This window comes from Geodermatophilus sp. SYSU D00698, assembly GCF_054050335.1.
Map to the genome: position 1 here is coordinate 1 of NZ_JBJGZD010000035.1, position 42182 is coordinate 42182.

Annotated in this window: 42 protein-coding genes and 1 tRNA gene; 11 read left to right on the forward strand and 32 right to left on the reverse strand. The window is 74.7% G+C overall.

What is annotated here, in order from left to right:
- Window positions 1–176 precede the first annotated feature (176 nt).
- Window positions 177–722, forward strand: coding sequence for a class F sortase (locus tag ACI8AB_RS21620; protein WP_456951825.1), 546 nt, complete (start codon window positions 177–179; stop codon window positions 720–722).
- A gap of 64 nt (window positions 723–786) precedes the next feature.
- Here the strand turns inward: ACI8AB_RS21620 and ACI8AB_RS21625 are convergent, their stop codons facing one another.
- The 3 genes from ACI8AB_RS21625 to nucS all read right to left on the reverse strand — a co-directional run bounded on the left by ACI8AB_RS21625 (window position 787) and on the right by nucS (window position 3708).
- Window positions 787–1095 (reverse strand): hypothetical protein, encoded by a 309-nt coding sequence (locus ACI8AB_RS21625; protein WP_387992508.1) that lies wholly within the window; start codon window positions 1093–1095, stop codon window positions 787–789.
- A gap of 1 nt (window position 1096) precedes the next feature.
- Entirely contained in the window at window positions 1097–2878 is a 1782-nt protein-coding gene (locus tag ACI8AB_RS21630) for a 3-hydroxyacyl-CoA dehydrogenase family protein (protein ID WP_456951826.1), read from the reverse strand.
- A gap of 158 nt (window positions 2879–3036) precedes the next feature.
- The gene (nucS, locus tag ACI8AB_RS21635; RefSeq protein WP_387992502.1) at window positions 3037–3708 is read right to left on the reverse strand and encodes an endonuclease NucS; all 672 of its coding nucleotides are present in this window, start codon (window positions 3706–3708) and stop codon (window positions 3037–3039) included.
- 65 nt (window positions 3709–3773) lie between these two features.
- Here nucS and ACI8AB_RS21640 point away from each other — a divergent pair, with 65 nt between their 5' ends.
- Window positions 3774–4610 carry a hypothetical protein gene (locus ACI8AB_RS21640; protein WP_456951827.1) on the forward strand — a complete coding sequence of 279 codons (837 nt, stop codon included), beginning with the start codon at window positions 3774–3776 and terminating at the stop codon, window positions 4608–4610.
- A 7-nt stretch (window positions 4611–4617) separates the two neighbouring features.
- Here ACI8AB_RS21640 and ACI8AB_RS21645 read toward each other — a convergent pair whose 3' ends face one another.
- A complete protein-coding gene (locus ACI8AB_RS21645; protein ID WP_456951828.1) occupies window positions 4618–5391 on the reverse strand; it encodes an enoyl-CoA hydratase-related protein in 774 nt (257 codons plus the stop codon).
- A 59-nt stretch (window positions 5392–5450) separates the two neighbouring features.
- On the opposite strand from ACI8AB_RS21645, the gene ACI8AB_RS21650 reads away from it, so the two are divergent.
- Complete coding sequence (locus tag ACI8AB_RS21650; RefSeq protein WP_456951829.1) at window positions 5451–6176, forward strand: YqjF family protein; 726 nt, start codon at window positions 5451–5453, stop codon at window positions 6174–6176.
- A 60-nt stretch (window positions 6177–6236) separates the two neighbouring features.
- The gene (locus ACI8AB_RS21655; RefSeq protein ID WP_456951830.1) at window positions 6237–7433 is read left to right on the forward strand and encodes a sensor domain-containing phosphodiesterase; all 1197 of its coding nucleotides are present in this window, start codon (window positions 6237–6239) and stop codon (window positions 7431–7433) included.
- An 18-nt stretch (window positions 7434–7451) separates the two neighbouring features.
- On the opposite strand, the gene ACI8AB_RS21660 is transcribed toward ACI8AB_RS21655, so the two are convergent.
- Window positions 7452–9470, reverse strand: a complete 2019-nt coding sequence (locus tag ACI8AB_RS21660; protein WP_456951831.1) for a protein meaA — start codon at window positions 9468–9470, stop codon at window positions 7452–7454.
- A 126-nt stretch (window positions 9471–9596) separates the two neighbouring features.
- Between ACI8AB_RS21660 and ACI8AB_RS21665 the strand changes: the two genes are divergently transcribed.
- Window positions 9597–9929: a hypothetical protein gene (locus ACI8AB_RS21665; RefSeq protein ID WP_456951832.1), complete on the forward strand. Its 333-nt coding sequence runs from the start codon at window positions 9597–9599 to the stop codon at window positions 9927–9929.
- Window positions 9930–9945: 16 nt separating this feature from the next.
- Here ACI8AB_RS21665 and murA read toward each other — a convergent pair whose 3' ends face one another.
- The gene (gene murA, locus ACI8AB_RS21670) at window positions 9946–11232 is read right to left on the reverse strand and encodes a UDP-N-acetylglucosamine 1-carboxyvinyltransferase (protein ID WP_456951833.1); all 1287 of its coding nucleotides are present in this window, start codon (window positions 11230–11232) and stop codon (window positions 9946–9948) included.
- Window positions 11233–11289: 57 nt separating this feature from the next.
- Between murA and ACI8AB_RS21675 the strand changes: the two genes are divergently transcribed.
- A complete protein-coding gene (locus ACI8AB_RS21675) occupies window positions 11290–11892 on the forward strand; it encodes a cob(I)yrinic acid a,c-diamide adenosyltransferase (protein WP_456951834.1) in 603 nt (200 codons plus the stop codon).
- A gap of 9 nt (window positions 11893–11901) precedes the next feature.
- On the opposite strand, the gene ACI8AB_RS21680 is transcribed toward ACI8AB_RS21675, so the two are convergent.
- The 23 genes from ACI8AB_RS21680 to argS all read right to left on the reverse strand — a co-directional run bounded on the left by ACI8AB_RS21680 (window position 11902) and on the right by argS (window position 34405).
- On the reverse strand, window positions 11902–12303 hold the full coding sequence (locus ACI8AB_RS21680) for a DUF2550 domain-containing protein (protein WP_456951835.1): 402 nt from the start codon (window positions 12301–12303) through the stop codon (window positions 11902–11904).
- A gap of 31 nt (window positions 12304–12334) precedes the next feature.
- Window positions 12335–12724: a F0F1 ATP synthase subunit epsilon gene (locus tag ACI8AB_RS21685; RefSeq protein ID WP_387992473.1), complete on the reverse strand. Its 390-nt coding sequence runs from the start codon at window positions 12722–12724 to the stop codon at window positions 12335–12337.
- Between the two features lie 153 nt (window positions 12725–12877).
- Window positions 12878–13087 carry a hypothetical protein gene (locus ACI8AB_RS21690; RefSeq protein ID WP_456951836.1) on the reverse strand — a complete coding sequence of 70 codons (210 nt, stop codon included), beginning with the start codon at window positions 13085–13087 and terminating at the stop codon, window positions 12878–12880.
- A 297-nt stretch (window positions 13088–13384) separates the two neighbouring features.
- On the reverse strand, window positions 13385–14821 hold the full coding sequence (gene atpD / locus ACI8AB_RS21695) for a F0F1 ATP synthase subunit beta (protein ID WP_387992467.1): 1437 nt from the start codon (window positions 14819–14821) through the stop codon (window positions 13385–13387).
- 64 nt (window positions 14822–14885) lie between these two features.
- Window positions 14886–15854 (reverse strand): F0F1 ATP synthase subunit gamma, encoded by a 969-nt coding sequence (locus ACI8AB_RS21700; protein WP_387992464.1) that lies wholly within the window; start codon window positions 15852–15854, stop codon window positions 14886–14888.
- 3 nt (window positions 15855–15857) lie between these two features.
- On the reverse strand, window positions 15858–17489 hold the full coding sequence (gene atpA, locus ACI8AB_RS21705; RefSeq protein WP_456951837.1) for a F0F1 ATP synthase subunit alpha: 1632 nt from the start codon (window positions 17487–17489) through the stop codon (window positions 15858–15860).
- Between the two features lie 56 nt (window positions 17490–17545).
- Window positions 17546–18364, reverse strand: a complete 819-nt coding sequence (locus ACI8AB_RS21710; RefSeq protein WP_456951838.1) for a F0F1 ATP synthase subunit delta — start codon at window positions 18362–18364, stop codon at window positions 17546–17548.
- Window positions 18364–18948 carry a F0F1 ATP synthase subunit B gene (locus ACI8AB_RS21715; protein ID WP_387992455.1) on the reverse strand — a complete coding sequence of 195 codons (585 nt, stop codon included), beginning with the start codon at window positions 18946–18948 and terminating at the stop codon, window positions 18364–18366. The genes ACI8AB_RS21710 and ACI8AB_RS21715 overlap by 1 nt, the downstream gene beginning before the upstream one ends.
- Window positions 18949–18994: 46 nt before the next feature.
- Complete coding sequence (atpE, locus tag ACI8AB_RS21720; protein ID WP_387992453.1) at window positions 18995–19222, reverse strand: ATP synthase F0 subunit C; 228 nt, start codon at window positions 19220–19222, stop codon at window positions 18995–18997.
- 95 nt (window positions 19223–19317) lie between these two features.
- On the reverse strand, window positions 19318–20148 hold the full coding sequence (gene atpB, locus ACI8AB_RS21725) for a F0F1 ATP synthase subunit A (protein ID WP_387992450.1): 831 nt from the start codon (window positions 20146–20148) through the stop codon (window positions 19318–19320).
- A complete protein-coding gene (locus tag ACI8AB_RS21730) occupies window positions 20145–20471 on the reverse strand; it encodes an AtpZ/AtpI family protein (protein ID WP_456951839.1) in 327 nt (108 codons plus the stop codon). Before ACI8AB_RS21730 ends, atpB begins: the two co-directional genes overlap by 4 nt.
- Before the next feature lie 13 nt (window positions 20472–20484).
- Window positions 20485–20961, reverse strand: coding sequence for a hypothetical protein (locus ACI8AB_RS21735; protein WP_387992445.1), 477 nt, complete (start codon window positions 20959–20961; stop codon window positions 20485–20487).
- Window positions 20958–22262 (reverse strand): glycosyltransferase family 4 protein, encoded by a 1305-nt coding sequence (locus tag ACI8AB_RS21740; protein ID WP_456951840.1) that lies wholly within the window; start codon window positions 22260–22262, stop codon window positions 20958–20960. The genes ACI8AB_RS21735 and ACI8AB_RS21740 overlap by 4 nt, the downstream gene beginning before the upstream one ends.
- Before the next feature lie 171 nt (window positions 22263–22433).
- Window positions 22434–23075 (reverse strand): L-threonylcarbamoyladenylate synthase, encoded by a 642-nt coding sequence (locus ACI8AB_RS21745; protein ID WP_456951841.1) that lies wholly within the window; start codon window positions 23073–23075, stop codon window positions 22434–22436.
- Between the two features lie 6 nt (window positions 23076–23081).
- Complete coding sequence (gene prmC / locus ACI8AB_RS21750; protein ID WP_456951856.1) at window positions 23082–23945, reverse strand: peptide chain release factor N(5)-glutamine methyltransferase; 864 nt, start codon at window positions 23943–23945, stop codon at window positions 23082–23084.
- On the reverse strand, window positions 23942–25021 hold the full coding sequence (prfA, locus tag ACI8AB_RS21755) for a peptide chain release factor 1 (RefSeq protein WP_456951842.1): 1080 nt from the start codon (window positions 25019–25021) through the stop codon (window positions 23942–23944). Before prfA ends, prmC begins: the two co-directional genes overlap by 4 nt.
- A gap of 87 nt (window positions 25022–25108) precedes the next feature.
- A complete protein-coding gene (rpmE, locus tag ACI8AB_RS21760; RefSeq protein ID WP_387992433.1) occupies window positions 25109–25333 on the reverse strand; it encodes a 50S ribosomal protein L31 in 225 nt (74 codons plus the stop codon).
- A 133-nt stretch (window positions 25334–25466) separates the two neighbouring features.
- A complete protein-coding gene (gene rho / locus ACI8AB_RS21765) occupies window positions 25467–27698 on the reverse strand; it encodes a transcription termination factor Rho (RefSeq protein WP_456951843.1) in 2232 nt (743 codons plus the stop codon).
- Between the two features lie 242 nt (window positions 27699–27940).
- Window positions 27941–28855, reverse strand: coding sequence for a homoserine kinase (gene thrB / locus ACI8AB_RS21770; protein ID WP_456951844.1), 915 nt, complete (start codon window positions 28853–28855; stop codon window positions 27941–27943).
- A 30-nt stretch (window positions 28856–28885) separates the two neighbouring features.
- A complete protein-coding gene (gene thrC / locus ACI8AB_RS21775; RefSeq protein ID WP_456951845.1) occupies window positions 28886–29965 on the reverse strand; it encodes a threonine synthase in 1080 nt (359 codons plus the stop codon).
- The gene (locus ACI8AB_RS21780) at window positions 29962–31260 is read right to left on the reverse strand and encodes a homoserine dehydrogenase (protein WP_456951846.1); all 1299 of its coding nucleotides are present in this window, start codon (window positions 31258–31260) and stop codon (window positions 29962–29964) included. Before ACI8AB_RS21780 ends, thrC begins: the two co-directional genes overlap by 4 nt.
- On the reverse strand, window positions 31257–32747 hold the full coding sequence (gene lysA / locus ACI8AB_RS21785) for a diaminopimelate decarboxylase (RefSeq protein ID WP_456951847.1): 1491 nt from the start codon (window positions 32745–32747) through the stop codon (window positions 31257–31259). The genes ACI8AB_RS21780 and lysA overlap by 4 nt, the downstream gene beginning before the upstream one ends.
- The gene (gene argS / locus ACI8AB_RS21790) at window positions 32744–34405 is read right to left on the reverse strand and encodes an arginine--tRNA ligase (protein ID WP_456951848.1); all 1662 of its coding nucleotides are present in this window, start codon (window positions 34403–34405) and stop codon (window positions 32744–32746) included. Before argS ends, lysA begins: the two co-directional genes overlap by 4 nt.
- Before the next feature lie 184 nt (window positions 34406–34589).
- Here argS and ACI8AB_RS21795 point away from each other — a divergent pair, with 184 nt between their 5' ends.
- The 3 genes from ACI8AB_RS21795 to ACI8AB_RS21805 all read left to right on the forward strand — a co-directional run bounded on the left by ACI8AB_RS21795 (window position 34590) and on the right by ACI8AB_RS21805 (window position 36272).
- Window positions 34590–35444, forward strand: a complete 855-nt coding sequence (locus tag ACI8AB_RS21795; RefSeq protein WP_456951849.1) for a DUF3105 domain-containing protein — start codon at window positions 34590–34592, stop codon at window positions 35442–35444.
- 7 nt (window positions 35445–35451) lie between these two features.
- On the forward strand, window positions 35452–36150 hold the full coding sequence (locus ACI8AB_RS21800) for a DUF305 domain-containing protein (RefSeq protein ID WP_456951850.1): 699 nt from the start codon (window positions 35452–35454) through the stop codon (window positions 36148–36150).
- Between the two features lie 50 nt (window positions 36151–36200).
- Window positions 36201–36272: transfer RNA gene (locus tag ACI8AB_RS21805), tRNA-Arg, on the forward strand.
- Window positions 36273–36339: 67 nt separating this feature from the next.
- Here ACI8AB_RS21805 and ACI8AB_RS21810 read toward each other — a convergent pair.
- From ACI8AB_RS21810 to ACI8AB_RS21820, 3 genes are all read right to left on the reverse strand, one after another.
- On the reverse strand, window positions 36340–37812 hold the full coding sequence (locus tag ACI8AB_RS21810) for an AAA family ATPase (RefSeq protein WP_456951851.1): 1473 nt from the start codon (window positions 37810–37812) through the stop codon (window positions 36340–36342).
- 115 nt (window positions 37813–37927) lie between these two features.
- Window positions 37928–38623 (reverse strand): polysaccharide deacetylase family protein, encoded by a 696-nt coding sequence (locus ACI8AB_RS21815; protein WP_456951852.1) that lies wholly within the window; start codon window positions 38621–38623, stop codon window positions 37928–37930.
- Between the two features lie 155 nt (window positions 38624–38778).
- A complete protein-coding gene (locus ACI8AB_RS21820; RefSeq protein ID WP_456951853.1) occupies window positions 38779–39795 on the reverse strand; it encodes a LacI family DNA-binding transcriptional regulator in 1017 nt (338 codons plus the stop codon).
- A gap of 167 nt (window positions 39796–39962) precedes the next feature.
- On the opposite strand from ACI8AB_RS21820, the gene ACI8AB_RS21825 reads away from it, so the two are divergent.
- The gene (locus ACI8AB_RS21825; protein WP_456951854.1) at window positions 39963–41114 is read left to right on the forward strand and encodes an endo-1,4-beta-xylanase; all 1152 of its coding nucleotides are present in this window, start codon (window positions 39963–39965) and stop codon (window positions 41112–41114) included.
- A gap of 79 nt (window positions 41115–41193) precedes the next feature.
- Window positions 41194–42087: an alpha/beta fold hydrolase gene (locus tag ACI8AB_RS21830; protein WP_456951855.1), complete on the forward strand. Its 894-nt coding sequence runs from the start codon at window positions 41194–41196 to the stop codon at window positions 42085–42087.
- The last annotated feature ends 95 nt before the right edge of the window (window positions 42088–42182 follow it).

Consider the following 42182-nt stretch of genomic DNA (forward strand, 5'->3'; position numbering starts at 1 on the left):
GGGTGGGGGGGGGGGGGGGGGGGGGGGGGGGGGCGGGGCCGGGGCGCGGCGGCCCCCCGGCGCCGCGCCCCGGGCCGGCCGCCCGCCACCGCGCACGCCGGTCCCGGCACCGCGCGGCCCGGAGCCGCGCGGGCCTGCTGCGGCCGGCGCTGGCCGTCCTCGCCCTCGCCGCGGGGGTGGTCGCCCTGCGGGGGCCGGCCGCTCCCCCGCCGGCCGCCGCCGGCACGCCGACCGCCACGGTCTCGGGGCCGGTCGTGCTCGCGCAGCGGTCGCCTCCCGCGGCCGCCCCGCCGGTCCGGGTGCGGGCGCCGGGCATCGGTCTCGACAGCGGGCTGGTCGACCTCGGCCTCGACACCACCGGCGCGCTGGCGGCCCCGGCCGACCCGGCGGCGGCCGGCTGGTACACCGGCGGCCCGGCGCCGGGTGACGTCGGCCCGGCGGTGCTGGCCGGGCACGTCGACTCCCGCAGCGGCCCGGCGGTCTTCTGGCGCCTGCGCGAGCTCGCCCCCGGGGACGAGGTGCTCGTCGACCGCGCCGACGGCAGCACCGTCGCGTTCACCGTCACCCGGGTCGAGCGGCACCCGAAGGACGCCTTCCCCACCGCCGCCGTGTACGGGCCGACGGCGGACGCCCAGCTGCGGCTGGTCACCTGCGGCGGCGACTTCGACCGCTCGGCGCGCAGCTACGAGGACAACGTCGTCGTCTTCGCGACCGCGAGGTGAGGGACCGGCCTCCTCGCACGGGCCCGCCGCGGGCCTGCGAGCGGTGGGGCGAGGAGGTCCTCCGTCAGCGGCGGCGGTCGCGGGCCTGCCAGCAGGCGGTGTGCCAGTGACGGCGCAGGTCGGCGGCGGAGTCGGTGTCCCAGGGCTCCAGGTCCGAGTCGCGGGCGTAGGCCGGCCAGCTGACCACGTGCGGCGTGCCCGGCCGGATCTCCTGGTCGCAGCCCGGGCAGCGGTAGGGCTTGGTGCTCGCCGCCCCGGTCAGCCGGCGGACGACCCAGTCGCCGTCGGCGGCCTCCTCGACCTCCTCGCTCCGACGCGCGAGCGGGGGGCGGCCGGCCGGCCGCCCCCCGCTGCGTCGTCCCCTCCGGGGCACCTCAGCGCCGGGAGTAGTCCCGGAACCCGCGGCCGGTCTTGCGGCCCAGGTAGCCGGCGGTGACCAGGTGCTCGAGCAGCGGCGCGGGCGCGAACCCGGGCTCGCGGAACTCGGTGTACAGCTCCCGCTCGATGGCCAGCGACACGTCGAGACCGACGACGTCGAGCAGCTCGAACGGGCCCATCGGGTAGCCGCAGCCGACCTTCATGGCGGCGTCGATGTCGTCGGCGGTCGCGTAGTGCGCCTCGAGCATCTTCACCGCGTCGTTCAGGTACGGGAACAGCAGCGCGTTGACGATGAACCCGGCCCGGTCCGTGCAGGACACCGCGTGCTTGCCGAGCTGCGCGCAGACCGCGTGGGCGGTGGCCGCGACGTCGGGGGCGGTGGCGATGGTGCTGACCACCTCGACCAGCTTCATCACCGGCGCGGGGTTGAAGAAGTGCAGGCCGACGACGTCGGCGGGGCGCTCGCTGGCCTTGGCGCACTCGATGACCGGCAGGCTCGACGTCGTCGTGGCCAGCACCGCGCCGGGCTTGCAGATCTCGCCGAGGTTGGCGAACAGCGCCTGCTTGGTGGCCAGGTGCTCGACGACGGCCTCGATGACCAGGTCGACGTCGGCGAGGTCGTCCAGCGACGCCGTCCCGGTGACCCGGGCGAGCACCTCGTCCCGGCCGGCCTCGTCGAGCCGCCCGCGCGCGACCTGCTTGTCCAGCGACCTGCGCAGCGCGGTGTGCACGGCCTCGACCTTGTCGAGGGTGCGGGCGACGAAGACGACCTCGTAGCCGCCCTTGGCGGCGACCTCGACGATGCCGGTGGCCATCGTCCCGGAGCCGACGACACCGATCCTCGACACCGGGCGGGCGCCCTCGGCGGCGCCGCCGGTGGCCGGGGTGCGCTCGTCGGGCACGACCTCGGCGGAGCCGGGCGCGGCGTAGGTGTAGAAGCCGCGGCCGGACTTCCGGCCCAGCAGGCCCGCGGTCATCATCTGCTTGATGACCGGGCTGGGCGCGTGCAGCCGGTTGCGCGACTGCTTGTACATCGTGTCGAGGATCTCGTAGGCGGTGTCGATCCCGATGAGGTCCATGAGCGCGAGCGGGCCCATCGGCAGGCCGCAGCCCAGCCGCATGGCGGCGTCGATGTCCTCGCGGCTGGCGTAGCGGTTCTCGTACATGGAGACCGCGTGGTTGAGGTAGCCGAACAGCAGCGCGTTGGCGATGAAGCCGGCCTTGTCGCCGATGGTCACGTCGACCTTGCCCAGCCGCTCGGCCAGGGCCTCGACGTCCTCGATGACCGCGGGCTCGGTGACGACGGTCCGCACGACCTCGACCAGCTTCATGACCGGCGCCGGGTTGAAGAAGTGCATCCCGATGACCTTGCTCGGCCGGCCGGTGGCCACCGACAGCTCGGTCACCGACAGGCTGGAGGTGTTGGTCGCGAGGATGGTGTCCGGCGGGCAGATCTTGTCCAGCTTCGCGAACAGCTCGGCCTTGAGCTCCATCCGCTCCGGGACGGCCTCGATGACCAGCTCCGCGACGGCGAGGTCCTCCAGCGACGTGGTGAAGCGGATCCGCCCGAGGATCGCCTCGCGCTCGGCCTCGTCGAGCTTGCCGCGCGCCACCGCCTTCCCGGTGGACTGCTCGACGTGCCCGCGGCCGCGGGCCAGCGCGTCGTCGCCGACCTCCACGGCCGTCACGGACAGGCCCGCGCGGGCCAGCACCTCGGCGATGCCCGCACCCATGGTGCCCAGGCCCACCACGCCGACCTCGGTCAGTTCTCTGGCCACGCTGCCATCTCCTCCCGTGCGTTGACCGGGGCAGTCTCCCACCCGGACGGCCCGCGTCCGCTACCGGCCGGTAGGTCCCTCCCCGGCCCCGTCCCGGGTCCCGCCCCGAGCCTGCGCAGGGTGGGGAGGACGGGGTCCTCACGCGGTGGGTGGCGGTCTCAGAACAGGCGCTGGGTGGGGTCGTCGGTGCCCTTGAGGACGGCGTAGTCGACGGTCACGCACTCGATGCCGCGGTCGCCGGCGAGCACCCGCGCCTGCGGCTTGATCTCCTGCGCGGCGAACACGCCCTTGACCGGGGCCAGCAGGGGGTCGCGGTTGAGCAGCTCGAGGTAGCGGGTCAGCTGCTCGACGCCGTCGATCTCGCCGCGCCGCTTGACCTCCACGGCGACGGTGCGCCCGTCGGCGTCGCGGCAGAGCAGGTCGACCGGGCCGATCGCCGTCGGGTACTCGCGGCGGACCAGCGACCAGCCCTGCCCGAAGGTCTCCACGTGCAGCGCGAGCAGCCGCTGCAGCTCGGCCTCGACGCCGTCCTTCTGCAGGCCGGGGTCCACGCCCAGCTCGTGCGCGGAGTCGTGCTCGACCGACTCGATGGTGATGACCAGCTGCTCACCGGCCTTGTTGGTGACCGTCCAGGTGCCGGACCCGTCGACGAGCTCGTCCCGGAGCGTGCACGGCGGGCTCATCCAGTTCAGCGGCTTGTAGGCGCGGTCGTCGGCGTGCACCGACACCGAGCCGTCGGCCTTGACCAGCAGCAGCCGCGAGGCCATGGGCAGGTGGGCGGTCAGCCGCCCGATGTAGTCGACCGAGCAGCGGGCGATGACCAGACGCACGGGGGCCGACGGTACCGGTCCGGTCACGACGGGAACCGCCGAGCCGGGTCGCGCGTCGCAGGACCGTGACGACGACGTCGACGGTGCGCGCGGCCGCGCTGCTGGCCGGTGCGCTGGCGCTGGCCGGGTGCGCGCAGGACGGGACCGACGCCGCGGCGCCGTCGCCCGACCTGCTGCCCGCGGGGCCCGTGCTGCAGGTCGAGCAGACCGGCGGTTTCGTGCCCCCGGAGGACCTGGCCACCCGCCTGCCGCTGGTCACCGTCTACGGCGACGGCCGGGTGTTCACCGAGGGCCCGCAGATCGAGATCTGGCCGTCGCCCGCGCTGCCGAACGTGCAGGTGACCGAGGTCGGCGAGGCCACCGTCCGCGACCTGCTCGACCGCGCCGTCGACGCCGGGGTGACGCAGGACGCCGACCTCGGCGAGCCGCCGGTCGCCGACGCGCCCACCACCCGCATCACCCTGACCACCGGCGAGGGCACCGCGGTCCGCGAGGTGTACGCCCTGGCCGAGACCCCCGACGGGTCGCTGACCCGGGAGCAGGCCGAGGCCCGCGGGCGGCTGCAGGACCTCGTCGACCAGCTCACCGGCCTGACCGCCGCGGGCCCGGCGGAGTCCTACGTGCCGCAGACGGTCGCCGCGGTGGTGCAGCCCCACACCGGCGGCGACCCGGAGTTCCCCCAGCCCGACCTCGCCTGGCCGGGTCCCGGGCTGCCCGGCACGCCGCTGGGCGCCGGGCTGACCTGCGTGAGCGCCACCGGGCAGCAGGCGGCCGACGTGCTCGCGGCCGCCGCGACGGCGAACGTGCTCACGCCGTGGGCCACGCCCGACGGCGCCCGCTGGTCGATCGCGTTCCGGCCGGTGCTCCCGCACGAGACCGGCTGCGCCGACCTGACCGGGTGACCCGGCCTCAGTCGGTCCAGGCCGGCGGGCGCTTCTCCAGGAACGACCGCATGCCCTCGCGGGCGCCGTCGATCTGGCTGGCCGACGCCATCACCTCGACGGCGACGGCGTAGGCGTCCCGCTCGGTCCGGTCGAGCTGGGCGTACATCGTCCGCTTGCCCCACGCCTTGCTCGCCCGCGAGCCGCGGGTGGCCCGGGCCACGAGCTCGTCGACGGCGGCGTCGAGCTCGCCGTCGGGCACGACCCGGTTGACCAGCCCCCAGTCCAGCGCGGTCCGCGCGTCGATGACGTCGCCGGTGAGCGCCAGCTCCATCGCCCGCTTGCGGCCGACGTTGCGGGCGATCGCCACCATCGGCGTGTGGCAGAACCAGCCGGCCTTCCCGCCCGGGGCGGCGAAGCCGGCCGACTCGGCGGCCACCGCGAGGTCGCAGGAGGCGACCAGCTGGCAGCCCGCGGCGGTGGCCAGGGCGTGCACCCGCGCGACGACGACCTGCGGCACGTCCTGCAGCGTCTGCACCAGCTCGGTGCACAGGGCGAGCAGGCTGCGGACCTCGGTCACCGGCCGGTCGACGACGTCCCGGAAGTCGTGCCCGGCGCTGAACACCGGCCCCTCCGCGCCGAGGACGATGGCCGCCGCGTCGCTGCCGCCGGCGTCGGTGACGGCGGCCAGCAGCTGGGTGAGGTGGTCGCGGGACAGCGCGTTGCGCCGCTGCGGGCGGCACATGGTGATGCGGACGACGTCGCCGTCGCGCTCGACGCGGGGAGCTCCCTCGGCGGTCACGTGACCGACCTCACCACGGGTGGCCGGTCGGGGGCAACGCGGCTGGGGACGCTGGAGGGGTGGACGCCGAGGAGGTCACCGACACCGCGCCCCGCGCCGCCGGGCGGACGCTGTTCACGCAGGGCTGGCGGGACGTCGCCTTCCTGCACTGGGCGGTCGACCCGGACGTCGTCGCGCCGCTGCTGCCGCCGGGCACCCGGCCGGACACCACCCCGGACGGGCGCAGCTGGGTGGGGCTGGTGCCCTTCCGCATGCGCCGCATCGGCGTCCTCGGCTCGCCCGGCCTGCCCTACGTCGGCTCGTTCCTCGAGACCAACGTGCGCCTGTACTCCGTGGACGGGGAGGGCCGGCGCGGCGTCGTCTTCGCGTCCCTCGACGCCGAGCGGCTGCTCCCGGTCCTGGTCGCCCGCGCCGCGGGGCTGCCCTACCTGTGGTCGCGGATGCGCCTGACCCGCGACGGCGACCTGCTGGCCTACACCAGCCGGCGGCGCTGGCCCGGGCCGCGCGGCGCCGGCGGCCGGATCGAGGTGCGGGTGGGTCCGCGGCTGGAGCGGCCCGGGCCGCTGGAGCGCTTCCTCACCGGCCGCTGGGGGCTGCACCAGACGAGCCGGGGCCGCACGCGCTACTGGCCCAACGAGCACCCGGCCTGGCCGCTGCACCGCGCCGAGCTCCTGACCTGGGACGGCGACCTGCTCGCCGCGGCCGGGCTGCCCGGCGTCGGCGGCCCGCCGGACAGCGTGCTGTTCTCCCCCGGCGTCGACGTCCGCTTCGGCCCCCGGGTCTGACGCACGGAGCCGTTCCGCAACCCCCTGGGCAAGACGGCGCACAGCCGCGACACTGCCCGGGTGGGAGCACCGCAGCCCGTGGCGACCGCCGGCCCGACGACCGACGACGCCGACGGGGACTGGGTGCACCGCCTGCTCGACCTCGCGCGCGCCCGGCTCGGGATGGACGTCGCCTGGCTGTCGGTGTTCACCGAGGACCGCCAGGAGATCGCCTCGGCCACCGGCGAGCTCGGCGCCATGAACGTCTCCGAGGGCATGTCGATGCCGCTCGAGGAGTCCTTCTGCGTGCGGGTGCTGTCGGGCCAGCTGCCGCCGGTGGTCACCGGCGCCGACCGCAACCCGGTCACCCGCGAGCTCGCGGTCACCCGGCAGCTGGGGATCGGCTCCTACGTCGGCGCCCCGGTGCGCGGCGAGGACCGGCGCCCGCTCGGGATGCTGTGCTGCATCAGCCGGGACGCCGGCGAGCAGCTGGACGGCTCGTCGGTGCGGACGGTGGAGATGCTCGCCGAGCTGATCGGCGAGCGGCTGACCGCCGAGGAGGCCGCCCAGACCGAGCTGGCCGCCCGGCACGCGCGGGTCTGCGACGTCCTGGAGCGGCGCGCGGTGGAGGTGCACGTCCAGCCGGTCGTCGACATGCACAGCGGCACCGTCGTCGCGCACGAGGCGCTGTCCCGCTTCCCCGGCAGCGAGGGCGGCCCGGCGACGCTGTTCGCCGACGCCGCGGTCGTCGGCCTGGGCGTGGAGCTGGAGCTGCTGGCCGTGCACGCCGCGCTGGAGGCCGGGGACCGGCTGCCGCGGGGCCTGCGGCTGGCGGTCAACCTCTCCCCCGAGGCGCTGCTCGCCCCCGAGGTCGGCGAGGCGCTCCTCGAGGGCGTCCGGCGGACGGCGCTGACCGTGGAGATCACCGAGCACAGCCCGATCGCGGACTACGGGCCGGTCCTGGGCGCGCTGGCGCCGCTGCGGGCGGCCGGGATCCGGCTCAGCATCGACGACGCCGGCGCCGGCTACGCGAGCCTGCGGCACATCCTGCGGCTGCGGCCGGACACCATCAAGCTCGACATCGCGCTGGTCAGCGGGGTCGACGTCGACCCGGCCCGGCAGGCGATGACCGCGGCGATGGTGGCCTTCGCCGCCGACACCGGCGCCACGCTGGTGGCCGAGGGCATCGAGACCACCGCCGAGCGCGACGCCCTGCTCTCCCGCGGCGTCCGCTACGGCCAGGGCCACCTGTTCGGCCGGCCGGCGCCGATCGCGTGAGCGGCGCCGGCCGGCGGCTCAGACGGAGGCGGGCACCCGCTCGTCCAGGCCGTTCGCCTCGCGGACCACGTCCACGACCTGGCCCATGATGTCGGTGAGCCCGAAGTCCTTCGGCGTGAACACCCGGGCCACGCCCTGCTCGCGCAGCCGGCGGGCGTCGCTGTCGGGGATGATCCCGCCGACGACGACCGGGACGTCGTCCAGGCCGGCCTCCTGCAGGCCCCGCAGCACCGCCGGCACCACCTGCAGGTGCGAGCCGGAGAGCACCGACAGCCCGACGACGTGCACGTCCTCCTCGATCGCGGCCGACACGATCTGCGCGGGCGTGAGCCGGATGCCCTGGTAGACCACCTCGAAGCCGGCGTCGCGGGCGCGGACGGCGATCTGCTCCGCGCCGTTGGAGTGCCCGTCGAGGCCGGGCTTGCCGACCAGGAACCGCAGCCGCCCGCCGAGCTCCTCGCCGGTGGCGCGCACCCGCTCGCGGACCCGCGCCAGCGTCTCGTCGGCCTCGCCGCCGCCGGTGGCCGCGGCGACGCCGGTGGGGGCGCGGTACTCGCCGAACACCTCGCGCAGCACGCCCGCCCACTCCCCCGTCGTCACGCCCGCCCGGGCGCACCGCAGGGTCGCCTCCATGAGGTTGACGTCGCTGCCGGCGGCCTCGCGCAGCGCGGCCAGCGCGGCCTCCACCGGCGCCGGGTCGCGCTCGGCCCGCCACTTTCGAACCGCCTCCTGGGCGGCGTTCTCGACGGCGGGGTCGACGACCTGGATGGCGGCGTCGAGGTCGGCCAGCAGCGGGTTGGTCTCGGTGCCCTCGAACCGGTTGACGCCGACGACGACGTCCTCGCCGTTCTCCATCCGGCGCCGGCGCTCGGCCAGCGAGGCGACGAGCTGCCCCTTCATGTAGCCGGACTCGACGGCGGCCACCGCCCCGCCCATCTCCTGCACCCGGGCGATCTCCGCACGGGCGCCCTCGACCAGCTCGGACACCTTCCGCTCCACGACGACCGACCCGGTGAACAGGTCGTCGTACTCGAGCAGGTCGGTCTCGTAGGCGAGCACCTGCTGCAGCCGCAGCGACCACTGCTGGTCCCACGGCCGGGGCAGGCCCAGCGCCTCGTTCCACGCCGGCAGCTGCACCGCGCGGGCGCGGGCGTCCCGGGACAGCGTGACCGCGAGCATCTCCAGCACGATCCGCTGCACGTTGTTCTCCGGCTGCGCCTCGGTCAGGCCCAGGGAGTTGACCTGCACGCCGTAGCGGAAGCGGCGGTGCCTGGGGTCCTGCACGCCGTAGCGCTCCTGCGTCAGCTCGTCCCAGAGCTGGGTGAAGGCGCGCATCTTGCACATCTCCTCGACGAAGCGGACGCCCGCGTTGACGAAGAAGGAGATGCGCGCGACCACCTCGCCGAAGCGCTCCCGCGGCACCTGGCCGGAGTCGCGCACCGAGTCCAGGACGGCGATCGCGGTGCTCATCGCGTAGGCGATCTCCTGCACCGGCGTCGCCCCGGCCTCCTGCAGGTGGTAGCTGCAGATGTTGATCGGGTTCCACTTCGGCATCGCCGTCACCGTGTAGGCGACCATGTCGGTGATCAGCCGCATCGAGGGCCCGGGCGGGAACACGTAGGTCCCCCGCGACAGGTACTCCTTGATGATGTCGTTCTGCGTCGTCCCGGCGAGCTGCGCGACGTCGTGCCCGTGCTCCTCGGCGACCGCCTGGTAGAGCGCGAGCAGCCACATGGCGGTGGCGTTGATCGTCATCGACGTGTTCATCTCGTCGAGCGGGATGCCGTCGAACAGCGCCCGCATGTCGCCGATGTGCGTCACCGGGACGCCGACCTTGCCGACCTCACCGACGGCGAGCTCGTCGTCGGGGTCGTAGCCGGTCTGCGTCGGCAGGTCGAAGGCGACCGACAGGCCGGTCTGCCCCTTCGCCAGGTTCCGGCGGTAGAGCGCGTTGGACTCGGCCGGCGAGGAGTGGCCGGCGTAGGTGCGCATGACCCAGGGACGGTCGCGCTCCTTCGGCGATGAAGGGAACGGCATGCCAGCGGAGTGTAGGGGTGTTACCGGCCAGTAGCAGCACCGGTCCGGGAGCCCCGCGGTGGCACACTCGGTCGTGTGCGACCGGGCCGGGAGAGGCCCGGACGCCGCCCGCCGAGGGGAGGCGCCGTGCTGCAGCCGGGCAGTCTGAGCTACATCGCCGGACCGGTCATCGCGATCGTCGTCATGGTGCTGCTGGCTCTCTTCATGCGCTGGGCCTTCGGCGGGAGCTCCACCGGGAGCGTGCGCCGGCGCCGTCCCCCACCCACCGACGACGGTCTGCTCACGCGGGTCGCCACGCTGTCCCGCCGCGAGTCGGCGCTCGCGCTGCGCGCAGTGCTCTCCGACGCCGGGATCCGCTCGACGGTCCGCTTCCCCGAGGCGCACCGCGCCGACGTGCTGGTCTTCCCCGAGGACGCCGCCCGTGCCCGGGCGCTCGCGTCCTCCTTCCCCGCGGCGTAGCCCCCTCCCCGCGGGCTCAGAGGTCGCTCGGGCGCTCGACGCGCTCGATCTGCACGCCCAGGCCGCGCAGCTGCTCGACGAAGTCGGGGTAGCCGCGGTCGACGTGGTGCACGTCCTGCACCTCGGTGACGCCGTCGGACAGCAGCCCGGCCAGCACCAGCCCGGCGCCGGCGCGGATGTCGGTGGCCACCACGGGCGCCGACGACAGCCGCTCCCGCCCGCGCACGACGGCGTGGTGGCCGTCGATGCGCACGTCGGCGCCCAGGCGCACCAGCTCGTTGACGAACATGAACCGGCCCTCGAACACGTTCTCGGTGATCAGCGCCGTGCCGGTGGACACCGCGGCCAGCGCGACCGCCATCGGCTGCAGGTCGGTCGGGAACCCGGGGAACGGCAGCGTGACGACGTCGACCCCGCGCGGCCGCTCGTCCATGGCGATCCGGACGCCGTTCTCGACGACCTCCACGGTGGCGCCGGCGCTGACCAGCTTGTCCAGCGGGACGGCGAGGTGGTCGGGGACGGCCCGCTCGACGACGACGTCGCCGCGGGTCATCACCGCGCCGATCGCCCACGTCCCGGCGACGATGCGGTCGGGCACCGTCGAGTAGGTCACCGGCGACAGCGCGTCGACGCCCTCGACGGTGAGCGTGGAGGTGCCCGCGCCGTCGATGCGGGCGCCCATCGCGGTCAGCATTGAGCAGATGTCGACGATCTCCGGCTCGCGGGCGGCGTTGTCGATGACCGTCGTCCCCTGGGCCAGGACCGCGGCCATGAGCAGGTTCTCCGTGGCGCCGACCGACGGGAAGTCCAGCCAGATCGAGGTGCCCACCAGCCGCGGCGCGGAGGCGACGAGGAAGCCGTGCTCGCTGTGGATCGAGGCGCCGAGCCGCTCCAGGCCGGAGATGTGCATGTCCAGCCCACGGGAGCCGATCGCGTCGCCGCCGGGCAGCGCCACCCGGGCGCTGCCGCACCGGGCGACCAGCGGGCCGAGCACGCTGATCGAGGCGCGCATCTTGCGGACCAGGTCGTAGTCGGTCTCGGTGGCGGGGTCCTCCGGCACGTCGACGACGACCCGGCCGCCGCCCCCGGGCTGCCCCGAGCGCTCGTAGCCGACGCCGCAGCCGAGCCGGCGCAGCACCTCGCTCATGATCGCGACGTCGAGGATGTCGGGGACCTCGTCGATCGTCGTCCGCCCGGAGGCCAGGAGCGCGGCCGCCATGAGCTTGAGAGCGCTGTTCTTCGCCCCCGTGACCCGTACCCGGCCCCTGAGGGCGGTGCCGCCGGTCACCTCGAAGCACTGCACCCGACCACCCTACGGCGCGTGCGCGGGCGGCTCCGGGCAGCGTCCTAGGCTCGGCCCATGACGGTCCGGCTCACCCGCATCTACACGAAGACCGGTGACGCCGGGCAGACGCACCTGGGCGACATGAGCCGGGTGGCCAAGACCGACCCGCGGCTGGTCGCCTACGCCGACGTCGACGAGGCCAACAGCGTGCTCGGCGTGGCCCTGGCGCTGGGGGCGCCGTCGCCCGAGCTGGTCGAGCTCGTGCGCAGCGTGCAGAACGACCTGTTCGACGTCGGCGCTGACCTGTCCACGCCCGTGGTGCCCGACCCCGCGCACCCGCCGCTGCGGGTGACCGCCGCCTACACCGAGCGGCTGGAGGCGGCCTGCGACGAGCACAACGAGGCACTGCCGACGCTGACCAGCTTCGTGCTGCCCGGCGGGACGCCGCTGGCGGCGCTGCTGCACCAGGCGCGGGTGGTCGTCCGGCGGGCCGAGCGCAGCGTGTGGGCGCTGCTGGAGGCCGACGGCGAGCGCACCAACCCGGAGACCGCCCGCTACCTCAACCGGCTCTCGGACCTGCTGTTCATCCTCGCCCGCGAGGCCAACCCCGGCGGCGACGTGCTGTGGGAGCCCGGGGCGCACAGCGGCGTCCACGCCCAGCGGGCCGCGCGGGGCTGACTCAGGCCCCTAGTGCACGGGCGGGGCCGACTCCACCCACGAGAGGAACCCCGTCACCGTGGAGGGGTCCATGGCCAGCTCCTTGCGGCCGGCGCCGGTGGCGCAGGTCAGGACGACGGCGTCGTCGGGCAGGGCGACGTCGTCCCGGCCGGGGGGCCGCCGGCCCTCGACCTGCACCTCCGTGCGGCACAGCCGCTGCTGCGGGCGGACCGACAGCGACAGCGCGCGGTACCAGAGCAGCGCCTCTCCCCCGTACCAGGCGACGCCCACCGACCACCGGGAGCTGCCGGCCGGGCGCAGCCACATCGTCACCGCGCCGAGGCCGGAGAGCAGCAGCCGGCGGCGGATGAGGAAGGCGACCACCAGGACGACGACCAGCACCCCGGCGAGGACGAGCAGGGCGGTGGTCACCGTCGGCCGGGGCGGGCGCGGTCCGGTCGGGTCAGTCGGCCTGTCCGGCGGCCCGCAGGCGGGACTGGGCGCGGCGGGCGGCGGCGAGGGCCTCGGGGTCGTCGCCGGCGGACTCGGCGCGGCGCAGCGCCTCGCGGGCCCGCTCGACGTCGATCTCGGAGGAGATCTCCGCGGTCTCGGCGAGGATGGACACGCCCTTGGGCGTCACCGACAGGAAGCCGCCGTGGGCGGCGACGACCATGTCCGGGCCCTCGGTCGTCCGGACGGTGACGACGCCACCGGGGGCGAGCTCGCCGAGCAGCGGGGCGTGGCCGGGCAGGACGCCGATCTCGCCCTCGGTCGTGCGGGCGATGACCATGCTCGCCTCACCGGACCAGATGGTCCGCTCGACGGCCACCAACTCGACCTGCAGGGTCGCCACGACACTCCTCCGGGTCCACCGACGGGCGGTGCTGGGACGCCGGCCGGGGAACGGGCACGGCGACGGTCGTCGCCCACTCTAGCCGCGGGACCCGCACCACCCGGCGCGGGCCGCCCGGCGGTCACCCGGCCGGGCGGCGGACCCGGTCCTCCGTCAGGCGGCGCGACGGTAGAGCAGGGTCCAGCGGCCGACGCGGACCCACGGGTGGCGCACCGTCGAGGCGGGTGCCCACTCCTCGGTGTCGTAGGCGATGTCGTGCACGTGCGGTACGGACGTCGGCGGCCAGGTCCACCCGGGATCGGCGGTCCCGGCCGGCAGCCGGGTCACCGTGCCGTCGGTGCTGGTCGCATCCAGCCACTCCATGGTCTTCTCCCACACCGCGCGTCCGGTCCCTCCGGGCGCCACCTGTCCGATCAGCAGCAAGGCTCCCGCTCTGGAGGTGCACCCGGAAGGCACCTGCCCACGAGCGCGGGTGCGTCAACCCCCTGGCGCGCCACGCCCTGGCCGGTCCCGACCGTGTGTGACCGGTCCTTCACACCAGGGGGACCCGGACGCACGACGGCCGGGCGTCCCCGCAGGGACACCCGGCCGTGACGTGGTGTGGCCCCGTCCAGAGGCTCACCCCGAGTGGGCGAGGGGTGAGGAGGACGGGGTCCTTCCTCAGCCGCGCTTGAGCTTCTCCGCGTTGCGCTCGAGGTCCTCGAGCCCACCGCACATGAAGAAGGCCTGCTCGGGCACGTGGTCGTAGTTGCCCTCGGTGAGCGCCTTGAAGGCCTCGAGGGTCTCCGACAGCGGCACGAACGAGCCGGGCTGACCGGTGAAGGCCTCGGCCACGAACATGTTCTGCGAGAGGAACCGCTCGATCCGCCGTGCGCGCTGCACGGTGACCTTGTCCTCCTCGGAGAGCTCGTCGATGCCGAGGATCGCGATGATGTCCTGCAGCTCCTGGTAGCGCTGGAGGATCTGCTTGACCGTCTGCGCGACCTGGTAGTGGTCCTGGCCGACGTACTGCGGGTCGAGGATCCGGCTGGTGGAGTCGAGCGGGTCGACGGCCGGGTAGATGCCCTTCTCCGAGATCGGCCGGGAGAGCACCGTCGTCGCGTCGAGGTGGGCGAACGTGGTGTGCGGCGCCGGGTCGGTGATGTCGTCGGCGGGCACGTAGATCGCCTGCAGCGAGGTGATCGAGTGACCCCGCGTCGAGGTGATCCGCTCCTGCAGCTCGCCCATCTCGTCGGCGAGGGTCGGCTGGTAACCCACGGCGGAGGGCATGCGGCCCAGCAGCGTGGACACCTCGGACCCGGCCTGGGTGAACCGGAAGATGTTGTCGATGAAGAGCAGCACGTCCTGGTTCTGCTCGTCGCGGAAGTACTCCGCCATCGTCAGCGCCGACAGCGCCACCCGCAGCCGGGTGCCCGGCGGCTCGTCCATCTGGCCGAAGACCAGCGCGGTGGACTCGATGACGCCGGACTCGGTCATCTCGGTGATGAGGTCGTTGCCCTCGCGGGTGCGCTCGCCGACGCCGGCGAACACCGACACGCCACCGAACTCCTGGGCGACCCGCCGGATCATCTCCTGGATCAGCACGGTCTTGCCCACGCCGGCACCGCCGAACAGGCCGATCTTCCCGCCGGCCACGTACGGGGTGAGCAGGTCGATGACCTTGATGCCGGTCTCGAGCAGCTCGGTGCGGCCCTCGAGCTGGTCGAACCGCGGCGCGTGCCGGTGGATCGACCAGTGCGGGGCGTCGGCGCCGTGGCCGGGGGCGTCCAGGCAGTCACCGAGGGCGTTGAAGACGTGGCCCTTGGTGACGTCGCCGACCGGCACGCTGATCGAGGCGCCGGTGTCGCTGACCGCGGCGCCGCGGACCAGGCCGTCGGTGGGCTGCATGGAGATGGTGCGGACCACGTTGTCGCCCAGGTGCTGGGCGACCTCGAGGGTCAGCGTCTTGCTCAGGTCGGCGAGCGCGACGTCGACCCGGAGGGCGTTGAACAGGTCGGGCATCGCGTCGCGCGGGAACTCGACGTCGACGACCGGCCCGGTGACCCGGACGACGCGGCCTGTCGCCTGGGTGGTCGGACGGTCCTCGGTGACGGTCATGAGGGGGCTCCTCGGTCAGGTGGATCGGAGACCCGACCCCCGCCTCGGGCGGGGGCCGGGGTGGTCAGTCGTCGGCGTTGGCTGCGACCAGCGCGTCGGCGCCACCGACGATCTCGCTGATCTCCTGGGTGATCTCGGCCTGGCGCGCCTGGTTGGCCTGGCGGGAGAGGCTCTTCGCCAGCTCCTCGGCGTTGTCCGAGGCCGACTTCATCGCCCGCCGCCGCGACGCCGACTCCGAGGCCGCGGCCTCGAGCAGCGCCGCGTAGATGCGGGTGGTGACGTACTTCGGCAGCAGCGCGTCGAGCAGCGCGTCGGGCGAGGGCTCGAACTCGTACGAGGTGGGGACCCCGGAGTCGCCGGTGCGCCCGGCCTCGCGGTCCTCCCGCTCGAAGTCGAACTCCTCGACCTCCTCGACCTCCAGCGGGGCCAGCCGCTTGGCGACCGGGACCTGCGCGAGCAGCGACCGGAACTCGGTGTAGACGATGTGCAGCTCGTCCACGCCGGCCACGCCGTCAGGACCCGCGCCGTCGGCGTCGTCGGCCCCGGCGGTGAACGCGTCGATGAGGACGCGCCCGACCTCCTGGGCGTCGGTGTAGGCCGGCTGCTCGGAGAACCCGGTGAAGGTCTGCACCACCGGCCGGTTGCGGAAGGAGTAGTAGGTCTCCCCCTTGCGGCCGATGACGTAGACCTGCGGCTCCTTGCCCTCCTGCCGCAGCAGCGACAGCAGCTCCTCGGTGCGCCGCAGCACGTTGACGTTGTACGAGCCGGCGAACCCGCGGTCGGAGGTGACCACCAGCACCGCGGCCCGCCGGGTCGACTGCCGCTCGGTGAGCAGCGGGTGCTCGAGCGAGGCGGACGACGCCAGCGCGGACAGGACCCGGGTGATCTCCCGGGCGTACGGCTTGGACGCCTCCACCCGGGCCTGGGCGCGCACGATGCGGGCGCCGGCGATCAGCTCCTGGGCCGAGAAGATCTTCTTCGTCGACTGGGTGGAGCGGATGCGGCGCCGCAGCGCGCGAAGGGAACCGGCCACCGGTCAGGCCTTCTTGACCTGGACGCGCTCCTGGCCACGCTCGGACGCGTCCATGGCCTCGGCCTCGGGCTCGTTGACCAGCGAGGTGCCGTCGGAGGTCGTGAACTGCTGGTAGAAGCTCTCGACGGCGCGCTCGAGGCTGCTCACCGCGTCGTCGCCGAGGGCCCGCGAGGTGCGGATCTCGTCGTAGACGCCGCTCTCGCCGCGGCCGATGTAGTCGAGGAACTCCGACTCGAACCGGCGGACGTCGGACACCGGCACGCGGTCGAGCTTGCCGGTGGTGCCCAGCCACAGCGAGACGACCTCGCGCTCGACCGGGTACGGCTGGTACTGGCCCTGCTTGAGCAGCTCCACCAGGCGCTGGCCGCGGTCGAGGGTGGCCCGGCTGGAGGCGTCCAGGTCCGAGGCGAACGAGGCGAACGCCTCGAGCTCGCGGTACTGGGCCAGGTCCAGGCGCAGGCGGCCGGCGACCGACTTCATCGCCTTGATCTGCGCCGAGCCGCCGACCCGGGACACCGAGATGCCCACGTTGATGGCCGGGCGGACACCGGAGTTGAACAGACCGGTCTCGAGGAAGATCTGCCCGTCGGTGATCGAGATGACGTTGGTCGGGATGTAGGCCGACACGTCGTTGCCCTTGGTCTCGATGAGCGGGAGACCCGTCATCGACCCGGCGCCCAGGTCGTCGGAGAGCTTGGCGCAGCGCTCCAGCAGCCGGGAGTGGAGGTAGAAGACGTCACCCGGGTACGCCTCGCGGCCCGGCGGGCGGCGCAGCAGCAGCGAGACGGCGCGATAGGCCTCGGCCTGCTTGGACAGGTCGTCGAAGACGATCAGGACGTGCTTGCCCTCGTACATCCAGTGCTGACCGATGGCCGAGCCGGTGTAGGGGGCGATGTACTTGAAGCCGGCGGCCTCCGACGCGGGAGCGGCGACGATGGTCGTGTACTCCATCGCGCCGGCCTCCTCGAGGGAGGCGCGGATCGCCGCGATCGTGGAGCCCTTCTGGCCGACGGCGACGTAGATGCAGCGGACCTGCTGCTTCGGGTCGCCGGTCGCCCAGGCCGTCTTCTGGTTGATGATCGTGTCGAGCACGATCGCCGTCTTGCCGGTCTGGCGGTCGCCGATGACCAGCTGGCGCTGCCCGCGGCCGATCGGGGTCATGGCGTCGATGGCCTTGATCCCGGTCTGCAGCGGCTCGTGCACCGACTTGCGCTGGACGACGGTGGGGGCCTGCAGCTCCAGCGCGCGGCGGCCGGTGGTGGCGATCTCGCCGCCGCCGTCGATCGGGTTGCCGAGCGGGTCGACGACGCGGCCGAGGTAGCCGTCGCCGACCGGCACCGACAGGACCTCGCCGGTGCGGCGGACCTGCTGGCCCTCCTCGATGCCGGCGAAGTCACCGAGGATGACGACGCCGACCTCGCGGACGTCGAGGTTCAGCGCGAGGCCGCGGACGCCGCTCTCGAACTCGAGCAGCTCGTTGGTCATGACCGAGGGCAGGCCCTCGACCCGGGCGATGCCGTCGCCGGCCTCGGTGACGATCCCGACCTCCTCCCGGGACACGTCCGGGGAGTACTCGGTGACGTAGTTCTGGATGGCACTGCGGATCTCGTCTGCGGAGATCGTCAGCTCGGCCATGGCACGCGTCCTCTTCCCTGCTGGGTCGTGCTGTCTGTGGTCTGGGGTGGGGCGGGTCAGCCGGCGAGCCGGCGGCCGGCGGACTCGAGCCGGTTGGCGATGCTGCCGTCGATGACCTCGTCACCGACGCGCACGACCAGGCCGCCGAGCACCTCGGGGTCGACCGTCACCTGCAGGCCGATCGTCCGCCCGTAGATCCGGCCGAGCACGTCGCGCAGCCGCTGCTCCTGCGTCGCCGTCAGCGGCACCGCCGTCGTGACGTGGGCGACCGAGCGGCCGCGCCGGGCGGAAGCGGCCACGGACAGCCGCTCGACCCTGTTCTCCGCGTTACCGACGTGCCGGACGGTCAGCGAGTTCCGCAGCAGCTGCTCGGTGACCGGGCTGACCCGGCCCGACAGGAGCCGGTCGAGCAGCGCCGCGCGCCCCTCGGCCGGTGCCGAGTCGTCGGAGAGGATGCGGGACAGCCCCGGGTCGCCGCCGACGATCCGCCCGAAGCGGAACAGCTCGTCCTCGACACCCTCGAGCTCGCCACGCGCCTCGGCGGCGTCCAGCGAGGCCTCGGTGGCCAGGGTCTCGGCGGCCTCGACCAGGTCCAGCGGCCGCGACCACCGCTGGCGGGCGACGGTCTCGACCAGGTCGACGGCGGCCTCGGAGACCCGCCCGCCGAGGATCCGGCGGGCCAGTCCGGCCCGGTCGGCCGGCTTGGCCGCCGGGTCGGACAGGGCCCGGCGCAGCGCGACGTTGCCGTCGAGCAGCCGCGCGACGGCGAACAGCTCGTCGGCCAGGGCCAGCAGGCCCGGGCCGGCGGCACCGGCCGTCGTCGCGGCGAGGCGCTCGCGGCTGACCGCGAGCGCCTCCCGGCTGGAGGCGTCCATCAGCGGTCGCCGCCGGGGACGAACACCGTGCTGCCGGTGCGGCCGTTGCCCGCCGCACCGCCGGCCATGCCGTCGAGCTGGTCGAGGAACCGGTCGACGGTGCCGCGGCGCCGGGCCTCGTCCTCCAGGGACTCCCCCACCACGCGGCCGGCGAGGTCGACGGCCAGCGTGCCGATCTGGCCGCGCAGCTCGTTGATGACCGACTGGCGCGAGCTGGCCAGCTGCTCCTCGCCGCGGGCGACGATGCGCGCCGACTCCTCCTGCGCCTGGGCCCGCAGCTCCTCGAGGATCTGCTGGCCCTCGGCCCGGGCCTGGTCCCGGATCTGCGCGGCCTCGGTGCGTGCCTCGGCCAGCTGGGCGCGGTACTGCTCCAGCGCGGCCTTGGCCTCGGCCTGCATGGCCTCCGCCCGCTCGATGCCGCCCTCGATGGCCTCGCGGCGGGCCCGGAAGACCTGCTCGAAGCGCGGGGCGATGAACCGGAAGAAGACCAGCATGACGATCGCGAACGCGATCAGCCCGATGACGATCTCGCCCAGCGGCGGGATCAGCGGGTTGTGGGCTTCCTCCGCTGCGAGGATTCTCATGGTCTCAGTGTCCCTGTCTCAGTCGGTGCCGGCCCGCGGGCGCGGATCAGGTGCCGAAGACGAAGGGGACGACGAAGCCGATGAGCGCGAGCGCCTCGGAGAGCGCGAACCCGAGGAACGCGTAGGTACGGGTCAGGCCGGCCGACTCGGGCTGCCGGGCGGTGGCCTGGATGTAGGCGGCCCACACGATGCCGACGCCGATGCCCGGGCCGATGGCGGCGAGGCCGTAGCCCACGGAGCCGATGCTGCCGGACAGCTCAGCCAGAAGATCCATGACGGGGTGTTCCTCCTGTGTCGTCGCCCGGTGTCTCCGGGCGGCTTGCGGGGGTCTTGGGGGTGGTGCGGTCCGGGAGGTGCGCGCTCAGCCGGTCAGTGCTCGGCCTCGATCGAGCCGTTGAGGTAGGTCCCCATCAGCACGGTGAAGACGTAGGCCTGCAGGAAGATGACCAGCAGTTCGAAGAAGGTCATGACGATCGCCATCAGCGCCGAGATCGGGCCGAAGACGATCGAGAAGTTGTCCCGGCTGAACAGGTAGACCGCGCCGAGGGAGAAGACCACCAGCAGCATGTGGCCGGCGAACATGTTCGCGAAGAGCCGGACGGCGAGCGTGAAGGGCCGGACGATGAAGTTCTGCAGGATCTCGATCGGCGTGACCAGGACGTACATCGGCTTGGGCACGCCGGGCAGGAACAGGATGTCCTTGAAGTAGCGGCCGGCGCCCTGCTCGCGGATGCCGATGTAGATGTAGAGCACCCAGCAGATGCCGGCGAGGACCAGCGGGAACGCGAACCGCGACATGGGAGAGATCTGCGCCAGCGGCAGGATCGCCATCAGGTTGTTCGCGAGGATGAAGAAGAACAGCGACGCGAGGAACGGCGCGAAGGGGATCCCCTTGGGGCCGACGACGTCGCGGGCGATCCCGTCCCGGACCAGCGAGTAGCCGCTCTCGCCGATGAACTGCATCTTGCCCGGCACGATCTGCGGCCTGCGGACCGTGAGGACCATGAAGACGAGCATCGCCAGCGTGGCGAACCACAGACCGAGCGTGATGCGCGTGATCTCGAAGTCGATGCCGAGCAGCGAGAACTCGGCGAGGGGCTCCGGGTAGAACTCGCTCAGGCCGGGGGCCTGGAAGCCGTCGCCGGACCCGCCGCCCTCGGCGGCGAGCACGTCCGTGAGCGCGAGGGCGCTGGAGGTCACCGTGGTCCCTTCTGCGTCCTGGGCCGGCTCCGTCGTCCGCCCGGGGGGTTGCCCTGCTCGGGTGCACCAGGGTCTGGTGGCAGCCCGCCGAACCGTTTGACGACCAGGTAGATGGCCGCCGAGATGCCGAGGAGGATCCCGACCGGCAGGAACACCCGCGTGTCCAACCACCGGTCGAGCAACCACCCGGCACCGCCCCACACGGCCATCCCGGAGATCATGGTCCCGATGACGGCCCAGCCGGTCTCGGCACCGCTGCCCCGAGGGGCTGGTCGCGCAGGTCGGGGCCGGGGCTCCCCACGGGTGGGGTCGTCCTCGGCCATCGCCGGGACACTATCAGCCGGGCGTGGGGGCGCCTCCCGGTGCCGGGGGGACCGTCGCCTGACCGGGTGGCGCGGGCGGCGTGACGTAGTACAGCGGGCGGGTCCAGACCCACCGCAGCTGCACGCCGCTCCACAGCAGGGCCCCCACGACCACCGCCCACGCGAGGGTCCGCCGGTCGAGCCAGCCGTCCTCCGGCAGCGCGTTGAGGATGCCGAACAGCACGACCGCCTTGACGAAGAAGGTGCCCAGCGCGGCCGGCAGCGTGAAGGTGTCGTCGACCCGCCCGGCCCAGGCGATGACCACACCGGAGAGCACGAAGAACGCCGTCACGACCAGGGCTCCGACCAGCACCCCGACCGCGTCGGCCCACCCGGCGACCAGCCCGGCCACCAGCGCGGCGACGACGGCGACCGTGCCGGTGACCAGCGTGCCGACCTTGAGGAACGACAGGTCCCACGGGACCTGCGGGGCCGGGCGGGGCGCGCTCACCGCAGCCCCTGGCCGGCGCCGGCCGCACGGGGGGCGGTCGGGGTCGGCGGCGCGGGGGCAGGTGCGGCGGCCGGCACCGGGGGCGCCGCGGGCGTCGCCGGCTCCGGGGACCGGCGCCCGGCGCGGTGCGCCCGCGCGGTCGGGTGGGCGGCGCGGCTGCGGCGGCGCTGCTCGGCGATCTCGGCGGCCCGGGCCTCGCGGGCGGCACGCCGGGCGTGCGGGGCGAGGACGACGACGACACCCACGACGAGCAGCACCCCGATCACGACGAGCAGCTCGACCGTCCCGCCGGTGACCGACAGGGCCACCGCGCCGAAGGACAGGAGAGCCGCCCAGAAGTACATGGTCAGCACCGCCCGGCGGTGCGAGTGTCCGATGGACAGCAGCCGGTGGTGCAGGTGCATCTTGTCCGGCGAGAACGGCGACTGCCCGCGCCGGGTGCGGCGGACCACCGCGAGGAGCAGGTCGACGAACGGGATGAAGAGCACCGCGATCGGCACCAGCAGCGGCAGGGCCAGCGGCAGGAGGCTGGCCGCGGAGTCGAAGGACTGGGCGTCGACCCGGCCGGTGGCGCTCACCGCGGCGGCCGAGAGCATCAGCCCGACGAGCATCGACCCGGAGTCGCCCATGAAGATGCGCGCCGGGCTGAAGTTGTGCGGCAGGAAGCCCAGGCAGGCGCCGGCGAGCACCGCCGTCACGAGGGCCGGGGCGCTGGCGACCTCGTCGTAGCCGACCCGGCTGAGGTTGTAGCTGTAGGCGAAGAAGGCCAGCGCCGCGATGGCCGAGACGCCCGCGGCCAGCCCGTCGAGGCCGTCGATGAAGTTGAGCGCGTTGACCGTGAGGACGGTCAGCAGGATGGTCAGCGGCACGCCGACGTCCGGGCCGAAGGAGATGGTCCCGATGTCGGCGACCGGCAGGAACAGGAACGCCAGCTGGACACCGAGCAGCACCATGACGCCGGCGGCGGCGATCTGGCCGGTGAGCTTGGTGAGCGCGTCGAGGCCGAACTTGTCGTCGAGCACGCCGAGCAGGCAGATGAGCCCGCCGGCGACGAGGACGGCGGCGGTCTGCGAGTCGTCGAAGGTGCGCTGCAGGGCGGGCAGCCGGGTGGCCACCAGCACCGCCGCCGCGACCCCGAGGTACATGGCCACGCCGCCGCCGCGCGGGGTGGGGATGACGTGCACGTCGCGCTCGCGGGGGGCGGCCATCATCCGCAGCCGCACCGCCGCGATCCGCACCACCGGCGTGGCCAGGAAGGTGACCAGGCCCGCGGTCAGCAGGACGACGGCGTACTCGCGCACGGCTCAGCCCCCGTGCGGACCGCGCGCGGTCCCGGCCGGGCGCGCGGCGGGCGTGCTCATCGCGACGGGGCTCCCGGGGGCGAGGCGGCGGGCGGACGGGGCTGGCGGTACCCCCACGGTATCCCCCCGTCACCGGACGGAGCGGGATCCGCAGCCGCCGGCGACGGGGCCCTAGTCCGTGACCTCGGGCACGACCTCGCGCAGCCGCTCGACCGGTACCGCGCCCACCCGCAGCACGCGCGGCACCGGGCCGGTGCAGTCGACGATCGTGCTGGCCGCCGAGCCCGCGCGCGGGCCGCCGTCGAGGACGACCGCGGCGTGCTCGCCGAGCTGCGCGTCCGCCTCCTGGGCGTTCGTGGCGGCGGGCCGGCCGGAGCGGTTGGCGCTGGACACGGCGAGCGGGCCGGTGCGGCGCAGCAGGTCGCGGGCGACGTCGTCGTCGGGGAGGCGGACGGCGACCGTCCCCTCGGCGTCGCCGAGGTCCCAGGCCAGCGACGGCGCGTGCTCGACGACGAGGGTCAGCCCGCCCGGCCAGAAGGCCTCGGCCAGCCGCTGCGCCACCCGGGGCACGCTCATGGTCAGCCCGGCCATCGTCGAGGCCTCCCCGATCAGCACAGGGACCGGCATGGCGCGGCCGCGGTTCTTCGCCGCCAGCAGGCCGGAGACCGCGGCGGGCGAGAACGCGTCGGCGCCGACGCCGTAGACGGTGTCGGTGGGCAGCAGGACCAGCTCGCCGCGGGCGATCGCGGCGGCGGCGGCGTCGAGACCCGCGGCGCGCTGCTCGGGGTCGGTGCAGTCGTAGAGGTCGGCCACGGGCGGTCAGTCTCCCCCAGCCCGGACGGCGGTCGTGAACCGCGGCCTCCCGGCGAGGTCGGGGTGGTCCGCGACGGCGGTGAAGTCGCCGGTGCCGCGCACCAGCGCGGGCAGCGCACTCCCCTGCGCGTCGGCGTGCTCGACACCCAGCCCGCCGCCGGGGCGCAGCAGCCGGGCCGCCGTCGTCAGCAGCCCGCGGACGACGTCGAGTCCGTCCGGGCCGCCCCACAGCGCCAGCGGCGGGTCGTGGTCGGCGACCTCCCGCGGCACCCGCGCGCCGTCGGGGACGTAGGGCGGGTTGGAGACGACGAGGTCGACGGTGCCGTCGAGGTCGCGCAGCAGGCCCGGGTCGGTCATGTCGCCGGCGAGCACGGTGACCGGCCGGTCCCCCGCCGCGGTGCGCAGGCCGGCGTTGTGGCGGGTCCACTCGATCGCCTGCGGGTCGCGCTCGACGGCGGTGACCCGCGCGCCGGGGTGCTCGTGCGCGATCGACAGCGCGATCGCGCCGGACCCGCTGCCCAGGTCGACGACGACCGGCTCGTCGACGCCGGCCAGCCGCGCCAGCGCCCACTCGACGAGCTGCTCGGTCTCGGGGCGGGGCACGAACACGCCGGGGCCGACGGCGAGCTCGAGGTGGCGGAACGGCGCCCGGCCGGTGAGGTGCTGCAGCGGGACGCGGGCGGCCCGCTGGTCGAGCAGCGCGGCGAAGCGGGCGGCGGCGTCGTCGCCGACGTCGTCGCGGGTGAGCAGTGCCGTCCGGGTGGCGCCGAGGACGTGGGCGAGCAGCAGCTCGGCGTCCACGCGGGGCGACTCGACGCCGGCCTCGGCCAGGCGGCGGGCGGCGCCGGCGAGCAGCGCGCGGGTGTTCAGGACCCGGCCGCCAGCAGCTCGGCGGTGTGCGCGCGGGTGAGCGCGTCGATGACCGGGTCGAGCTCGCCGTCGAGGACCTGGTCGAGGTTGTGCGCCTTGAAGCCGACCCGGTGGTCGGAGAGGCGGCTCTCCGGGAAGTTGTAGGTGCGCACCCGCTCGCTGCGGTCGACCGTGCGGACCTGGCTGCGGCGCTGGTCGCTGGCGGTGGCCGCGGCCTCCTCGCGGGCGGCGGCCAGCAGCCGCGAGCGGAGCACCCGCAGCGCCGACTCGCGGTTCTGCAGCTGGCTCTTCTCGTTCTGCGAGCTGACCACGATGCCGGTGGGCAGGTGGGTGATGCGGACGGCGGAGTCGGTGGTGTTCACGCTCTGCCCGCCGGGGCCGGACGAGCGGAAGACGTCGATGCGCAGGTCGTTCGGGTCGACGGTGACGTCGACCTCCTCCGCCTCGGGCAGCACGAGGACGCCGACGGCGGAGGTGTGGATCCGGCCCTGCGACTCGGTGACCGGCACCCGCTGCACCCGGTGGACGCCGCCCTCGAACTTCAGCCGCGACCAGATGCCCTCGTCGGTGCGGGACTTCACCGCGATCGAGACGTCCTTGTAGCCGCCGAGCTCGGCGGGGACGGCGTCGAGGACCTCGGTGGCCCAGCCGCGGCGCTCGGCGTAGCGCAGGTACATGCGCAGCAGGTCGCCGGCGAACAGCGCGGACTCCGCGCCGCCCTCCCCCGCCTTGATCTCGAGGATGACGTCCTTGTCGTCGTCGGGGTCCTTCGGGAGCAGCAGCTCGCGCAGCCGGTCGGTGAGCTCGTCGATGCGGGTCTCGAGGCCGCGGGCCTCCTCGGCGAAGGAGGGGTCCTCGGCGGCCAGCTCGCGGGCGGCGTCGAGGTCGTCGCGGGCGGTGTCGAGCGCGCGGGCGGTCTCCACCACGGGCGCGAGCTGGGCGTAGCGGCGGCCCAGGCGCCGGGCGCGGCCGGCGTCGGCGTGCACCGCGGGGTCGGCGAGCTCGGTCTCCAGCGCGGCGTGCTCCTCGAGCAGCCCGCGCAGCCGGTCGGGCGCGGCGTCGGTCGGGCTGCTCATGGCGTACCTCTCGTGCGGGGTGGAGCGGGGGTGGACACGACGACGGCGCCCGTCCCACGCGAGGTGGGACGGGCGCCGTCGGGGGTGCTACTTGCCGGCGGTGGCGCCGCGCTTGCCGAACCGCTTCTCGAAGCGGGCCACGCGGCCACCGGTGTCGAGGATCCGCTGCTTGCCCGTGTAGAAGGGGTGGCAGGCGGAGCAGGTCTCGACGGTCAGCGTGCCGCCGGGGGCGGTGCTGCGGGTGGTGAAGGTGTTCCCACACCCACAGGTCACCGTGGTGGTGTGGTAGTCGGGGTGGATACCGGACTTCATGATGCGGGCCTCTTCCGGGGACGTCTCGGTGCTGTTGTCGTGAACGCCGGCGGCCGGCCGGTCATTCCAGGCGCGCAGCGGGGCTCGGCCGTCCAGTGTCCCAGACGGCCGGGCCCTGCTGCAGCGGTGGTGCTCAGTCGCGCTCGGGGCCGAGCGTCGTCTTCTGGATCTGCATGAGGAACTCGACGTTGTTGCGCGTCTTGCGCAGCTTGTCGAGCAGCAGCTCCAGCGCCTGCTGCGGCTCGAGCGCGGAGAGCACGCGGCGCAGCTTGATGACGATGGCCAGCTCGTCGGGCGAGAGGAGGATCTCCTCCTTGCGGGTGCCCGACGCGTTGACGTCGACGGCCGGGAAGACCCGCTTGTCCGCCAGCCGGCGGTCGAGCTTGATCTCCGCGTTCCCCGTGCCCTTGAACTCCTCGAAGATGACCGTGTCCATCGTCGAGCCGGTCTCGACCAGCGCCGACGCGAGGATGGTCAGCGAGCCGCCGTTCTCGATGTTGCGGGCGGCCCCGAGGAAGCGCTTGGGCGGGTAGAGCGCCGTCGAGTCGACACCACCGGACAGGATGCGCCCGCTGGCGGGGGCGGCCAGGTTGTAGGCGCGGCCCAGGCGGGTGATCGAGTCCAGCAGGACGACGACGTCGTGGCCCATCTCGACCAGGCGCTTGGCGCGCTCGATCGACAGCTCCGCGACGGTGGTGTGGTCCGACGGCGGCCGGTCGAAGGTCGAGGCGATGACCTCGCCCTTCACCGAGCGCTGCATGTCGGTGACCTCCTCGGGCCGCTCGTCGACGAGGACGACCATGAGGTGGCACTCGGGGTTGTTCGTGGTGATCGCGTTGGCGATCGCCTGCAGCACCATCGTCTTGCCGGCCTTGGGCGGCGACACGATGAGCGCGCGCTGCCCCTTGCCGATCGGCATGACCAGGTCGATGACCCGGGTGGTCAGCTGGTGCGGGTCGGTCTCCAGCCGCAGCCGCTCCTGCGGGTAGAGCGGGGTCAGCTTGGTGAACTCCGGCCGGTTGCGGGCCTGCTCGGGGTCCAGGCCGTTGACCGAGTCGAGGCGGACCAGCGCGTTGTACTTGTCCTTGCGCTCGCCCTCGCGCGGCTGGCGGACCGCGCCGGTGATCGCGTCACCGCGGCGCAGGCCGTGCCGGCGCACCTGGGACAGCGACACGTAGACGTCGTTGGGGCCGGTCAGGTACCCCGAGGTCCGGACGAACGCGTAGTTGTCCAGGACGTCGAGGATGCCGGCGACCGGCAGCAGGACGTCGTCCTCGCTGACCGTCGGCTCGGTGGGCTGGTCGAAGCGGTCCCGGCCGTTGCGGCGGTTGCGGTCCCGGTAGCGGCGGCCGCGGCGGCCGCGGCCGCCCTCGAAGTCGTCGTCGTCCTCGTCGTTGCGGTTGTCCGCGCGGTCGTTCCGGTCGGTGCGGTCGTTCGGCCGGGCGTTGCGGTCGGCGCGCTCGCCGCGGTCGGGGCCGCGCCCGTCGCGCTGGCCGTCGCGCTGGCCCTCGCGGTTGCCGTCGCGCTGCCCGTCCCGGTTGCCGCGCTCGGCGCGGTCGCCGTCGCGGGCATCGCGGCCGTCCCGGTTGCCGTCGCGCTGCCCGTCCCGGTTGCCGCGTTCGGCGCGGTCGCCGTCGCGGGCATCGCGGCCGTCCCGGTTGCGGTTGCGGTCCCGGTTGCGGGCCGGGCGGTCGCCCTCGGCACGGTCGCCGTCGCCGCGGTCGGCGTCACTGCGGTCGGCGTCGCCGCGGTCGCCGTCGGTGCGGTCACCGGCGGGTCGCCCGCCCTCGGTGCGCTCCGCGGGCGGGGCGGCCGGCGGGGCGGCCGGCGGAGCCGCGGCGGGAGCCTCGGCGGCCGGGGCCTCGGCAGCGGGGGCCTCGGCAGCGGGCGCCGCGGCGGCGGGCGCCTCCGCGGTGGGGGCACCGGCCGGGCGGCTGGCGGCACGCCGGCGCCGCGGGGCGCCCTCGGCCGGGGCGTCGGCGGCGGGGGCGGTCACCGGACCGCTGTTGGCGCCCCCGGTGACGGGGGCCTCGACCGGCGTGGCGGTGGCGGCGACGGCGTCGGCGCCCCGCGAGGCCGGGACGTTCGGGGCCGCGTCGGCCGGGGCGCCGGGCGCCGGGACGCTGCCCGGCGTCGCGCCGCCGACCTGGCGGGCGGAGATGGCGGCGACGAGGTCGCCCTTGCGCATCCGGCCGGTGCCGGGGATGCCCAGCTCGGCCGCGAGCCGCTGCAGCTCGGGGAGCAGCATGCCGGCCAGCCCACTGCCGCGGCGGCGGGAGCGGCCCGCCGTGCCGGTGGCCGCAGGTGCCTCGCCCGCAGCGCCCTCGGGGGCGCCGGTGGTGGCGAGGTCGGTGGTTTCGCTCACGTACAGGTCCTTCCCTGCGGTGGCCTGCGCCTACCAGCGCAGGAGGTGACCCGGCGCCGCCCCGTCCATCTGTTCCGGACAGGGGGGACGGCGGATCGAGTGGGTGCGGAGCGGGGATCAGCGTCGACAGGAAGGTCGTCTGCAACGTTCCGCGCGAGGCTCGCCTGAGGGGCGGCTACGCAGCAAGCCTAGGACTCGCCCCACGGACGGGACAACACCGCTGACCAGCGGAGTGTTCCTCGTTACGAAGACGATACCCCAGGCGTCACTCGAACCACGCGGGCGCCGCCGTGGTCCACCTCCAGGGGGTACACCCGCCACCCGTCCGGGGTGATCCCGCTCACCTCGCGCACCGCCGCCGCGTCCCCCGGGACGTCGTCGGGGTGCCGCCGCGCGAGCACGAGGACGCTGGGCCCGGCCCCGGACACGACGGCGGCGTGTCCGGCCGCGCGCAGCCGGTCGACCAGCGCGATCGTGTCCGGCATCGCGGCCGCGCGCTGCCGCTGGTGCAGCCGGTCGTCGGTGGCCTCGAGCAGCATCGCCGGCTCCGCGGTCAGCGCGTGCACCAGCAGTGCGGCGCGGGCGGCGTTGTACGCGGCGTCGGCGTGCGGCACCAGGTCCGGCAGCAGCGTGCGCGCGGTGTGCGTCGACAGGGTCGCCTCCGGCACCAGCACCACCGGCACGACGTCCTCGCCCACCGGCAGCCGGTCGGCCCGCGCGCCCTCGGGCGTCGTCCACGACAGCGTCGCGCCGCCGAGCAGGCAGGCGGCGACGTTGTCCGGGTGACCCTCGAGCTCGTCGGCCAGCCGCAGCACCGCGCCGTCGTCCCGGACGTCGACGTCGGGGCACAGCTCGAACGCGCCGACCACACCGGCGACGACGGCCGCGGCGGACGAGCCCATCCCCCGGCCCTGCGGGATCGCGTTCTCCGCGTGCACGCACAGGCCCGGCGGCGTCCAGCCGAGCCGTTCGCAGGCGGCGCGGAAGGCCCGCACGACCAGGTGCCGCTCGTCGGTGGGCAGCTCCCCCGCGCCGACGCCGGACACCTGGACGGTGAGCCCGGAGTCGGCGACGGCGAACTCGACGACGTCGTGCAGCGTCAGCGCGAGGCCGGCGCAGTCGAACGCCGGACCGAGGTTGGCGCTGGTCGCGGGCACGCGGACCCGCACGGAGGACCGAGTGGCCACTCAGAGACCCAGCTGCGCGGCGGCCGCGGCGGCGTCCACCGGCACGGTGACCGGGGCGGGCGCACCGGAGATGGCCCACTCCGGGTCCTTGAGCCCGTTGCCGGTGACGGTGCACACGACGCGCTGCTCCGGCTCCAGGTCCCCGGCCGCGGCCACCTTGAGCAGCCCGGCGACCGACGCGGCGGAGGCGGGCTCGACGAAGACCGCCTCGCTGCGGGCGAGCAGCCGGTAGGCGGCGAGGATCTCGCGGTCGGTGACGGCGTCGATGCGGCCGCCGGACTCGTCGCGGGCGGCCAGCGCCTTGGTCCACGACGCCGGGTTGCCGATGCGGATCGCCGTCGCGATGGTGCTCGGGTTCTCCACCACCTGGCCGGTCACGATGGGCGCGGCGCCGGCGGCCTGGAAGCCGAACATCCGCGGCCGCCTCGTGGCCGGGCCGTCGGACTCGTACTCGCGATAGCCCTGCCAGTAGGCGGTGATGTTGCCGGCGTTGCCGACCGGCAGGCAGTGCACGTCGGGGGCGTCGCCGAGGACGTCGACGACCTCGAAGGACGCGGTCTTCTGCCCCTCGATGCGGTACTGGTTGACGCTGTTGACCAGGCTGACCGGGTAGTCGATCGCCAGCTTGCTGGCCAGCGCGAGGCAGTCGTCGAAGTTGCCCTCGACCTGCAGCAGCTTGGCGCCGTGCACCAGCGCCTGGGCCAGCTTGCCGAGCGCGATCTTCCCCTGCGGCACGAGGACGGCGCAGACCATCCCGGCGCGCGCGGCGTAGGCGGCGGCGCTGGCGCTGGTGTTGCCGGTGGACGCGCAGATGACCGCCCGCGAGCCCTCCTCGAGCGCCTTGGTGATGGCCATGGTCATGCCGCGGTCCTTGAACGACCCGGTCGGGTTCGCGCCCTCGACCTTGAGGAACACCTCGCAGCCGGTGCGCCGGGACAGCTCGACGGCGGGCACCAGCGGGGTGGCGCCCTCGTGCAGGGTGACCACCGGCGTCGTGGCACTGACCGGCAGCCGCGACCGGTAGGCCTCGATCAGCCCGGGCCAGACCGGCGAGACGGCACCGCGCAGCGTCCCCGTCATGACAGACCCTCCACCCTCAGCACGCTGGTGACCCCGCGGACCGCGGGGACCTCCCGGAGCGCGGCGATCGTCGCCGACAGCGCCGCGTCGGGGGCGCTGTGCGTGACGATGACCAGTGTGGCGGCGTCGCCGTGCCCGTCCTGGCGGACGGTGGCGATGCTCACGCCGTGCTCGGCGAAGGCGGTCGCGACGGTCGCCAGCACACCGGGGACGTCGGCCACGTCGAGGCTGACGTGGTACCGGGTGGGCGTCTCGGCGATCGGCCGGGCCGGCAGGTCGGCGTAGGCGGTCGGCCCGGCACCGGCGGCGCCGGCCACCCGGTTGCGGGCGACGGCGACCAGGTCGCCGAGCACGGCGCTCGCGGTGGGCTCGCCGCCGGCGCCCTGCCCGTAGAACATGAGCTGCCCGGCGGCCTCGGCCTCGACGAAGACGGCGTTGAACGCCCCGCCGACGGCGGCCAGCGGGTGCGACGTCGGGATCATCGCCGGGTGCACGCGGACGGCGACCGACTCGCCCTCCCCGTCCCCGTCGGCCGGCACCCGCTCGCAGATGGCCAGCAGCTTCACCGTGCAGCCGATCTCGGCGGCGCGGGCGACGTCGGTGGCGGTGACCGACGAGATGCCCTCGCGGTGCACGTCGGCGGCGGTGACCGCGGTGTGGAACCCGAGCGACGCGAGGATGGCGGCCTTCGCGGCGGCGTCGAAGCCGTCGACGTCGGCGGTCGGGTCGGCCTCGGCGTAGCCGAGCTCGGTGGCCTCGGCCAGCGCCTCGGCGAAGCCGTGCCCGGTCTCGGCCATCCGGGACAGGATGTAGTTGGTCGTGCCGTTGACGATGCCGACCACGCGCCGGATCTGGTCGCCGGCCAGCGACTCGCGCAGCGGCCGCAGCAGCGGGATGGCCCCGGCCACCGCCGCCTCGTAGTAGAGGTCGACGCCGGCCTTGGCCGCGGCGGCGTGCAGCGCGACGCCGTCCTCGGCCAGCAGCGCCTTGTTCGCGCTGACCACCGACTTGCCGGCCTCGATCGCCGCCTGGATCAGCGTGCGGGCCGGCTCGATCCCCCCGATGACCTCGACGACCAGGTCGACGTCGTCGCGGGTGACCAGGCCGAGCGCGTCGGTGGTGAGCAGACCGGCGGGCACGTCGGGGTGCCGGTCGGGCCGGCGGACGGCGACCCCGGCGACCTGCACGGGGCGCCCGACGCGGGCGGTGAGGTCGGCGGCCTGCTCGTCGACCAGGCGCAGCACCGCGCTGCCGACGGTGCCGCAGCCGAGCAGGGCGACCTTGAGCGGTTTCACGAGCGGGCTCCCACCGGGTGCTCGGGCGCGGGCTGGTCGATCGCCGGGGACGGGGCGGGCACCGCGACCAGCACCGCGTCCAGGGCGAACACGTCGGACAGTGTCTGACGCCGCACGATCTCGGTGGCGGCGCCGTCCCGCACGGCCACCACCGGCGGCTTGAGCAGGTAGTTGTAGTTGCTGGCCATCGACCAGCAGTACGCGCCGGTGGCGGCGACGGCGAGCAGGTCGCCGGGCTGCACGTCCGAGGGCAGCCACAGGTCGCGCACCAGCACGTCGCCGCTCTCGCAGTGCTTGCCGACGACGCGGCACAGCGCCGGCGGGGCGTCGGAGGTGCGGTTGGCCAGCACGCAGGTGTAGCTCGCGTCGTAGAGCGCGGTGCGGATGTTGTCGCTCATCCCGCCGTCGACGGAGACGTAGTTGCGCACCTGCGGCCCGCCGTGGCCGCCGCCGCCCAGCCGGACCGGCTTGATCGTGCCGATCTCGTACAGCGTGACCGTGCCGGGCCCGGCGATCGCGCGGCCGGGCTCGACGGCCAGCCGCGGCACCGGCAGGTCCAGCGCGGCGCACTCGGCGGCGACGACGGTGCGCAGCCGGCGGGCGACGTCGGCGGGGGGAACCGGGTCGTCGTCGGACAGGTAGGCGATGCCGAACCCGCCGCCGAGGTTCAGCTCCCCCAGCACCTCGCCGGTGGCCTGGTGCACCTGCCCCATCAGCCCGACGACGCGGTGCGCGGCGGCCTCGAAGCCGGCGGTGTCGAAGATCTGCGAGCCGATGTGGCTGTGCAGCCCGGACAGGTGCAGCGCGGGCTCGCGGATGACCCGCACGGCCGCGGTCAGCGCGTCGCCGGTGGCCAGCGAGAAGCCGAACTTCTGGTCCTCGTGGGCGGTGGCGATGAACTCGTGGGTGTGTGCCTCGATGCCGACCGTGGTGCGCACCAGCACCGGCACCGGGCTGCCGCCGGCGGCGACCCGCGCCTCGGCCATGGGCACCAGCCGGTCGATCTCGTCGAAGGAGTCGAGCACGACGTGGCCGATGCCGGAGTCGACGGCCAGCTGCAGCTCGACCAGCGACTTGTTGTTGCCGTGCAGCGCGATCCGCTCGGCGGGGAAGCCGGCGGCCAGCGCGACGGCGAGCTCGTTGCCGCTGCAGGCGTCCAGGTGCAGGCCGTCGTCGGCGATCCAGCGTGCCACCTGGCCGCAGAGGAAGGCCTTGGAGGCGTAGTGCACGTCGGCGCCGTCGAAGGCGGCCGCGAAGTCGGCGGCGCGGCCGCGGAAGTCCTCCTCGTCGAGGACGAACAGCGGGGTGCCGTGGGTGCGGGCGAGCTCGGTGACCGGCCTGCCGCCCACGTGGAGCTCGCCGTCGACCCGGCGGGCCGTGCGCGGCCAGACCTGCGGGTCGAGCGCGCCGAGGTCGGCCGGGGGCATCCCGGCCGAGGGCTCCGGGGCGAAGGCGCCGTGGAGCGGCCCCGCCGGGTGGGCCCTCACATCCGCTCCGGAGCGGAGACGCCGAGCACGCCGAGGCCGTTGCGCAGCACCACCGCGGTGGCCGCGCACAGCCACAGCCGCGCCGTGGTCAGCGGCGTCGCCTCCTCGTCGCCGCGGGGCAGGACCCGGCAGGCGTCGTAGAAGCGGTGGTAGGTGCCGGCCAGCTCCTCGAGGTAGCGGGCCACCCGGTGCGGCGCGCGCAGCTCGGCCGCCGAGGACACCACCCGCGGGAACTCGCCGATCGCCCGGAGCAGGTCGTTCTCCCGCTCGTGGGCCAGCAGCGCGGGGTCGACGCCGTCCGCCTCCCCCAGCGCGAGGCCGAGGTCGGTGGCGTTGCGCAGCACCGAGGAGATCCGGGCGTGCGCGTACTGGACGTAGAAGACCGGGTTGTCGCTGGTGCGCCGGCTCCACAGCTCGACGTCGATGTCGATGGTCTGGTCCACCGAGGCGCGGGCCAGGGCGTACCGGGCGGCGTCGACGCCGATCGCGTCGGTGAGGTCGGAGAGCAGCACGATCGTGCCCGCCCGCTTGCTCATCCGGACCGGCTCGCCGTCGCGCAGCAGGTTGACCAGCTGGCCGATGAGGATCTCGAGGTGGGTGTCGGGGTCGTCGCCGGTGGCGGCCACCAGCGCCCTGTACCGGCCGACGTAGCCGGAGTGGTCGGCGCCGAGCATGATCACGACCCGGTCGAAGCCGCGGGATCGCTTGTCCAGGTAGTAGGCGCAGTCGGAGGCGAAGTACGTCGTCTCGCCGTCGGCCTTGACCAGCACGCGGTCCTTGTCGTCGCCGAAGTCGGTGGTGCGCAGCCACACCGCGCCGTCGGACTCGTAGACGTGCCCCTGCTCCCGCAGCCGGGCCAGGGCCTTGTCCACCGCGCCGGTGTCGTACAGCGACCTCTCGGAGAACCAGACGTCGAAGTCGACGCCGAAGCCCTCCATCGACCGGCGGATCTCGTCGAGCATCAGCGCGACGCCGCGGTCGCGGAAGGTCTGCCGCTGCGCGTCGTCGTCGCGGTCGAGGGCGTCGGGCACCTCGGCGACGACGGCGGCGGCGATGTCGGCGATGTAGGCGCCGCCGTAGCCGTCCTCGGGCACCGGCTCGCCCTTCGCGGCGGCCTGCAGGCTGCGCGCGAAGCGGTCGATCTGGGCGCCGGCGTCGTTGATGTAGTACTCGCGGGTCACGTCGGCGCCGCTGGCCTGCAGCAGCCGGCCGATCGCGTCGCCGACGGCGGCCCACCGGCTGCCGCCGATGTGCACCGGGCCGGTGGGGTTGGCGGAGACGAACTCCAGGTTCAGCCGCTGCCCGGCCAGCGCGGTGGTCCGGCCGTAGGCCGCCCCCGCGGCGACCGCCTGCACGGCGATCCGCCCCAGCGCGCCCTGCGCGAGGGTGACGTTGAGGAAGCCGGGGCCGGCGACGTCGACCCGGCCGACGCCCGGCTGCGCGCGCAGCTCCTCGGCCAGCAGGTCGGCCACCGCGCGCGGCGGCATGCCGGCGGGCTTGGCCAGGCGCAGGGCGACGTTGGTCGCGTAGTCGCCGTGCTCGGGGTTCCTGGGACGCTCGACGAGGACGTCGTCGGGGACGGCGACGGCGAGCGTGCCGCGCTCGACGACCGCCGCGACCGCGGTCCGGACGAGGTCGCGCAGCTGCTCGGGTGTCACTGCGTCATCGTAGGCAGCGGCCGCGACCCGGCTCCCCGCCGCACCCGAGTTGCCAGGGGGCGCACAGGTGCGCGACCTAGACTCGCGTGCCAGGAGGCAGGCGGGAGGCCTGCCGCGCCGGCGCGCACCCATGCTGCGCCACGACCGGCGGACGCACCACTCGACGAGCACTGAGGAGAAGCACGTGGCCAAGGACCGCAAGCCCGAGGCCGGCCGCGCCGGAGGCGGGTCGAGCCGGTCCGGGTCCGGTGCCCGTCCGGTGTCGACGGCCAAGTCGTCGGGCGGCGGGTCGTCGGCCCGCCCGCCCGCCGGCCGGAACGGGGGCCGCGGGCGCACCCGCCCGCCGACGCAGGTCGTGACGCAGCAGCGGCCGTGGGGCCTGATCGCCGCCGCCGTCGCCGTCGTGGTGTTCGCCGCCGCGGCCATCACCTACGCCGTCGTGCAGGTGCGGCAGTCCGACGCCGAGCGGATCGACGCCCTCGACGAGATCTCCGGCATCCAGAGCTTCGACTACGCCGCCGGCCAGGAGCACGTGACCACCCCGGTCGAGTACGAGCAGACGCCGCCGGTCGGCGGGCCGCACGACGGCGAGTGGGCCGACTGCACCGGTACCGTCTACGACGTCGACATCCGGCACGAGAACGCCGTCCACTCGCTGGAGCACGGCGCCGTGTGGATCGCCTACGACCCGGACGAGGTCTCCGGCGCCGACGTCGAGAAGCTCGCCGAGCTGGTCGACGGCGTCTCCGGCCGGCTGCTGTCGCCCTACGCCAGCCTCGACTCCGCGGTCAGCCTGCAGTCCTGGAACCACCAGCTGAAGGTCGACTCCGTCGACGACCCGCGGATCGAGCAGTTCGCCGACTTCCTCACCTTCAACTCCGAGGTCGAGGGCGCCTACCCCGAGGTCGGGGCCAGCTGCGAGAACCCGACCTTCATCAGCGACCCGCTCGTCACCGGCGAGGGCAGCCGCGGCACGGAGGCCATGACCACCGACGCCCCGACGACGCCGACCGCGGCCGCCGGGTCCCCCACGGAGTGAGCCCGCGATGACCGCCACCGCCACCCGCCCCGGGCAGGAGACCCCCGCGCCGGCGCCCCGCCCGCGCGGCCGCGGCCTGCGGGCCGCGCTCCTGGCCGTGATCGCCGTCGCGCTGGTCGCGCTCGGCGGCGGGCTGGCGGTGGGGCTCGGCATCGGGCAGGAGGCGACGCCGACGGCGGACTCCGTCGACGCCGGCTTCTCGCGGGACATGGCGGTGCACCACCGGCAGGGCGTGGAGATGGCCAACCTGGCCCTCGAGCGCAGCACCGACCCCGAGATCCGCCGGATCGCCTTCGACATCTCCAGCACCCAGACCAACCAGGCCGGGCAGATGGAGGGCTGGCTCGCGCTGTGGGGCCTCCCCCGCTCCGGCGGTGGGCACATGGCGTGGATGGGCGGCGGGCACGCCTCGCACGACACGTCCTCGACGTCCGGCTCCGGCGCGCTGATGCCCGGCATGGCCACCGAGGACGAGCTGGCGGCCCTGCGGTCGCTGTCGGGCACGGCGTTCGACGTGGAGTTCCTCCGGCTGATGATCCGCCACCACCAGGGCGGCTTCGACATGGCGCAGTACGCCGCGGGGAACGCCGCCGAGCCGGCCGTGCGGAGGCTGGCCCGCTCCATCGCCGAGACGCAGACCGCCGAGGTGACGACGATGGTCGGCATGCTGACCGCCCGGGGCGGGACGCCGCTGCCGGCGCCCTGACCCGCCGCCGGGACGGGCGGGGAGGGCTGGTAACTTCTCTCCTGCCCCGAGCCCCCGTAGCTCAGGGGATAGAGCACCGCCCTCCGGAGGCGGGTGCGCAGGTTCGAATCCTGCCGGGGGCACACACCGACCCACCGAGCACGGCCCGGACGGTCTCCCGTCCGGGCCGTCCTGCGTCCCGGCCCGCGGTCAGCGCGCGCGGAAGGGGCGGTAGCCGCCCCCGTACGGGACCGGCGCCGGGCCGGGCCACGCCCCGTCGCCGTCGGTCACCGCCCCCTCGGCCCCCACGCCGAGCAGGGTGCGGGTGACCTGCTGGGTGGAGTCCAGCAGGTCGTCGAGGGCCCGGTCGAGGTGCTCCGCGGTGACCGCGACGACCGGGTCCTGCTCGTGCAGCGCCTCGAGCACGGCGCGGCGCAGCAGCTCCTTGAGGAACGACGCCGTCACGCCCTCGCTGCGGTCGACGGCGCGCGTCACGTCGTCGTCGGTCAGCCGCAGCGGCACCGCCCGGCCGTAGAGGAGCAGCAGCCGCCGGCGGGCCGCGGCGTCGGGGAGGTCGACCTGCACGGCGACGTCGACGCGGCCCGGCCGGGCGGCCAGCGCCGGCTCCAGCAGGTCGGCCCGGTTCGTGGTCAGGACGAACAGCAGGTCGGCGTCGGGCGCCGCGCCGTCCATCGCGTCGAGCAGGTCGAACAGCACGGGGCTGCCGCCGGGACCGAAGGAGCGGTCGGCGGCCACGAGGTCGACGTCCTCGAGCACCACCACGGCCGGCTGCAGCTCGCGGGCGAGCTCGGTGACCGAGCCGACGACGCCGAGCGAGCGCCCGGTGAGCAGCAGCCGGGTGTAGTCGCCCATGCGGCCGAGCAGGTAGCGCACGGTGTGCGTCTTGCCGGTGCCGGGCGGGCCGTAGAGCAGCAGCCCGCGCTTGAGGTGCTGGCCGGCGGCGCGCAGGCCGGCACGGTGCCCGGCCACTCCCAGCGCGTGCCGCTCGACGCGGTCGAGGACCGCCGCGGGCAGCACGACGTCGTCGCGCGTGAGGTCCGGCGGGTCGAGGAAGGTGAGCGCGACCTGGCCGGACGGCGTCGGGGTCACCTCCACCAGCCGGCCCCGGTAGACGTTCAGCTCGCGGCGCAGCCGGTCGAGCTCGGCCAGGACGGCCTGCGCCCGCTGCACCGGCAGGCCGGCCACCTCGACGCTCATCGTCGGCCGGTGCTCCCCCGCCTCCTGCACCAGGAGGACGTAGCGGCCGTCGTTGTCGGTGACGAGCAGCAGCGCCAGGCGCAGGCAGGCCAGCGTCGACCCCGGGCCGTTCGGGAGGTCGACCACCGCGGGCGCGCTCAGCCGCACCGGGGGCAGCGCCTCGCCGGTCATCAGCTGCTGCAGGTCGATGCCGACGTAGTGGGGCGGGAGGACGACGCCGCGCACCTCCACGGAGCGCCCGGGCGCGGCGCTCCACGCGTCGAGCGCGGTCTGCAGGTTGACGTGCTCGAAGGCCGGCAGCTCCCGGGCGACGACCGACTGGCCGAGGCCGGCGGGGCCGAGCGTCCCCTGCACCAGCGCGACGACCTCGTTGCCCGCCGCGGGACCCGACAGCTGCAGCCAGTCGAGCAGGGACCGCAGCCCCGCGGCGAACTCCCTGACCTCGTCCTCCGACGCTCCCGCCACCGCGACCCCGCTCCCCTCGACCCACGTGGCGGCGGAGCGTAGCGATCGCCGGCCCGGCGTGTCGCCGGGGAACCCGGGGCCGGCCCCGCCCGCGTGGCGGGGCCGGCTCCCGCGCTCAGGCGGTCTTCGCCGGGCGGTCGAAGCGCCAGCCCTGCTCCCGCAGCAGCGGGACCAGCCGGTCGACGGCGTCGACGGTCTGGCTGCGGTCGCCGCCGCCGTCGTGCATCAGGACGACGGCGCCCGGGGTCACCCCGTCCACGACGCGGCGGACCAGCTCGTCGGTGCCCGGCGGCTCCCAGTCGCCGACGGCCAGCGCCCAGCCCAGCGGCTGCATGCCCAGCTCCGCCGCGACCTCCGGCGTCTGCCCCCAGCTGCCGTAGGGGGCGCGGAAGAACGGGATGTGCGCGCCGGGCACCGCCTCGCGGATGACCGCGGACGTGGCCTCGAGGTCGGCGCGGATCTGCTCGGGCGTCCAGGACGACATGTCGTCGTGGTGCATCGTGTGGTTGCACAGCGTGTGGCCGTCGCGGGCGATGGCCCGCGCGATCTCGGGGTGCTCGCGCACGTGGTCGCCCCACAGGCAGAACGTCGCCTTCACGTGGTGCTCGCGCAGGACGGCGAGCAGGTCCAGCGTGTCGTCCGGATCCGGCCCGTCGTCGAAGGTCAGGGCGACCGACCGGTCGTCGTGCCGGGTCGTCGTCACGACCTCGGCGGTGGGCTGCCCGGCCTGCGCCGGCGGCGCGGCGGCCAGGAGGAGGCCGGCCGTGAGGGCGGGGACGGCGAGGCGGGCCAGGCGGGCGGAACGGCGCACGGGGGCTCCTGTCGACGATCGGCGGGGCGGCTCACTTCCGGGAACTTCCGGAACAAGCGCGGCCGAGCGTGGCAGCCGTCACAGCCGAGGGCAAGCGCGGACCGGCGCCGGAGGGCGTCCCGCGAGGTCGGGACGGCGAGTCGCGGCGGGTCGGGTCAGCGCGGGGCGGCGGTGCTGTCGCGCACGGCGAGCCGGGTGGCCAGCTCGACCTTCGGCCCCTCCAGCCGCTCGCCGTTGACCAGCCGCAGCACGGTGCGGACGGCCAGCTCCCCCATCTGCCCGAGGGGCTGGTGCACCGTGGTCAGCGGGGGCGAGGACCACGCGGCCTGCGGCAGGTCGTCGAAGCCGACGACGCTCACGTCGTCGGGGACCCGCAGCCCGCGCCGGCGCACCGCCTCGTAGACGCCGAGTGCCATCTGGTCGCTGGCGGCGAACACGGCGGTCGGCGGGTCGGCCAGCTCGAGCAGCTGGGCGGCGGCCCGGGCGCCGGAGGCGTAGTCGAACTCGCCGGGGACGACCAGCCGCGGGTCCGCCGCCAGGCCGGCGTCGTCCAGCGCGGCCCGGTACCCGTCGAGCCGGGCGCGGGTGCACCACAGCCCCGGCCGGCCGGCGACGTGGGCGATCCGCCGGTGGCCGAGCGCGGTGAGGTGCTCGGTGGCGGCGACCCCGCCGGCCCAGTTGGTCGCGCCGATCGTGGGGACGTCGAGGTCGGGCAGGCCGGCCGGGTCGACGACGACCGCCGGCAGGTGCAGCCCGCGCAACTCGCTGTGCAGGTCCGGGTCGAGCGCGGTGGTGACCAGGATGACGCCGTCGCTGGCCCGCGCCCGGACGTTGTCCAGCCACAGCCGGGTGGAGCTGCGCCGCCGGTGCACGGCGGAGACGACGGTGCCCACCCCGGCGGCGTGCGCCGCCTGCTCGACGCCGCGGATGACCTCCAGCGCCCACGGGCTGTCGAGGTCGTCGAAGACGAGGTCGACCAGGCCCGCCCGCTCCTCCCGGTGCGGGCCGCGGCGCTGGTAGCCGTGTTCGCGCAGCAGCCGCTCCACCCGCTCCCGGGTGTGGGGCGCGACGTCGGAGCGGTGGTTGAGCACCCGGGAGACGGTGGGCACGGACACGCCGGCCTTCGCGGCGATCTCGGAGATCGTCACGGCATGGCGCTGGGTGTCCGTCACGTCCCCTCCTCCGGGCCGGCGGCCAGCCTACGGCGGTCACCGAGCACGCACCGACTCTCCGGGCACCCCACCCCCCTTGCGAGGGACCGCACAAGTTCCGGTAACTTCCGGAAGTGACGCGGGCCACAGGGCCGTGCCCGCGCACCGGACGTCCTTGGAGGGACACCGTGAAGCGAGTTCTCCGACTGGCCGCCGCCACGTGCGCCGCCTCTGCCCTGCTGTCCACCGGCGCCCAGGCCTGGGCCGCGCCGGCGGGCGGGGGCACCGGCACCGCTCCCGGCTACGACAAGCAGGACACCCTGCGCCGCCTCGCGCCGCAGGACCTCGTGATCGGCAGCGCCGTCGCCGGCGGCGGGCACCACGCGGACATGCCCTACCCCGACCCCTTCCCCAACGACCAGCAGTACCGCGAGGTCCTCGCCGAGGAGTTCAGCTCGCTGTCGCCCGAGAACCAGATGAAGTGGGAGTTCCTGCGCCCGCAGCGGGACGTGTGGAACTTCGGGCCGGCCGACGCGATCGTCGCCTTCGCCCGCGAGAACCACCAGGTGGTGCGCGGCCACACGCTGCTGTGGCACAGCCAGAACCCCGCGTGGCTGGAGCAGGGCGACTTCTCGCCCGAGGAGCTGCGCGAGATCCTGCGCGAGCACATCCAGACGGTGGTCGGCCGCTACGCCGGCCAGATCCAGCAGTGGGACGTGGCGAACGAGATCTTCACCGACCAGGGCCAGCTGCGGACGGAGGAGAACATCTGGATCCGCGAGCTGGGCCCGGGGATCATCGCCGACGCCTTCCGCTGGGCGCACGAGGCCGACCCGAAGGCGAAGCTGTTCTTCAACGACTACGGCGTGGAGAGCGTCAACGCCAAGAGCAACGCGTACCACACGCTCATCCAGCAGCTGCAGGCCGAGGGCGTGCCCGTCGACGGGTTCTCGGTGCAGGGGCACCTGAGCATCCAGTACGGCTTCCCCGGCGACCTGCAGCGGAACCTGCAGCGGTTCGACGACCTCGGCCTGGAGACCGCCGTCACCGAGCTCGACGTCCGCATGGTGCTGCCGCCCGGCGGCGAGCCCACCGCCGAGCAGCTGCAGAAGCAGGCCGACTACTACGGCCGGACGCTGGAGGCCTGCCTCGCCGTCGAGGACTGCAACTCCTTCACCCTCTGGGGCTTCACCGACAAGTACTCCTGGGTGCCGGTGTTCTTCCCCGCCGAGGGCGAGGCCACGGTCATGGACGAGGACTTCGTCCCGAAGCCGGCCTACACCCGGCTCCAGGAGGAGCTGGCCGAGGCCCGGCCCGGCCGGCAGGTCACCGAGCGCTGACCGTCCCGCCCGTCGCGCCGCCCGGCACCGGATCCGTCCGGTGCCGGGCGGTCGCGCGTCCGGGGTTAGCGTGCGGAGCATGGAGCACACCGGGGTGCAGACCACCCGCGCCGGCGACGTCGAGCTGGCCTACGAGACCTTCGGCTCGCCCGGGGACCCGCCGCTGCTGCTGGTCATGGGACTGGCCACGCAGATGATCGGCTGGCCCGACGAGTTCTGCCGGATGCTGGCCGCGCGCGGCCTGTACGTCGTCCGGTTCGACAACCGGGACATCGGACTGTCCACCCACCTCGACGACGCCGGGGCGCCCGACGTCCTCGCCGTCATGGGCGGCGACCACTCGGGGGTGCCCTACCGCCTCGCCGACATGGCCGACGACACCGCCGCCCTCCTCGACGCGCTGGGCATCGACAGCGCCCACGTCGTCGGCGCCTCGATGGGCGGGATGATCGCCCAGACGCTGGCCGTCCGGCACCCGGACCGGGTCCGCAGCCTCACCTCGATCATGTCGACCACGGGCGACCCCGCCGTCGGCGCGCCCGCCGAGGCCGCCATCGGCGTCCTGCTCGCCCCGCCGGCCACCGACCGGGAGAGCGCCGTGCAGCGTGCGGTCGACACCTACCGGGTCATCGGCTCCCCCGGCTTCGAGTTCGACGAGCACGGGCTGCGGGAACGGGCCGGGCTGTCGTTCGACCGCGCCCACAACCCCGCCGGCGTCGCCCGCCAGCTGGCCGCGATCCTGGCCAGCCCCGACCGCACCGCCGACCTCGCGCGGGTCGCCGTCCCCACCCTCGTCGTCCACGGCGAGCACGACGCGTTGATCGACGCGTCCGGCGGCCGGGCGACGGCGGCGGCGATCCCCGGTGCCGAGCTGCTCGTCGTCGACGGGATGGGCCACGACCTGCCGCGCGAGGTGTGGCCGCAGCTGGTCGACCGGATCACCGCGCTCGCCGCCCGCGCCGACGGCCGCTGAGCGCGACCGGGGCCCCGCCCCGGGGGGGCCGCGGGTCCGCCGTCAGCTGGTGTGCATGCGCCCCACCACCCGGATGGATGTCCCCCTGAACTAGC

Coding starts and splice junctions, on each gene's coding strand:
- ACI8AB_RS21660 (WP_456951831.1), bottom strand. CDS start 9,470: ATGCCGTTCCCTTCATCGCCGAAGGAGCGCGACCGTCCCTGGGTCATG.
- ACI8AB_RS21675 (WP_456951834.1), top strand. CDS start 11,290: ATGACGGTCCGGCTCACCCGCATCTACACGAAGACCGGTGACGCCGGG.
- ACI8AB_RS21690 (WP_456951836.1), bottom strand. CDS start 13,087: ATGGAGTGGCTGGATGCGACCAGCACCGACGGCACGGTGACCCGGCTG.
- atpD (WP_387992467.1), bottom strand. CDS start 14,821: ATGACCGTCACCGAGGACCGTCCGACCACCCAGGCGACAGGCCGCGTC.
- atpA (WP_456951837.1), bottom strand. CDS start 17,489: ATGGCCGAGCTGACGATCTCCGCAGACGAGATCCGCAGTGCCATCCAG.
- ACI8AB_RS21710 (WP_456951838.1), bottom strand. CDS start 18,364: ATGGACGCCTCCAGCCGGGAGGCGCTCGCGGTCAGCCGCGAGCGCCTC.
- ACI8AB_RS21715 (WP_387992455.1), bottom strand. CDS start 18,948: ATGAGAATCCTCGCAGCGGAGGAAGCCCACAACCCGCTGATCCCGCCG.
- atpE (WP_387992453.1), bottom strand. CDS start 19,222: ATGGATCTTCTGGCTGAGCTGTCCGGCAGCATCGGCTCCGTGGGCTAC.
- ACI8AB_RS21730 (WP_456951839.1), bottom strand. CDS start 20,471: ATGGCCGAGGACGACCCCACCCGTGGGGAGCCCCGGCCCCGACCTGCG.
- prfA (WP_456951842.1), bottom strand. CDS start 25,021: ATGAGCAGCCCGACCGACGCCGCGCCCGACCGGCTGCGCGGGCTGCTC.
- rpmE (WP_387992433.1), bottom strand. CDS start 25,333: ATGAAGTCCGGTATCCACCCCGACTACCACACCACCACGGTGACCTGT.
- thrC (WP_456951845.1), bottom strand. CDS start 29,965: ATGACGGGGACGCTGCGCGGTGCCGTCTCGCCGGTCTGGCCCGGGCTG.
- ACI8AB_RS21800 (WP_456951850.1), top strand. CDS start 35,452: ATGACCGCCACCGCCACCCGCCCCGGGCAGGAGACCCCCGCGCCGGCG.
- ACI8AB_RS21830 (WP_456951855.1), top strand. CDS start 41,194: ATGGAGCACACCGGGGTGCAGACCACCCGCGCCGGCGACGTCGAGCTG.